Raw genomic sequence first — 57,671 nt, 5'->3', positions numbered from 1 at the left:
TCAGCGTGGCGGTGGACTTCAAGGACGGCCGCCGCCAGCTGCGCCAGTACAGCTTGTCGGATGCGCCTGGCAAGGACAGCCTGCGTATCTCGGTCAAGCGCGAGGATGGAGACAGCGCGGTGCCATGTGGCGAGGTCTCGACCTGGCTGCACGACAACGTGAATGTCGACGACCTGCTGCACGTGACCCATCCCTTCGGCGACTTCCAGCCGGATACGGAATCAAGCGAACCGGTGGTGCTGCTCTCGGCCGGCGTGGGCATCACACCGATGATCGCGGCGCTGAACCGCATCGCCATGGTCAACCCGGAGCGCCGCGTGATCTTCGCCCATGCCGCGCGCAATGCGGCGCATCACCCGCACCAGGCTGACGTCGCCGCCGCCAAGGCGCGCATGCCGCACCTGACCGTGCTGAACTTCCATGAAGAAGACGCTGCCCTCGGCGCCCTGCCGGGCAAGATGGACCTGGCGCGCCTGCCATCGTGGCCGCGCACCGAGACCAATGTCTACATGTGCGGTCCGCTGCCCTTCATGCAGGCGCAGTGGAATGCGCTCTTGGAGGCCGGTGCGCCGGCCCCGCGTTTGCACCGCGAGGTGTTCGGGCCGGATTTGCTGGATAACCTGCTGTGATACGTGGCGGCCGGCCGGTCTGGCGAATATCCACTGCCGGTTGATCTGTCGAAAATCGTAAGGTGGGCAGGGTAAAACAGTCCAGTGGACTGTTTTACACCCGCGCCTTCAACTAAACGATGCTCCACCGCGATGCATACGCGATTTGAACGCGCGGCCGGCAAAGCCGGCCACCCTACAGCCTTGTCGTCCCAAACAAATTCTTGTGCTCCCGCGGCTGCGAACGCCAGTACTGCGGCGGTGCAAACACCTGCTCCCCCAGTTCCGCCGCCGCATGCCAGGCCCAGCGCGGGTCGTACAGCATCGCGCGCGCCAGCCCGATCACATCGGCCTGGCCCTGCTGCAGGATGCTTTCCGCCTGCTGCGCCTCCGTGATCAGCCCCACCCCGATGGTCGGCAAGCCCGTCTCCCGCTTGATGCGCTCCGCGAACGCTACCTGATAGCCCGGCCCGAGCGGAATCTCCTGCCGCGGCGACAGCCCGCCGCTGGACACGTGGATGAAATCGCAGCCGCGCGCCTGCAGCTCGCGTGCAAAGCTTAGGCTCTGCCCGATCTCCCAGCCGCCCTCGACCCAGTCGGTGGCCGAAATCCGCATGCCCACTGCCATCTCCTTCGGCACCGCGGCGCGCACGGCATCGAAGACTTCCAAAGGGAAGCGCATGCGGTTTTCCAGCGACCCGCCATAGGCGTCCTCGCGCCGGTTCGCCAGTGGCGACAGGAACTGGTGCAGCAGGTAGCCGTGGGCGCCGTGCAGCTCAATGCCGTCGAGGTCCAGCGCATGCGCACGCCGCGCCGCAGCCACGAAGCCTTCCTTCACACGCGCCAGTCCGGCAACATCGAGTGCCAGCGGCACCGTCTCGCCCTCGGCATGCGGCAGGGTCGACGGCGCGACGGTCTGCCATCCGCGCGGCTGGCCTGGCGGGATATGCGCGCCACCTTCCCACGGCACCTCGCTCGAGGCCTTGCGCCCGGCATGGGCGAGCTGGATGGCGATCTTGATCGGCGAATGGCTGCGCATGGCGCGGATCACCGGCGCCAGCGCTTCGGCATGGGCGTCGGACCACAGGCCCAGGTCGTCGGGGGAAATGCGGCCGTCAGGCGTGACGGCGGTGGCTTCGATGATCAGGAGGCCGGCGCCGGACAGCGCCAGGCCGCCGAGGTGGATCATGTGCCAGTCGGTGGCGCGGCCGTCGACACTTGAATACTGGCACATCGGGGCGATGGCGATGCGGTTCGGAAGTTGCAGGGGTCCCAGGGTAACTGGGGAGAAGAGCATGCTCATGAGGCCTCCGCGCGGGGCAAAGGCTTTAGTCTAGTGCAGAGGGGGATTTGATGTTGCGACGCTGGTGAGGAAACGGGATCCCGGCCTGCGCCGGGATGACGGTTCTACTGCCGACACACTAAACAGCTCAACGTTTGCCCAAAGACCGTCGCCCCGGCGCAGGCGTAAGCAATGCCACTGGCATTGCTTACGCTAAGTTACGCGATCAGCCGATCCGCGTCACCATCAGCGCCGCGCGCAGCCCAACGCGCACGTCCGGATTCGGGAACACCACCAGCTCCTCGTCGTGCTCCACGGTGTAGACCGTGTCGCCATCGGCCGCAATGACCTCGCCTTTTTTCATCGGCGTGAAATTCCAGGTCTCGCGCCCCACCGACATCGTGAAGGCATCGGACAACTTGATCACCTGCCGCGCCGTGGCGAACACGTGTGGCGCTGCTTTGGCGGCCCCGCCGGTTTGCCCGCGCAGCAGCCGGTCCAGTGCTGTCGACGCATCGGCAAACTGCGACAAGTCGTTCTGTCCCAGCGTACCGACCCGCCCCAGCTCCACGGTGGTCCCCGCGGCGCCATGGTGCTCGCTCGCGTAATAGCTGTAGGTGCCGACCGACTTCGGGTTCATGATGACCGCACCGATCGCCGCCTGTCCAAGCCAGTCGATCAAGGCCTTGCGCGGCTCGTCCGGGATCAGCTCCGGCACGATCGCGAACATCGGGTAGTGCGAAGGACGGATCGCCGTGTGCAGGTCCAGGTGCCAGCGCGCCGGCCCTGCCCCCGCAAAAAACGCTTCCGTCGCCGCGATGATCGCATCGGCACGCGCCGCCTCGAAGCTGCCGGCCAGCGCACCGCGCTCGCTGCGGAACATGCGGTTCAGGTCCGCATCGATAAAACGCTTGCCCGCCGCGATCGCGTCGATGTTCCCGACGCAGAGCATCAGGTCCACCGCGAGCGCGTGCGGACTGCGCGACAGGGCTTCGATAAGCCAGGCGACCATTTCGATCGGCCCGGTTTCGTCGCCATGCACGCCCACCGATACCAGCACGGTCGGGCGGGCGGCATCCGGTGCCGCCGACTTGACCGTCAGGATTCCGGGAGCCGGCAGGCCGACCGCGAAGCCAGCCTGCGTGAAGCGTTGCGCCACCGTGCCGAAGTCACCTCCGGCAAGGAGCCGCACCGCTTCCGGCAGCGCACCAGGTTCGGCTGCGCTCATGCCTTATGCTGCCAGGCGGTCCGGGCTCGAGCCTTCCGACAGCGCCCAGACGTCCAGCATTGCTTGCTCGAGCTCGACCGGCTGGGCAAAGCCCGTCAGGCCGCGCGCCTTGGTGACTTCGGCAACCGCCGCCAGCGCATCGCCGCCATGGCCGGCACGCTCGATCACCTGCAGCAGCAGGCGCTGCTGGGTGCGGCGCAATGCCTGCATCGCGTAGTTGCGCAGCTGTTCCTGGGCCATGCCCTGGGCCGGCAGCTTCAGGCCGCGTTCCAGGGTGTCGATGCCGGCCTGCTGGCGCAGCGCCATGCCGACCTGCAGGAACTGGGCCAGGCTCATGCCGCTTGGACGCTGCACCGAGACCGCCGCGAACAGGAAGGTCGCCAGCGACTCGATGGTCTCGACGGCTTTCCAGGCTGCGGTGAACGATGCCGGCAGGCCGCTGTGGCCATCGGCTTCCGAACGGGCCGGGGTCAGGCTGCGCAGCTGGTCGGCCTGGCCGAACAGCGAGGACAGCTCGGCCATGCCATCGGTACCCGCTGGCAGCGACAGCACGCCTTCGATCACGGCGCGCAACAGCGCACGGGTGCGAAGGTCGACTGCCATCGACACGTCGCGCGGCACGGTCAAGGCATCGGCGTCGAGGGCGTCGAACACCGGCGCCAGGTGCAGCGCCGACCAGGCGCGTGCCCAGGCCTTCACCACTTCGGTTTCATCCACGCGGTGCTCGGCTGCCAGGTCGCGCAGCATCAGCGGACCGCAACGGTTGACCGCTTCGTTGGCGAGCACGGTGGCCAGGATGGTATTGGCCAGCGGGTGGTTCAGCGGGTTACGGGTGGCCACCAGTTGCGCCGGGAAGTACGGGCGCAGCAGCGAGTCGGCCCAGGATTCGCTGGTCAGGTCCAGCGCCGACAGGGTGCGCTTGAAGCGGTTCTTGACGTTGGCGACGACGACCGCCAGTTCAGGGGCCGACAGGCCCAGGCCCAGTGCCTTGCGGCGCTGCAGCTCGGCGTCGCTCGGCAGCTGTTCCAGTTCGCGCGAGACCGAACCATCGGACTCCAGGTTGGTGATCAGGGCGGCATAGCCGTCCACGGTCGACCCGGTGGCCTGCGCCTGCGCTTCGCGGGTCAGCAGGTGGGTCTGCTGGGTGTTGTCGCGCAGGACCAGGCGTTCGACGTCGCCGGTCATCTCGTTCAGGATGCGGTTACGGTCACCTTCCGGCAGTTCGCCGGCATTGACTTCGGTGTCGAGCCAGATCTTGATGTTGACTTCGTGGTCGGAGCAGTCCACGCCGGCCGAGTTGTCGATCGCATCGGTGAAGATGCGGCCACCGGCCAGGGCGAATTCGATACGGCCGGCCTGGGTCGCGCCCAGGTTGCCGCCTTCGGACACGACCTTGCAACGCAGTTCGCTGCCGTTGACGCGGATGCGGTCGTTGGCGCGGTCCTTCACCTGCGCATGGGTCTCGCTCGATGCCTTGATATAGGTGCCGATGCCTCCGTTGTAGAACAGGTCGACCGGCGCCAGCAGGATGCGGTGCATCAGTTCTTCTGGTGCCAGCGAGGTTTCCTGGATGTCGAGCGCAGCGCGCACTTCGGGGCTCAGGTCGATCGAACGGGCCGAGCGCGGGTACACGCCGCCGCCCTGCGAGATCAGGCTCTTGTCGTAGTCTTCCCACGACGAACGCGGCAGCGCGAACATGCGCTGGCGTTCCTTGAACGAGACTTCGACGCCAGGTGTCGGATCCAGGAAGATGTGGCGGTGGTCGAACGCGGCCAGCACCTTCAGCTGGCGCGACAGCAGCACGCCGTTGCCGAACACGTCGCCCGACATGTCACCCACGCCGACCATGGTGATCGGGGTAGTCATCATGTCGTGGCCCAGTTCATAGAAGTGGCGCTTGACCGCTTCGAACGCGCCCTTGGCGGTAATGCCCATCTTCTTGTGGTCGTAGCCGTTCGAGCCGCCCGAGGCAAAGGCGTCGCCCAGCCAGAAGCCGCGCTTGACGGCGATGCTGTTGGCGATGTCCGAGAAGGTCGCGGTGCCCTTGTCGGCAGCGACCACCAGGTACGGGTCGTCCTGGTCGTAGCGCACGGTGTTTTCCGGCGCGACGATGGCGCCGCGCACGCGGTTGTCGGTCACTTCCAGCAGGCTGGCGATGAACAGGCGGTAGACCGATTCACCTTCGGCTGCCACGACTTCACGCGCGGCGCCGGTCGGCATCTGCTTGCACACGAAGCCGCCCTTCGAGCCGGCCGGCACGATGACGGCGTTCTTCACCATCTGCGCCTTTACCAGGCCGAGCACCTCGGTGCGGTAGTCTTCCATGCGGTCCGACCAGCGCAGGCCGCCGCGGGCGACCGGGCCGCCGCGCAGGTGCACGCCTTCGAAGCGGCGCGAGAACACGTAAATCTCGCGGTAAGGACGCGGTTCCGGCGCCAGCACCAGGTTGCTGGTATCGACCTTGAAGATGATCTTTTCGCCGTCGTTCTGGAAGTAGTTGGTGCGCACGGTGGCCAGCGCCAGGTCGACCAGTGCGGCCATGATTTCTTCGGTGTCGGCGTGGTTCACGCTCGACAGGCCGGCCTTGAGCGCGGCCAGCTTGGCGGTGCCGGCGGCGTGCTCGGACTCGCCCAGCTTCGGATCGAAGCGCAGCAGGAAACCGGTGACGAATTCCTTCACCAGGGCCGGCTGGGTGCGCAGGGTCTCGGCCATGTAGCGCACCGAGAACTTCGAGCCGAGCTGGCGCCAGTAGCTGATGTAGGCGCGTACCAGCTGCACTTCGCGCATGGCCAGGCCGCCTTCGATGGTCAGGCCGTTCATGCGGCCGTCTTCGGCTTCGCCGTTGAACAGTGCGGTGAACAGTTCTTCGGCCACCGGGATGATGCCCTGCTTGACCAGCTTGGCGCCGCTCTCGTCGTCCACCGCCAGTGCGGTGACGTGGTGGCGCGCGCCGTCGGCGGTCTTGATCATCCAGGTCTGCTCGCGGTCCACGGCGATACCGGCGTTTTGCAGTGCCGGCAGGATGCGCGACAGCGACGGCACGACTTCGCCCGAGTACAGGCGGATCGAGGCGCCCGCGGCGGCGTTGCCGGCGCCGCTGCCAGGTTCCACGCGCACGGCGACGCGATCCTGCTGGCCGTTCTTGAGCAGGGCCTGCAGGTCGCTGAACGCAGTTTCAGGTGCGGTGGCGGTGACAAACGAGACCGGCAGGTTGGCGCCGAGTTTGCGCAGGCTGCTGCGCTGGGTGTGCTCGTCCACGCTGTTGGTCAGGAGCGCGAAGCGGTCATGCCAGCCGTCCAGCACGGACAGCAGCGGCTGCTGGATGTCGGTTTCCAGGTCGAGCGGATTGCGCGCGGCGTGGGCGATCAGGTAGACGCGCGCCAGCGGGCCGTCGGCCACCAGGGTCTGCACGCGCACATCAACCGCGCCCGAGCTTTCCTTCAGGGCCGCGGCCAGGCCGGAGGCAACCTGGGCGCTGTAGCGCTCGCGCGGCAAATAGACCAGCACGTTCAGGTGGCGCGCATAGACGTCGCGGCGCGCGAAGACTTTCGGGCGCGGCTGCTTGTACAGCGATACGACCGAGCTGCAGACCTGGGCCAGCCATTCCGGATCGGCTTCGAGTGCTTCGGTGCGCGGAAGCGACTCGAGGATCTCGACAAACTTCTCGGCGCGGAAACCTTCCTGGCGCACGCCGGCGATCGACAGCACCTTGGCGACGCGGCCGCGCGCGAACGGCAGGCGCGCCAGCGGGGTCGAGGTGGCGGCGCGGGTGAACAGGCCCACGAAGCAGTGCTCGCCCAGGATGCGCCCTTGCGCGTCGGTGTCGCGCACGCCGATGAAGTCGAGCGGCTGATCGCGGTGCAGGGTGCCTTCGACGTCGGCTTTCACGATCGACAGGGTATCGGCGCGGCGCGACAGGGTTTCGAAGTCGCCCGGGATATTGGCCAGGCAGGTGCCGTAGACCGGATGTGCGGTATCTTGCAGCACGCCGACGCGGCTCGGGACGTCGCGCTCGAGTTCGCGCACGCCTTCCTTGACCATGTAGTACGCGTAGCCGAACGGCTCGAAGCCTTCGTTCTTGGCCCATTCGAGAAAGGCCGCGACTTCCTGGCCTTCGGCGGTGCCTGCCTGGGCGGCGGCGGCGGCGACGGCGGTCATGCGGTCGGCCATCTTGACGGCGTCGCGGTGCACCACGGCGGCATCGTTGGCCACCATGCGGATGCGCGCGGTCAGCACGTCGAGTTCGGCGAATTCGAGTTCGTCGTTGAGCAGCACCAGCACGATCGATTCGAGCGGGGCGCCGGCTTCGCCGACGGAGATGGCGGCGCCGGCGCCGTCGCGGCGCACGGCCAGCACGGCGTTCATCACGCCGGTGGCGATCTGGCGCTCCTTGCGCAGGGCCATCACGAAGGAATCGACCAGGTAAGGCATGTCGGCGTTCAGGATCAGCAATGCGGTGGCCATGCCGCCACGCCCGTCGGAATACTGCATCTGCGCGATCTGGCAGCCAGGGCCGGTGCGCTGGGCCAGCTGCGAGAAACCTTCCCACAGCACAGGCGCCAGGCTCTCGGGTGCGGTGCCGGCCAGGTCTTCGTCGTCGAGCGATCCGAGCCACGCGCTGATCAGCGCGCCCACCTGCTTGGTGTCGCTGCCTGCGGCGTGGTTTGCATTCACCAGAGCGAGCGTCTGGTTACGCAGATCTTGTGGCATGTCTTTCATTTGCTTCTCCAAAGTTTGTGTGCCCGGCGCGCTTTTCGGCTTGTGGCTTCGCGCTGCCCTGGCTCTATATTGGACGGGGGTGTCCCGTCCGAATTCCGTGTGCGTCGCAGTATTCCTGGGTGCGCCAATCCGTTATTAGAACATGCCATGCGGGCTGGGTCACGCCCGTTCCGCTTGGCCTCATGCAGGATTAAGACAGGTCGTAAAGACCCGGCAGGCCAAGGATACGTTCGAGTTCCTCGAGGGCGGCCAGGCATTCGATCGCCAGCTGCGGATCGGCCAGGTCCTTCGGCTCGACGTGGTCGCGGTAATACCGCTCGACCCAGGGCACCAGCTTCGCATACAGGGATTCGGTCATGACCACGCCCTGGTGCATGGCGCGCGCTTCGTCGTCGGTCAAGGCCACGCGCAGGCGCAGGCAGGCCGGCCCGCCGCCGTTACGCATGCTCTGGCGCAGGTCGAACTCGAGAAGCTCGTCAATCGGGCCGCCGCCGGCCACCATGCCGTCAAGGTAAAGCGACACCGCCGGGTTCTCGCGGCATTCGTGCGGCACCAGCAGCGCCATGCGGCCGTCCGGCTTGGTGAGCAGCTGGCTGTTGAACAGGTAGCTGGCCACGGCATCGGCCACCGGCACCTGGCCGGTCGCCACGCGCACCGGCAGCAGGCCGGTATCGACGGTTTCCAGCGCCCGGCGCAGCGCGTCGAGCGTATTCGCTTCATCCAGGAATGCCTGCTCGTGATAGAACAAAACGTTGCCGTTGCCGACCGCGATCACGTCGTTGTGGAACACGCCCTGGTCGATCACGTCTGGGTTCTGCAAGGCGAACACGGTGCGCGCCGGGTCCAGGCCATGCAGGCGGGCGACCGCCTGCGAGGCTTCCAGGGTCTGGCGCGCCGGGTATTTCTTCGGGCTCGGGGCGGACGGATCGAACTCCGCCCGGCCGTACACGAAGAATTCGACGCCGGACGCGCCATGCGAGCTTGCAAAACGGGTATGGTTGGCCGCGCCCTCGTCGCCGAAAGCCGGCACCGGCGGCAGCGCGTCGTGCACCATGAAGTGGCCGGCGTCGCCGAAGATGGCGCGCAGCGTGCGGGTGGCCTGCACGTATTCTTCGGAGCGGTGCAGCTTGTTGTTCAGGTTGGCCGGCGTGAAGTGCACGCGCCCGTCCCGCGCGTCGGCGGAGGGGCTCACGGTGGCCGCGTTGGCGGTCCACATCGGCGCGGCCGACCAGGCGCAGGCCAGGATCACCGGCGCCTCGCGGAAGGCCTGGCCCAGCACGTCGGCGTCGGTGCCCGAGAAGCCGATGCGGCGCAGGAGCCGGAAGTTCGGGCGTGCCTGCGGCGGCATCACGGCCTGGGCGAAGCCGCGCGCAGCCAGCGCGCGCATCTTGGCCAGGCCCTGCAGCGCGGCCTGGCGCGGGTTCGAGGCGCTGCGCACATTGCTGAACGAGGCGACGTTGCCGAACGAGAGGCCGGCGTAGTTGTGGGAAGGGCCAACCAGGCCGTCGAAGTTGTATTCGCGAGCAGTACGCATGATTTAGAAAGCCAGTCCCGGCGACAGCTTGGCCGGCATCTCGAGTTCGGCCGTCTCGATCGAGGCGACCGGGTAGGCACAGTAATCGGCCGCGTAATAGGCGCTCGGGCGGTGATTGCCCGACTTGCCGACGCCGCCGAAAGGCGCCGAGCTGGCCGCGCCCGTGGTCGGACGGTTCCAGTTGACGATGCCGGCGCGCGCGCGGACGGCGAAGCGCTTCCAGAGTTCTTCCGACGGCGACAACAGTGCCGCGGCCAGGCCAAATTCAGTGCCGTTGGCGGCGACCATGGCAGCGTCGAAGTCCTTCACGCGGATTACCTGCAGCAGCGGGCCGAACCACTCTTCGTCCGGGATCTCCTTTGCATCGGTGGTGTCGACGATGCCGGCGGTGACGAAACCGGCGTTCGGGTCGAGTTGTTTCATCTGCAGCAGCACCTTGCCTCCCTTGGCAGCCATCGCGGCCTGCGCTTCGATCAGGCGTGCGGCGACGGCTGCGGAAACCACAGGGCCCATGAAAGGCTGGGGCTCGGCCTTCGAGGCGCCGACCTGCAGGGTCGAGGCGACTTGCACCAGCCGGTCGAGGAAGGCCTGGCCACTTGGGCTGTCCTGGATGATCAGGCGGCGCGCGCAGGTGCAGCGCTGGCCGGCCGAAATGAAGGCCGACATCACGGCGTGGTGCACGGCCGCGTCGAGGTCCTTCGGCTCGTTCTTGATGTCCCACACCACCAGCGGGTTATTGCCGCCCATTTCCAGCGCCAACATCTTGCCCGGCTGGCCGCCGAACTGCTTGTGCAAGGCGGCGCCGGTCTGGCTGCTGCCGGTAAACAGGACGCCGTCGATGTCGGCGGCCTGGCCGAGCGCGACGCCGGTGTCGCGCCCGCCATTCACCAGGTTCAGCACGCCCTTGGGCAGGCCGGCCTGTTCCCACAGCTGCACGGTTTTCACCGCGGTGCGCGGCGCGTATTCGCTCGGCTTGAAGACCACCGTGTTACCGGCGATCAGGGCCGGCACGATGTGGCCGTTGGGCAGGTGGCCCGGGAAGTTATAGGGACCGTAGACCGCGAACACGCCGTGCGGGCGGTGGCGCAGCACGGCATTGCCGTCGGCGACCTTGGAAGCCGTCTCGCCGGTGCGCGCGCCATACGACTGCACCGAGATGTCGATCTTGTTGGCCATGGTGGCGACCTCAAGGCGCGCTTCCCACAGCGGCTTGCCCACTTCTTCGGCGATGATGCCGGCCAGTTCTTCGGCATGTTCCTTGAGCAGGTCGCGAAAACGCGTGGCCACGAGGATGCGCTCATCCAGCGGGCTCAAGGCCCAGGATTCGAACTGGGCACGCGCGGCGGCGACTGCATGCTGCACGTCTTCCGCGGTCGATTGGTTGCTGGTCCAGGTCTGGCGGCCGGTTGACGGATCGATGGTGGCGAGTTCCGTGCCGCTGCCGGCGAGCCACTCGCCATTGATATAGTTCGAGAGCTTAGCCATGGGCGTTCTTCCTTGCGTTGAGGGTCAGCGTACGCACTTCGTCGCCGGCCTGCACGTGCAGCTGCGAGAGTTCCTGGGCGGTCAATGCGACGCGGTTGGCGCCGGGGACGGCGCGGGTGAGGATCATGCGGAAATCGGCCAGCTTGGTGTTGGAGACGAGCACGTGCTCAATGTTTTCCAAATGGGCGCCTACCGGCACGCCGGCGTGCGCGCCTGTGGTTGCGCCCTCCTCGGCAATCGCCAGCACGCTGTCGCGCACCGCGCGCAGCTCGGACACGCGGCCCTGCAGCACCGGGCCGGCGTCGAAGATGTCGACATAGCCTTCGTAATGCATGCCTTCGTTTTCCAGCAGCTTCCTCGCCGGGAGGGTCGAGGTGTGCACCTGGCCGATGACTTCGCGCGCCGATTCCGGCAGATAATCGACGTAGAGCGGCTGGCGCGGCATCAGCTCGGCGATGAAGGACTTCTTGCCGATCGCGGTCAGGCCATCCACATGGTTGAAGTCCATCTTGAAGAAATGCCGGCCCAGGCCTTCGTAGAAGGGCGAGACGCCCTGCTCGTCCTGGTAGCCGCGCATCTCGGCGATGATCTTCTCGGTGAACATGTGCTGAAACTGGGCGATGAACAGGAAGCGGCTTTTCGACAGCCACTTGCCATTGAAGCCGGCGCGGTACTGCGGCAGCAGGAACAGCGAGCACAGTTCGGTCGAGCCGGTCAGGTCGTTCGACAGGTACAGGGTTTCCATCCGCGTGAACACGTTCAGTTCGCGGCTGCAGTGCACCAGGGTGCCGATGCGGTAGTTGTAGAAGGGCTCGGTCAGGCCAACCGCTCCCTTGATGGCGCAGACGCCGGCAATGCGCGCGTCGTCGGTGTGCTCGAGCACGAACATGTAGTCGCGCTCTTCGGGCGGGATGGTCTCGGCGAACGAGGCTACCGCGGTGGCGATGCGGTCGCCCAGCATCTTGAGGTCCGGCTTGAGGGTAGTCATGCCGCTGCCGGCCTGGCGCGCCATTTCCATCAGGGCGTCCAGGTCGGTCATTTTGATTGCACGGATTACGAGCATGGAGTCCTCTTTCAGATGCGCACGCAGGTGACGCTGTCACCTGGAGAGACGCCCAGCGCCTGCTGGGCCTCGCGCGGCAGGCAGATGGCCTGGGCGGTGTCGACCGGCGGGCAGGCAGTGATGACGGCGCGGAAGTTCTGTTCGGTGCTGGCCACCGCATAGGCCACCAGCGATTCAAGCGGCGCATCAATCCGGGCATTCTCGACCTGGCGAAGGTGCGAGCCGCAGAACGAGCGCAGCGAATTGCGGTGCGCCTGCAGGATCGGGCCGCCGTCGAAAATGTCGATGTATTCGTCGGCTTCGAAGCCTTCTTGCGTGAGCAGGTCGAAGGCGAGTTCGCCGCTCGGGTGGATCTGGCCCAGCGCGGCCTGGGCGTCGCCCGGCAGCAGCGGCACATAGACCGGATAGTGCGGCATCAGTTCGACGATCAGGGTGCGGTTGCGGGCACCGTCGATGACGCGCTCGGCCTCCAGAAAGTCCATCTTGAAGAACTTGCGGCCCAGCGCATTCCAGAAAGCCGACTGGCCATCGGCGTCGGTGACGCCGGCCAGCGGCACGAAGAAGCGGTCGCCGAAGCGGTGCGGCGCCAGCACCGCGTACAGCAGGCGTGCACGCGACAGCAGCGCGGCCTCGAGCCCGGCGCTGTCGCGGTTGCGGATATAAAAGCCCGACAGGTGCGAATAGGCGGTCAGCTCCGAGCACAGGGTCAGCGCGTGCACGCTGTGGCTGATGTTCAGGTCGCGCGAGACCTGCTGGATCACGTCGTTGCGGAACGCAAAATAGGTGCCGTTCGAGCCGGCCGACGCATGGATCGACGAGGTGCCGACCACTTCACGCATGCGCAGGTCTTCGAGCACAAACTGGTAGGACTCCTCGCTCGGGATGTCGACCTGGGCGGCGAAGGAGGCGATCGAGCGCTCGACCGAGGCGACGATGGCTTCACGCGTGCGCGGCAGCGTGTGCACGCCGGGAATCGAGACCGCCCCCAATGCCTCGAGGGCGCCGATATCACCGCGCTCTACCGGACGAACTACATACATGCGAACTCCTGAAAGAGATCAATCGATCTGTCAAACGGCACGGCCGGCCGCGCTTTCAACAAGCGGGCCGGCCCGGGCATGGCGTGGATCAGCCGGTGATGAAAGCCTCGACGGCTTCGCGCATCAGGCGGTCGGCCTCGAGGATCTGCTCGTCCGACACCACCAGCGCCGGCGCCAGGCGCACCACGTCGGGACCGGCAATCAGCAGCATCAGGCCGAGCTTTTCAGCCAGCTTGGTGTAGTCCTTGGAACGGCCCTTGTAGCCTTCGGCCATCGGCAGGCCGATGAGCAGGCCCATGCCGCGCGGCTTGCCGAAGACTTGCGGATAGTCGCTTGCGAGCTTGTTCAGGTTGGCGAAGATCTTGTCGCTGGCTTCGCGCACGCGTGCCAGGAAAGCAGGCTGGCTGATGGTCTCGACCACCTTCAGTCCGACGGTCGCCGCCAGCGGGTTGCCGCCGTAGGTGGTGCCGTGCGAACCAACGCCGAAGTGCTGCGCGATTTCTTCGGTGGTGAGCATGGCACCGATCGGGTAGCCGTTGCCCAGCGCCTTGGCCGACGTCAGGATGTCCGGGGTCACGCCCATGTCCATGTAGGCATAGAACGTGCCGGTACGGCCCACGCCCGACTGCACTTCGTCGAACACCAGCAGCGCGCCGGTCGCGTCGCAGAACTCGCGCAGCGCCTTCAGGTATGCCTTGTCGCCCGGGATGACGCCGCCCTCGCCCTGGATCGGCTCGACGATCACGGCTGCCACATCATCGGTGATCGCGGCGCGCGCGGCCTCGATGTCGTTGTACGGGATGTGGCTCAGTTCCTGCGGCAGCGGCTCGAAGCCTTCGGTGTACTTCGGCTGGCCGCCGACCGACACGGTGAACAGGGTGCGGCCGTGGAAGGACGACAGGCAGGACACGATGCGCGACTTGTGCGGGCCGAACTTGGTGTGCGCGTACTTGCGCGCCAGCTTCAGGGCCGCTTCGTTGGCTTCGGCGCCCGAGTTGCAGAAGAAGGCGCGGTCGGCGAAGGTGGCTTCGGTCAGGGCCGAGCCAAGGCGCAGCACCGGCTCGTTGGTGTAGCCGTTACCGAGGTGCCACAGGGTGTTGATCTGTTTGGTGACTGCGTCGACCAGGGCCGGGTTGCAGTGGCCCAGGCTCGAGACGGCAATGCCCGAGGTGAAGTCGAGGTAACGCTTGCCTTCCTGGTCCCACACTTCCAGGCCCGCCGCGCGTACCGGCACCATGGCTGCCGGGGCATAGGTCGGGACGAGGACTTCGTCGAAGGTCTGCCGAGTGACAGGCCGCGTGGTGACACCAGAGTCGAGCTTTGCGTTCATGGCTTCTTCCTCATCTTCAAGAAGGTTGTGCGCGGGCCTATCGCCGCGCAGGTTGAACCCATTATAGGAAGGCACCCCCACAAGTTCTTGCAGAACTGCGACAGGGATTTTCGTTTTTAGTCGGAGAAATATTATGGGAATGACAAAGGCCCTTGCCCTGCAGGGCTCGCTTCTCGTACAGGGCCGCCGGCGCCCGGCAGCCTGGCCGTGATGTACTGACAGAAAAAGCGTTTGACAGCATCGATTACAGATGTAATTATCATCTTCGATTACACTTGTAATTGGAAAAGATATGACTGACTCTCCACAACCCGGGATCAGCGACGCCGAGTCGCAAGTGATGGAAGTGCTCTGGCGCGCAGCCGAACCGGTCGGGGCCGAGCACATCATCGCCGCGCTGTCCGACACCCAGCGTTGGCAGGCGGCCACGGTCAAGACCCTGCTTAACCGCCTGCTCAAGAAAGGCGCGATCGCCGCACGAAAAGACGGACGGCGCTTTCTCTACCATGCCGTGCTGCAGCGCCAGGAATGGCTGGCCCGCGAAAGCGAAGGCTTGCTGCAGCGCCTGTTCGGCGGGCGCATCGCGCCGCTGGTTGCGCATTTCGGCAGCCAGCGCAAGCTGTCGCAGGCCGATATCCAGGAATTGCGCATGCTGATCGACGAGTTCGACGATGGCAAGTGAACTCACGCTGCTCGTACTGCGCGCGGCATGCTTTGCCAGCCTTGCCATCCTCCTCCTGCTGGTGGCGCGAACACCGCTACGCCGATGGAGCGGCGCCACCCTTGCCTACCAGGCCTGGCTGGTCGTCCCGCTGGTGACCATCGCCGCCATCCTGCCGGCGCGCTCGATGCCGATCGTGTTCGCTGCGCCGGCGCTGCGCCCGATGCAGGCATTCGCCGCCCAGGCCGTGCCGCTCGCCCCGGCCCAGGTCGATGGGCTGCTGGTGATATGGGCATGCGGCATGCAGGCGTCAATCGCCTGGTTCGTGCTCGGGCACCTGGCTTTCCTGCGCAAGGCGGGCCGCCTGACCCGGTGTGACGAGGTGTACTTCAGCCAGGCCGACGCCGGCCCCGCCTCGGTAGGCCTGTTCAGCCCCCGCATCATCTTGCCGCATGATTTCGCGCAGCGCTATTTGCCATCCGAGCAAGCCCTCGTGATCGCCCACGAGCAGGCCCACATCGGCCGCCGCGACGCCCTGGCCAACTTGCTGGCGGCCCTCTTCCAGTGCGTGTTCTGGTTCAATCCGCTGGTCCATCTGGGCGCACGCTGTTTTCGCCAGGACCAGGAACTGGCCTGCGATGCGCTTGTCATGCAGCGCCATCCCCAGCAAGCCCGGGTGTATGCGGAAGCGCTGCTCAAGTCCCATACCGGCGCCCTTGTCCTTCGCTCCGGAATCAATTGTCACTGGAAAACCCACCACCCGACCAAGGAGCGTCTCATGAGCCTGCAGCACACCCCATCCGGAACCCTTCGCCGCCTCGCCGGCCGCTGTTTCCTTGCCCTGCTGGCCGCGGGCGCGGTTACCGGAACGCTCGGCGTTCGCGCACAAGAGGCCGCGACGGCGCCGTCCTATTCGGTGGCGATGACCCTCGACGCCGGCGGAGAACGATCGGCGCCGCGTGTCGTGACGAGGGCGGGAGAGAAGTTCGCCGTGGCCTCGGGCGAGTGGCGCATCGAAATGACCGTGCGCCCCGGGCAAACGGCTGGCGACGTCTGGCTAAAAGGCCGGGTCTTGAAGGGCGCGGATGTGGTTAGCGCGCCGACCCTGCTGGCCCGTCTGGATGAACAGGCGACAATCAAGGTGGGCGACGCCAGTGCGCCATTCAGTGTCTCGATGGTCGTCACGCGCCAGCCTTGAACGGCGCCGGATAAGGCGCTACTGCCCCAGCTTGCGCTGCCTTTCCTCGCGTGGCGTATTCCCGAACAGCGCCCCGAAGGCGGTCGAGAAGTGCGAGCCTGAGGAAAACCCGCACATCAGCCCCACCTGCACGATCGAATGATTGGTCTCGATGAGCAGCTTGCGGGCCCGTTGCAGGCGCAGCTCGAGGTAGTAGCGCGAGGGCAGGCTGCCCAGGTATTGCTTGAACAGGCGCTCGAGCTGGCGCCGCGACACGCCCGACAGCCCCGCGATCTCGTCGGTCGACAGCGGCTCCTCGATGTTCGCTTCCATCAGCGCCACCGCCTCGGTGAGCTTGGGCTGCAGGGTGCCGAACCTGGCCTGCAGCGCCACCCGCTGGCGCTCGTCCTTGCCGCGCACCCGGTCCACGCACAGGATTTCCTTGACCTGGGCCTGGACCGCACCGCCGAACAGCAGCTCGACCAGGGTCAGCGCAAAATCGATGCTGGCCGCGCCGCCGCAGCAGGTCAGGCGGTTGCCGTCGACTTCGAACAGATTGGGCGTGAACAGGGCCTGCTCGGCCAGTGCATTTGTGTCGGGATAGAGCGCCCAGGGCAGCGCCGTGCGGATGCCGTGCAGGGCGCCGGCATCGGCCAGCCACAAGACGCCGGCGCCGACCCCGCCCCAGAACGGCGCGGCGCGGCAGCGCTCGACCAGGGCCCGGCAGTTGGCGGGCCGCAGCGCGGCTTCGGCCTCGTCGGCCACCAGCAGCACCAGGTGCCAATAGCGCTGGGCATCGGCCATGAACTTGTCGGGGCTGCGCACGTCCACGTGCAGCAGTTCGGGTCCCAGCAGCTTGGCGGCGAGGCGCAGCGGCTGGACCAGGCCGGACCAGGTCAGCATGTCCGGCTCGCCCGCGTTCACCAGCAGCACGCGCAGCGGGCGTTCCTGTGCCAGCAGGGACAGGTCAGCAGGCTGCATCGGAACGGTTTGGCGGTGTCATACGGGGGAAGGGGCATGGCGCCCGGTAGTGCGCATCGCCCGCTATCATACAGAACAATGCGCAGGACAATGGGGGGCCGTCCCGGCCGGCATTCGAATAATGCTTCGCAGGCGGCTATAATCCTGCCCCATGGGGGAACGATATTTAAAGAGTGTCCGGCTGCTGGCCGAGTGCATGCAAGGCTTCGAGCGTTTTTCCGGCGAATCGGTGCGCCAGCACGGGCTGACGCACGCGCAGTTCGATATCATTGCCACGCTGGGCAACACGGCCGGGATGAGCTACAAGGAACTGGGCGAGCGCACCCTGATCACCAAGGGCACGCTGACCGGGGTGATCGAGCGGCTGGAACAGAAAGGCCTGGTCGTGCGCGAACGCAGCACCGACGACAAGCGTTCGTTCTTCGTGCGCCTGACGCCCGCCGGCGAGGCGGTATTCTGCGACGTCTTCCCCAAGGTCGTGGCACACGGCAAGCAGCTGTTCGCCGGCTATGGCACTACCGAATTCGATGCCCTCGACGCCGCATTGCGCAAGCTGCGCGACCAGATCGCCGCCGGCGGCGCCTCCCCACCTTCTGACACATAAAGGAATCGCCTTGAAAACCTCCCTGATCGACGGCAAGAAGCCTGCCCATTTCGACAAGCACATCATCGGCAACATCCTGCTGGACGTCGCCCCCCTCGACGAAGTGCAGCAGGAAAGCATGCTGATCGGCGTGCGCAACGACTCCGGCGAGATCTACCGCCTCATCGGTGCAACCAAGCTCAATAGTTTCATGAACGCCGTCGAGGAATTGATCGACCTGGGCCTGACCGACGAGCTGCAGGACACCGAAGAGCAGAAGGAAGGCTGCGACGCCATCTTCAGCGAGCTGTGATCCGGCTCACCGCCGTGCACTGGCCGGCAAGAACTTAATGCCACAAGGCAATATTTTTAAGTCCGGCCGTGCAATGGGGGTATAATTTTTCGATGGACCGACTCTCTGCCCTCAAGAGTATTGCCGCCCAGGCCAGCCGCGGCGACCTCAGCTTCCCCACGAACGTCGATGCAACGCTCAAGCTGCAGCGCGCCCTGGGCGAGCCCGACTGCCATACCGACATGGCGGCGCGGCTGGTGCAGGCCGAGCCGCTGCTGGCGGCGCGCACCGTCGCGATCGCCAATTCGGTGGCCTACAACCGCGCCGGGCACGACGTCACCAACGTCCGGGCGGCGGTACAGCGCGTCGGCTTCCGCACCCTCGGGGCGCTGGCCGCCTCCGTGATCGTACGCCAGCTGGCGAGCGAAATCAGCGATCCGGGCCTGCGCGCCAAGGCCGACGCCCTGTGGATCCACTCGGCCCACGTGGCCGCCCTGGCCCAGGTGATCGCGCGCCGCGTCTCGTTTGTCGATCCCGAAACGGCCATGTTCGCCGGCATCGTGCATGAAGTGGGCGGCTTCTACCTGCTCTCGCGCGCCGAGGAATTCCCCGGCCTGCTCGACGGCGGCCCCGAGGACTGGCTCGAACATGGCGAAGTGGCGATCGGCCGCGGCGTGCTGCTCAAGCTCGGCGTGCCGGTACCCGTGATGGGTGCGATCGAGGCGCTCTGGAACGGCATGCGCGCCCTGCCGCCGGAAACCCTGGGCGACACCCTGCTGCTGGCCAAGGACCTGGCGCCCTTCCCTTCCCCGCTGCACCAGCGCCCCGGCGCGACCACGCTTGATACCGCCGCGACCATCGATTTCACGACCGGCGAAGGTACGCTGGCCCAGGTGCTGGCCGAATCGGCTGAAGAAGTGAAGAGCCTGACAGCCGCGCTGCTCTGACGCATCAGGCGTCCTGCCCATGGCATGGGCAAAAAAAATGCCCGCTCATGAAGCGGGCAAAGTCCAAAACTAGGGATGTCCTGAAAGAGACAGTTCCACTATAGGCCGCGCCCCAGGCAGCTTCCGTGCGGTGATTCACACAGCGCTGTTTTTGTAGCGAAACCCGCGACGGCAAAAAAAACCCGCTCCGGTTGGGGAGCGGGTGAAGTCCAAAACTAGGGATGTCCTGAAAGAGACAGTTCCACTATAGGGGGCCGCTGTAGGGCACTCAGTGCGCTGATTCACATAGGCGAGATATTTCATATTCGTTGTTTCTGCAGCGACGTAGAAAAAATACACTTTCTATGGATCAGCCCGCCAATATTCGACAATCGCTCATTTCCACTGCGCCCGGTTGCTCCATCGACGGGCCGCGCCGCCGCTTTTTGGTCCAGGCGATGGCCGGCGCCGGGGTCCTGGCCCTATCCCCCTCACCCGTCCTGGCTGCGCCCGGCATCGCCATCCCCAACGTGACCGGGTTGTATGCGGTTCAGGTGTCCCGGGTGGTGGCGCCCCTGTCGACCCGGGAAGTGGCCGCGGCCGTGCGCAACTGGCCTGGCAAGATCGCGGTCGGCGGCGGACGCTACAGCATGGGCGGCCAGGCCGCCATCACGGGTGGCCTGCACCTGGATATGCGCGGCATGAAGCGGCTGGTGTCGCTCGACGCCAAGGCGAAGGTGGTCCGGGTGCAGGCCGGGATGCGCTGGCGCGACCTGCAGGACCTGATCGACCCGCTCGGGCTGGCGGTGCACACCATGCAGAGCTTTTCCAATTTCACGGTAGGCGGCGCGGTGTCGGTGAATGCCCACGGCCGCTATGTCGGCAATGGCCCGGTTGTCAATTCGGTCCGCGCCTTGCAACTGGTGCTGGCCGACGGTTCGGTCATGGAAGCGACGCGCACCTGCAACGCCGGGCTGTTCCGCGCCGCGGCGGGCGGCTATGGCGCGGTGGGCGTCATCACGGAAGTCGAACTCGACCTGGCCCGGAATACCCGCATCGAGCGCGTCGTGGAAGCGGTGGCGCTGGACGACTACCCCCGCTATTTCCGGCAACAAGTGGAGGGCAGCGGCTGCATCTTCCATCATGCCGATCTGTTGCCGCCCCTGTTCGACGCGCCAGTGGCGGTCTCGTGGCGCGAGACGAACCAGCCTCTTACCGAGCCGGCCAGGCTGGTGGCGCGCGGGCAGTCGTATGGGCTGAACCAGAATGCGCTGTTCGCCATGACCGAACTGCCGCGCGGCGACCTGCTGCGCAGCCACGTGGTGCATCCGCTGCTGCTGGCCAAACCGGCCGTGAAGTGGCGCAACCACGAGGCCAGCCTCGACGTGGCGGAGCTGGAGCCGCGCACCCGGGCCATGTCGACCTATGTGCTGCAGGAGTATTTCATCCCGGTGCGCCACTTTGCCGGCTTCGCCCGGGCGATGGCCTTGATCATCCGCAAACACGATGCCCGGGTCGTGAATGTCTCGGTGCGGCATTCGCCGGCCGACCCGGTCACCCTGCTGCCCTGGGCGCAGGAAGAAGTGTTTTCGTTCGTCGTCTACTACAAGCAGCGCACCAGTCAGGCCGCCCAGCGCCGCACTGGCGAGTGGACCCGGGCGATGATCGAGACGGCGCTGGGTTTCGAGGGGCGTTATTACCTGCCTTACCAGCTCCACGCGACGCGCGAACAGTTCCAGCGCGCGTATCCGGAGGCAGCGCAGCTGCGCGGGCTGAAGCGACAGGTCGACCCGGCCGGCCGGTTTTCCAATGAACTGTGGGCGAAGTATTTGTAGGCAGCCGTTCCGGGCAAAAAAAACCCGCTCCGGTTGAGGGAGCGGGTGAAGTCCAAAACTAGGGATGTCCTGAAAGAGACAGTTCCACTATAGGCATCGGCCGGGACCGGCTCTGTGCGTCAACACACACAAATCCCGAACTTGTCACATTCCTTGATTCAAATGTAAAAAATGCCGCACCGGGATAACCCGGGCGGCATTTTTTTGGGGGCAGACGGAGCTTATACGACGGCGCCGTCGGTCTCGTCTTTTTCTTTCACAGGCTTGATCAGGTCTTCGCGCTTGACGCCCAGCCACATGGCCAGCGCGGCGGCGACGAACACCGACGAATAAATGCCGAAGCAGATGCCGATGGTCAGCGCGATCGCGAAGTAGTGCAGTGCGTGGCCGCCGAAGAACAGCATCGACAGCACCATCAGCTGGGTCGAGCCGTGCGTGATGATGGTGCGCGAGATGGTGCTGGTGATCGCGTGGTCGATCACTTCCGGCACGCTCATCTTGCGCTGCTTGCGGAACATCTCGCGGATCCGGTCGAAGATGACGACCGATTCGTTGACCGAATAGCCCAGCACCGCCAGGATCGCCGCCAGCACCGTGAGCGAGAACTCCCACTGGAAGAAGGCGAAGAAGCCAAGGATGATGATCACGTCGTGCAGGTTGGCGATGATGGCCGACACGGCGAATTTCCACTCGAAGCGGATCGCCAGGTAGGCGACCACGCCGACCACCACCATCAGCAGCGCGTTCAGGCCGTTCTGGGCCAGCTCTTCGCCGACCGCCGGGCCGACGTATTCGACGCGCTGCAGGCTCACCTGTTCCTGGCCGGCCGCATTCACGCAGCTGGTGCGGCTGACCTGCTCGCCCTTGTCGGTCGTGACCTGGGTGACCTTCGGCGTGCCCTGTTCGGACGTGCAGATGGCAGCGAAGGCCTTGGCCGAGGCGCCGGCCTGAGCTTGGCCCTCGACGATCGGCAGGCGCAGCAGGATGCTCTGCGCGTTGCCGAAGGTGGTCACCTCAGGCGCTTCGTAGCCGGTGGCGCGCAGCGTCGTGCGGATCTTTTCCTGGTCTGCCGCATGCGGGTAGCGCAGCTCCATCACGGTGCCGCCGGTGAACTCCACCGAATAATGCAGGCCCTTGCTCACCAGGAAGAACACGGCCGCCAGGAAAGTCACCGCCGAAATCACGTTGAGGATCAACGCGTGGCGCATGAACGGGATGTCCCGTTTGATCTTGAAAAATTCCATCTTTATTCCTGAGTAGCGTTTTGCTTGTTAGGCGTGAAACCGTCTTTCCAGACCGTGCCGATCGAGATGTGGGTCAGTTTCTTCTTGCGGCCGTACCAGAGGTTCAGGAAGCCACGGGCCACGAACACGGCCGAGAACATCGAGGTCAGGATGCCCAGGCAGTGCACCACGGCGAAGCCGCGGATCGCGCCCGAACCGAAGACCAGCAGTGCCAGGCCGACGATCAGGGTGGTGACGTTGGAGTCGAAAATCGTGTCCCAGGCATGCTTGAAGCCGGCCGAGATCGCCGCCTGCGGCGCCGCGCCGGCACGCAGCTCCTCGCGGATGCGTTCGTTGATCAGCACGTTGGCGTCAATCGCCATACCCAGCGCCAGCGCGATTGCCGCGATACCCGGCAGGGTCAGGGTGATCTGCATCATCGACAGCAAGGCCAGCAGGAACAGCACGTTGGCCGCCAGTGCCAGTGCGCTGAAGAAGCCCACCAGGTGGTAATACAGGATCATGAAGATGGCGATCGCCACGAAGCCCCAGACCGTCGAATACAGGCCGCGTTCGATGTTCTCGGCGCCCAGCTGCGGGCCGATCACGCGTTCTTCGATGAATTCCATCGGCGCCGACAGCGCGCCCGAGCGCAGCAGCAGCGCCAGTTCGTTCGCGTCTTCCGAGGTGCCCATGTTGGTGATCTGGAAGGTCGAACCGAATTCGCTCTGGATGACCGGGGCCGACAACACGCTGTACTTGCCCTTTTCCTTCAGCAGGATCGCCATGCGCTTGCCGATGTTGTCGCGGCTGGTCTGGCGCATGCGGCGGCCGCCGTCGCCGTTCAGGTCGAGCGAGACGGCAGGCTGCTGGTTGGAGTCGAAGCTGGCGACGGCGCTCGAGATCGATTCGCCCGACAGCACGACGTCTTTCGACACCACGACCGGTGCGCCGCGGCCCTCGAGGAACAGTTCCGAGTTCAGCGGAATGGCGGCGGTCTGCTCGGTGCCCGGGGTGACGCTGTTATCGACCATGCGCAGTTCGAGGGTGGCGGTGCGGCCGATGATGTCCTTGGCGCGCGCCACGTCCTGCACACCAGGCAATTGCACGATGATGCGGTCGGCGCCTTGCTGCTGGATCAGCGGCTCGGTGGTGCCCAGTTCGTTGATACGCTTGGACAGGGTCGCGATGTTCTGCTTGACGCCATCTTCGACAGTGCGCTTGATTGCTTCCGGCTTCAGGGTCACGACCAGCTTCAGGTCGGTGCCGTCGGCGGTCTCGGCGAATGCGAGGTCCGTCTGCGCTGCCAGTGCAAGGCGGGCGGCGCTGCGGGTGGCAGCGTCGCGGAAGCGCACTTCCACGGCATTGCCGGCGCGCTCGATGCCGGCGTGGCGGATGTTCTTGTCGCGCAGCTCGCTGCGAATGGTGGCCTGCAAGCCCTTGACCTTGGTCTCGAGCACGGCCTTGCCATCGACCTGCAGCAGGAAGTGCACGCCGCCGCGCAAGTCCAGGCCCAGGTTCATCGGCCTGGCGCCGATTTTTTCCATCCAGGCAGGCGTGTTCTTCACCAGGTTGACCGTGACGATGTAGTCGGGGTTTTCCTGGTCGCGGTTCAGGTCGCGCTCGAGCGCGAGCTTGGCCTTGAATTGGGCGTCGGTGCTGGCGAAGCGGGCACGCACGGAGGTGCTGTTGCCCGCGCCTTCAAGGCTGACCGCGGTGGCCGGAACGCCGGCGCGCTTGAGTGCATCCGCGACCAGGCCGGTGGTGGCGCTGGTCACGTTGACCGTCGATTTGCCGGTAGTGACCTGCAACGCCGGCGATTCGCCGAAGTAGTTCGGCGCCGTGTACAGCGCGCCCAGCAGGAGCGCGATGGCAATCAGTAGATATTTCCAGACGGGATAGCGATTCATAGTGTTCCAGCGTTCGATGTTGAGCACGGAACGGCCCCGGAGGGCCGCAGGTGTGCTTACAGGACTTACAGGGCCTTCAGGGTGCCTTTCGGCAGCAGCGTCGTCACTGCGTTTTTCTGGACCACGATCTCGGTGCCGGTCGAGACTTCGATCGTCACATAGGTGTCCGCCACCTTGGTCACGCGGCCGAGGATGCCGCCTGCGGTCGCCACTTCGTCGCCCTTGGCCAGCGCATCCATCATCGCCTTCGCCTCACGCTGGCGCTTCTGCTGCGGGCGGATCATGAGGAAGTACATGACCACGAACATCAGGATCAGCGGCAGGAAGGTGGTGAGGCTACCCATGATGCCTGGATCAGCTGCGGCCGTGGTTTGCGCGTACGCGTTGGAAATGAACACAAGAACTCCGATGGTGAGATTAAAAAAATAAGCGGTGTATTCTAGCACCGGCCGCGCGGCGGGAGCCAATCTGGAGGTAGGTAGGCTCGCAATTCTTAATTGCAAGATGTTGCTGGAAATTTAAGAGGCCAAATGTTTATGTGGTGGCGATGGTGCCACAACGAACTTGGGCTCCCGCGAAGGCGGCAACCCAATTTGGCAACTCAGCAGTTAGCCCTCACTTATACCCCACGCCCCCGATCCGCCGCGAACCTGATGCGGAACGCATTGAACCCATCCACATCGATCGCATCGCGCATCTCCTGCATCAGCTTCAGGTAATAGTGCAGATTGTGGATCGTATTCAGCCGCGCGCCCAGGATCTCGTTCGAGCGGTGCAAGTGGTGCAAATAGGCGCGGGTGAAGTTCTTGCAGCAGTAGCAGTCGCAGGACTCGTCCAGCGGCGCCGTGTCTTCCTTGTAGCGCGCGTTCTTGATCTTGACGTCGCCGAAGCGGGTGAATAGCCAGCCATTGCGGGCATTCCGGGTCGGCATGACGCAGTCAAACATGTCGACGCCATTGGCCACGCCGTCGACCAGGTCTTCCGGCGTGCCCACACCCATCAGGTAGTGCGGCTTGTTTTCCGGCAGGCGCGGGCCGACGTGGGCCAAAATGCGCTTCATGTCTTCCTTCGGCTCGCCCACCGACAGGCCGCCGATGGCCAGGCCCGGGAAGTTGATATCTTCCAGGCCGGCCAGCGACTCGTCGCGCAGGTGCTCGTACATGCCGCCCTGGACGATGCCGAACAGCGCATTCGGGTTCTCGCCGCCCTTGAATTCGTTCATCGAGCGCTGGGCCCAGCGCAGCGACATGCGCATCGACTTGGCCGCTTCTTCGCTGGTGGCCGGACGGCCGTCGATCTCGTACGGAGTGCATTCGTCGAACTGCATCACAATGTCCGAATTCAGCGAGCGCTGGATCTGCATCGAGATTTCCGGCGACAGGAACAGGCGCGAGCCGTCAATCGGCGAGGCGAATTTCACGCCCTCTTCCGTGATCTTGCGCATCGCACCGAGCGAAAACACCTGGAAGCCGCCCGAATCGGTCAGGATCGGGCCGTCCCAGCCCATGAACTTGTGCAGGCCGCCGAACTTGTCCAGCACCTTGGTTCCCGGGCGCAGCCACAGGTGGAAGGTATTGCCCAGGATGATCTGCGAGCCCACGGCCTTGAGCTCAGTCGGGTCCATCGCCTTGACCGAGCCGTAAGTCCCGACCGGCATGAAGATCGGGGTTTCGATGGTGCCGTGGTTGAGCTTCAGGCGGCCGCGGCGCGCGTGCGACAAGCCGCTGGTGTCTTTTTTAAGCAGGGTAAATTCGAGCATCGGTATCTATTATCTGGCGTATCTAGCGTGATTCTGTGGTCAGCAGCATGGCGTCGCCATAGCTGAAGAAGCGGTATTCGTTGGCGATCGCGTGCTGGTACGCCTTGCGGATCGCGTCATAGCCGGCAAAGGCCGACACCAGCATCAGGAGGGTCGACTTCGGCAGGTGGAAGTTGGTTACCAGGCGGGTGACGGTCTTGAAGGTATAGCCCGGCGTGATGAAGAGCGCGGTATCGGCGCTGCCGGCTACCAGCTCGCCCGTTTGCGAGCCCGACTCCAGCGCGCGCAGGGACGTGGTGCCCACCGCGACCACGTCGCGGCCCTCAGCTTTCGCCGCGCGTACGGCGTCCACCGTCTCTTGCGGGATCGTGTACCACTCGGTATGCATCTGGTGCGCGGACAGGTCTTCCACGCGCACCGGCTGGAAGGTGCCGGCGCCCACGTGCAGCGTGACATAGGCAAACTCGATGCCCTTCTCGGCCAGGCGGTCCAGCAGCGGCTGGTCGAAGTGCAGGCCGGCGGTGGGCGCGGCCACGGCGCCGGGCTCCTTCGAGTACACGGTCTGGTAGCGCTGCTCGTCGAACTCGTCGGCGGTGTGCTCGATATAGGGCGGCAGCGGCAGGCGGCCGTGGGCTTCGATCAGGTCGAACACGTCACCCTCGAAATGCAGGGTGAAGAACTCGCCGGCGCGCTCGCCGGTGGTCACATCAAAAGCGTCGGCCAGGCGGATGCGGTTGCCCGGCTTGGGCGACTTCGAGGCGCGCACCTGGGCCAGCACCGTGCGGGGATCTAACACGCGTTCGACCAGCACTTCGACCTGGCCGCCGGTTTCCTTGACCCCGAAGAAGCGTGCCTTAAGCACGCGCGTATTGTTCATCACCAGGAGGTCGCCCGGCTGGAGCTGGTCGACGATGTCGGCGAAATGGCGGTCGGTGATGCGGTCGCCATCGAGCTGCAACAGGCGCGAGGCGCTGCGGTCAGGCAGCGGCAATTGCGCGATCCGCTCTGGCGGCAAGTCGAAATCGAAATCGGAAAGCGAGTACATTGTTGTCAATTCTGGGAAAATGGATGCTGACAGCCTTACAATAGAGGCTGCAGTGCGTGCGGCGAACCTTCTATTTTACGCCAGCAAAGCTAGAATGCCGCGATATGCCCGCCCCAAAAACCACTTCCGCCCCAAAAACACTCGAATCCAAGCTCGCCCGGCTGGGCCTGCGCACCGACATGGACCTGGTGCTGCACCTGCCGATGCGCTACGAGGACGAGACCCAGGTGGTCTCGATCCGCGATGCGACGATGCGCGGCCTGCAGACCTGGCAGGTCGAAGGGGTGGTCACCAAAAACGAGATCACCCACAAACCGCGCCGCCAGCTCCTGGTGCAGATTGCCGACGAGACCGGCGAGCTGCAGCTGCGCTTCATGAATTTCTACGGCAGCCAGCTCAAGCAGATGGCCGAAGGCGTGCGCATCCGCGCGCGGGGCGAGCTCAAACACGGCTTCTTCGGCGCCGAGATGGTGCACCCGACCTACAAAGTCATCAACGAAGGCGCGCCGCTGCCCACTTCGCTCACGCCCGTGTATCCGTCTGGCGAGGGACTGTCGCAAACCATCCTGCGGCGCGCAGTCAACGACGCCATGAAACGGGTCGACTGGCGCGACACCCTGCCCAATGCCTTTCTCTCGCGCCTGCAGCTGTGGGACTTCGAGCCGTCGGTGCGCCTGCTGCACTATCCGCCGGCGGACGTCGACGAATATGCGCTGACCGAACGCTCGCACCCGGCCTGGACCCGCATGAAGTTCGACGAGCTGCTGGCCCAGCAGCTGTCCATGAAACGGGCCCAGCGCGCCCGCCGCGAAAAGGGCGCCCCGACGCTGCGCGCGGTCGGACGCTTGTCAGAATCCTTCCTGGCGGCCCTGCCCTTTCAGCTCACCGGGGCCCAGCAGCGCGTGGTGAAAGAGATCCGCGCCGACCTGGTTGAAAATTTCCCGATGCAGCGCCTGCTGCAGGGCGACGTCGGCAGCGGCAAGACCGTGGTCTCGGCGCTGGCCGCCGCGCAGGCGATCGACAGCGGCTACCAGGCCGCGCTGATGGCGCCCACCGAGATCCTGGCCGAGCAGCACTTCCGCAAGATCGCCGCCTGGATGGAGCCGCTCGGCGTGAAGGTGGCCTGGCTGACGGGCAGTCTCAAAAAGAAGGACAAGGAAGCGGCCAAGGAACTGATCGAGTCGGGCCAGGCCAACCTGGTGATCGGCACCCATGCGCTGATCCAGGACACGGTGAATTTCGCGAAACTCGGCCTGGTCATCGTCGACGAGCAGCACCGCTTCGGCGTCGGCCAGCGCCTCACCTTGCGCAACAAGGGCAGCGACGGCCTGGTGCCGCACCAGCTGATGATGTCGGCCACGCCGATCCCGCGCACCCTGGCCATGACCTATTACGCCGACCTCGAAGTCTCGGTGATCGACGAGCTGCCCCCGGGACGCAGCCCGATCGTCACGCGCGCTATCGACCAGAACCGGCGCGATGAAGTTATCGAACGGGTGCATGCGGCCGCGCAGGAAGGCCGGCAGGTGTATTGGGTCTGCCCGCTGATCGAGGAATCCGAAGTACTGCAGCTGCAGACCGCGACCGAAACCTACGAGACCCTGGCCGAAGCCCTGCCCGACTTGCAGGTGGGGCTGGTGCACGGCCGCATGAAGCCTCTTGAAAAGCAGGCGGTCATGGACGCGTTCACGGCGGGCGAGGTCCACGTCCTGGTGGCCACCACCGTGATCGAAGTCGGGGTCGACGTGCCGAATGCCTCGCTGATGGTGATCGAGCACGCCGAGCGCTTCGGCCTGTCGCAGCTGCACCAGCTACGTGGCCGTGTCGGCCGAGGTTCCGCTGCGAGCGTGTGCCTGCTCCTGTACCAAAGCCCGCTGGGGCAGGTGGCCAAGCAGCGCCTGCTGACCATGCGCGAAACCACCGACGGCTTCGAGATCGCGCGGCGCGACCTCGAGATCCGCGGTCCTGGTGAATTTTTGGGGGCGCGCCAGTCGGGCGAAGCCATGCTGCGCTTCGCCGACCTGGAAGCGGACCAGTGGATCGTGGACCAGGCGCGCGACGTGGCGCAGTACCTGCTGGACAGCGAGCGGCCGGAATACCTGGCGATCGTGGATGCGCATTTGTCGCGCTGGCTGGGCGGGCGCGAGGAATTCCTGAAGGTATAAAAAAAAGCGGTAATAAATACGGCCGGACTGTCACAAACGGGCACGCCGGGCCGTCTTGGGAGTATGGACGGCGCATCGGGCGCTTTCCTGTTACCGAAAAGGCACATCATGTCGCACTCCGCTCGTCTTCCCTTCTTCTCCCTGGCGCCCAAGTCGCTGCAGGCCATGATCAACCTGTCGAAATCGGCCAGCCAGGGGGCCATCGGCGAACGCCTGGCCGAGCTGGTCAACCTGCGCGTCTCCCAGGTCAACGGCTGCGGCGTCTGCGTTGACATGCACTGGCGCTTCCTGCTCAAGCAGGGCGCCGACCCGCGCCACCTGAATGCCGTCGCCGGCTGGCGCGAAGCGCCCTTCTTCAGCCCGCGCGAGCGTGCCGCCCTGGCCTGGGCCGATGCGCTCAATGCGCTGCCCCAGCGCGACGACACCGATGCGGCCTTCCGCGAAGTGCGCGAACTCTTCAACGAGACCGAGATCGCGGAACTGAGCTACGCCATCGCCGCCATCCGCGGCTGGAACGTGCTGAATATCTCGCTGCGCAACCAGATCCCAGAGCAGCCTGCGCCGGGCTTCTAGACCTTTCGCCTTCCGTCATGAGCGATCCCCGGAACGAAGAAGCCTTCAGCGCGCTGCGCCCGCGGCTGTTTTCGATCGCCTACCGGATGCTGGGCATCCGGGCCGATGCGGAAGACGTGGTGCAGGATGCCTGGCTGCGCTGGCATGCCCATGCCGGCACAGCAATAGAGTCGCTGGAAGCATGGCTGGTCACAGTGACCACGCGCCTGGCGATCGACCGGCTGCGTACCAGCAAGGCCGACCGCGAAGCCTATATCGGCTGGTGGCTGCCCGAGCCGCTGGTCGAACTCGACGACCATACCCCGGAGCGCGCCGCCGAGCTGGCAAGCGAGGTCTCGGTCGCCTTCATGTGGGTGCTCGAACGGCTGTCGCCCGACGAGCGCGCCGCCTTCCTGATGCGGCAGGTCTTCGATTCCGACTATGCGGACATCGCGCAGGTGCTCGGCAAATCGGAAGCCGCCTGCCGCCAGCTCGTGCACCGTGCCCAGGCCCGTATCCAGCAGGAGCGCCCGCGCTTTGCCGTGCCCGGGACTGCCCACCGGGAGCTGCTCGCCACCTTCATGGACGCGGCCGGCAAGGGCGACGCGGCGGCCATGCGGGCCCTGATGTCGGACGACGTCCAGCTGGTCTCGGATGGAGGCGGGAAAGTCAGCTCCTTCCTGCGCATCCTGAAAGGAGCCGGACGGGTGGCCGGCGTGTTCTGGTCGCTGGAGCACAAATATCCCGCGAAGGTCGTGTACCGCCCCGCACTGGTCAATGGCGAACCGGGCCTGCTGCGCTATGTCGAAGGAAAGCTCGAGTCGGCACAATCCTTCATCGTGGACGAGGGGCGGATCGTGGCTGTCTTCATCATGCGCAATCCGGACAAGCTGGCATCGGTCCCGCAGGGCCTCTGAGCCTTGTCCGGCCAGGCAATCGCAGGCTTGACGGTCTGTTCGCTCGCCAGCCTCACGGTGGAATGTCCTCCGTCTTCCTTTTTCAGGAAAAGCAGGTCATAGGCTTTCAGACTGCCGACGGATTCGTGTTGTCGCAATCGACAAGCACGGCGACACGGGACTCGTCGCTCATATCGGCGACTCCATGAAGGTAATCACTCTACTCTAGCAAATGCTAGGGGGCAGATATTCACGCTTCATCACTTCAGAGGCAGGATGACCTTTCAGGTACTGACCGGGCTGGTAAACGTCAGCCGGTTCCCGAACGGATCCTTGACCGACATCTCGCGCGCACCCCATGGGGTGTCGTCGACGCCAGGGCGGGCATAGCCGTACTGCTTCGCCGTCAATTCGCGGTGGTAGGCGTCGATGTCGCCGGTTTCGATGCGCATCGCCGCGCCGGGGCAGCAGTCGCCGTGGTGTTCGGTCAGGTGCAGCACGCAGCCGTCGCGCGAGACCTGCAGGTACAGCGGCAGCGCCGGCTCGTACCGGTGCTCCCAGTCGACCTGGAAGCCGAGGAAATCGACATAGAACTCGCGCGCCTTGGCTTCATCGAAGATGCGCAGGATCGGCGTGACGGGGCGCAGGCTCATCTCATTCGGCCCGGGTCAGCTCGACGCCATCGACGGTCATTCTCCACTGCTTGCCTTCGCGGTGCGGCGGCTTGCTGACGATGAAGGTGGAGCGCACGATGCCCCAGCCGACGTCGAAGTGGTCGCCGTTGAAGCCCTGCAGCTCGAGGCTGAGGTCGAGCTTCTTGCCCGGCTGGTCGCGCTTGTACTTGACCTTGCCGTCCTGGGCCAGCGACAGCTGCATGTCCTTGCCCTGCCAGTTGCCGACATAGGCCATCTTGTCTGCCGGGACAGGCGCCGCTTGGGCGGCGCTGCACAGCAGGCCGGCGGCGAGGATGAGGGAAGAGGCGATGCGCATGGGGGCTCCACTGGATGAGGAAACGAACCCCAGTATTCGCACACCCGGCCGCAAAGTCAACATGCAGACGCCGGGCTATGCGCAGCGCTTAGGCGCTGCGGTCGGCACTGTAGGCCAGGCCGATCTGGCGCCGGATCTCGTCCATCACGCCCATCAGCGCCAGCGTTTCTTCCAGCCGCATGGCCGGGCTCTCGGTGAGACCCGCGAGGAAGCAGCGCTGCGCCTCCATCGCTTCGTGCACATAGCCGTTGCCGAGGTAAGGCGTGTCGACCGTGCGCGTGCTGCCGTCGTCCAGGGTCACCGTCACGCTGCGCGCACGGTGAAACATCGTGTTCATGCGCACGTGGCCGCGCGTGCCCGATACCGTCAGCTCGCAGGGCGTACGGGCCTGGAACGAGCAGCTGCACACCGAGATGCCGCCGCCTTCGTGCCTGAGCGTGAAACCGGTCTGCACGTCGACGCCGGTGACGCCCATCACGGCCTGCGCCTTGACCACGGCCACGGGACCGAGCAGCGCGGCCGCGATCGACAGCGGATAGATGCCGAGGTCGAGCAGCGCGCCGCCGCCCAGTTCCGGATTGAAGACGCGGTGCTCGGAGCCAAAGCTGGCGGTGAAGCCGAAGTCGGCGACGACCTGGCTGACTTCGCCGATCTCGCCAGATGCGATGATGCGCCGCACCTCGTCGAAGGCGGGCAGGTAGCGCGTCCACATTGCCTCCATCAGGAACAGGCGGCGCGTGCGCGCGAGCGTGACTACCTGCTCGGCTTCGCGCAAATTCATGGTGAACGGTTTTTCGACCAGCACGCCCTTCCCGGCCCGCAGCGCCATCAGGGCATTCTCCGCATGCTGCGGGTGCGGCGTGGCGACATAGACCAGGTCAACGCCATCGGCGTCGAGCAGCTGCTGGTAGGAGCCGAAGGCCGCGGCGCCGCCGAATTCGTGGGCGAAAGCCTGCGCCTTGTCGAGGCTGCGCGAGGCCACCGCGGCCAGCACGGCGCCCGGCACGTCCTTCAGCGCGGTAGCGAAGGCGCGCGCGATCTTGCCGGTGCCGAGGATCCCCCAGCGTACTGCGTTTGCCATTGGCTGTTCCTTTTAACGTGCCCGCTTCGGGCGGAAGACGGTGGCGTCGAGGTAAAAATCCCGGTCCTGCCCGGGCCACCAGCCCGGCACGCCCAGCACCGGCAAGGGCGTGAAGCTGGAGGTATTCAAGCCCTCATCGGCCAGCTGCGCGGCCACGTGGGCGTCGAGCCAGGCGCGCTGCGCATCCGGCGCCAGCGAGAAATAATCGTCCTCGATGAACATGACCCGGGTATGCGCCGTGATCGCCTTGCGCGGCGCTACCAGCTTTTCCATCAGCGCGTGGCCGAACAGCCAGACCTGCGCGTACGGCCCGAACACGGCGCGCTTCTCGAACAGGGCGGCCAGCCAGCAGTGCGCGCGCAGCTCGTCCACCAGCGCACGTCCCGTGCTATTCGAGCGTACCACCAGCAGCGCGGCGTTCTCGTCGAAGATGGTCGCGGCGTCGCGCGCCGGGCCACGCGATTTACCGACGCCTGCCTGCGCGATCTGGGCCGCCTGCAGGGCATTGAGCTGGCGCTTGATGAGCGGGAAGGTCTGCCATACCAGCCCGTTGAAGAAGTCATGCAGGTTGTCGCGCGTGGGGACCTGGCCGGTGGCGCCGATGAATTCCTCGTAAGCCGTGCCTTCGGGCAGCGCTTCCTGGGGTACGAAGCGCAGCGGCAGGCCGCCGTGGTTGCGCAGGCAGAGCGCCGCCGCATTGCGGTTGAAGGCGTCGATAAACTCGCCCTCGGTCAGCGCCAGCCGTGCAAACGCCGGCCGCACCGAGTCGTACCACGGGTGCGACCAGTCGATCTGCGCCAGCATGTGCGGCTTACACCATCTTCCAGTTGATGGTTTCGCCGGCGTTGAGCGGCACCAGCTGGTGCTCGCCGAACGGCAGGGTCTCGGGCAGGGTCCAGGCTTCGCGTCTTAGCGTGAGCTTGCCTTCGTTGACCGGCAGGCCGTAGAAGCCCGGGCCGTTCAGGCTGGCGAAGGCTTCGAGCTTGTCGAGCGCACCGGCCTGGGCGAAGGCCTCCGTATACATCTCCATCGCGTGCAGCGCGGTATAGCAGCCGGCGCAGCCGCAGGCGGCGTACTTGGTGTGCACCGCGTGCGGCGCCGAGTCGGTGCCGAGGAAGAAGCGCTCGTCGCCGCTGGTAGCGGCGGTGACCAGCGCCAGGCGGTGTTCCTCGCGCTTGAGCACCGGCAGGCAGTAATAGTGCGGGCGGATGCCGCCGCGGAAGATCTCATTGCGGTTGTAGAGCAGGTGGTGGGCGGTGATGGTCGCCGCGATCGGGCCTTCGGCCTCGGCCACGTATTGCGCCGCTTCCTTGGTGGTGATGTGCTCGAACACCACCTTCAGCACCGGCATGTCGCGGCGCAGCGGGCGCATCACGCGCTCGATGAACACGGCTTCGCGGTCGAACAGGTCGATTTCGTTGTCGGTCACTTCGCCATGCACCAGCAACGGCATGCCGACTTCCTGCATGGTTTCCAGCACCTTGTAGCAGTTGCGCAGGTCGGTCACGCCGGCGTCGGAATTAGTGGTGGCGCCGGCCGGGTACAGCTTGACCGCGTGGATGAAGCCACTGTCCTGGGCGCGGCGGATCTCGTCCGGATCGGTATTATTGGTCAGGTAGAGCGTCATCAGCGGCTCGAAGCTCATCCCCTCCGGCAGCGCCGCCAGGATGCGCTCGCGATAGGCGCCGGCTTGCGCGGTCGTGGTGACCGGCGGTTTCAGGTTCGGCATCACGATCGCGCGCGCGAACTGGCGCGCGGTGTGCGGCAGGACGTCGGCCAGCACCGCGCCGTCCCGCAGGTGCAGGTGCCAGTCGTCAGGGCGGGTAATGGTGATGCTATCTGGGGTCTCAATGGGGGACATGGCAGCTCTCGGATTTCGGATGCCGACATTTTACCCGCAGCGCCGCCCGGGCAGCGCGCCGGCTGTCCATTCCGCCGTGCGCCTTGACTAATGAATAATACGGGCCAGGAATTCGCGCGCCCGTTCCGAGCGGGTGGCGTTGAAGAACTCTTCCTTGGGGCTGTCCTCGACAATGCTGCCGTGGTCCATGAAGACGATGCGGTCGGCCACCTTGCGCGCAAAGCCCATCTCGTGGGTGACGACCATCATCGTCATGCCCTCCTGCGCCAGCCCGACCATGACGTCGAGGACTTCGCCGATCATCTCCGGGTCGAGCGCGGAGGTCGGCTCGTCGAACAGCATCGCCACCGGGTCCATCGCCAGGGCGCGCGCGATCGCCACGCGCTGCTGCTGTCCGCCCGAGAGCTGGCTCGGGAATTTGTCTTTATGCGCCAGCAGGCCGACCCGGTCGAGGTATTTCAGGCCGCGCTCGAGCGCCTCATCCTTGCTGCGGCCGAGCACCTTTACCTGGGCCAGCGTGAGGTTTTCGCGTACCGACAGGTGGGGGAAGAGCTCGAAGTTCTGGAACACCATGCCGATGCGCGCGCGCAGCTGCGGTAGCTTCGTCCTTGGGTCGCCGACCGAGATGCCGTCGACCCGCACGCTCCCCTCCTGGAAGGGCTCGAGCCCGTTGACGGTCTTGATCAGGGTGGACTTGCCCGAGCCGGACGGCCCGCACACGACCACGACATCGCCGCGCGCGACCCGCGTGCTACATTCGCGCAGCACCTGGAAGTTGCCGTACCACTTGCTGACGTTCTCGATTTCGATCATCCGGTGCCTGTATGTGCGCCTTTTGCAAGGCCGGTTTTTGCAAGCCCTTGCGCGCTGTTGCGTGCGCGCTTGCTTGTAATGTAAGCATGCTTGACAGCATTTCCAGCGCCAAGGATACTTCGGAACTTGCCATATTCTACAGAACGAACTGGCCGTTTCCCCTCTTGAAGCCAGCGTCATGCCCCAATAAATCCACCAGCGACAGCCATCTCCTGCCGCCGGTCTTGCACAGGTCTACCGGAAGCTTTATGAATAATCGAAATCGCCTGACCATCTACATCCTGATCGGCCTCGCACTCGGGATCGTCGTCGGTTACTTCGCCAATGCCAACCTCGCCAATCCGGCCGGCTTCGCCGATGCGATGTCGCTGGTGACGACGCTGTTCCTCCGCCTGATCAAGATGATCATCGCGCCGCTGGTGTTCGCGACCCTGGTGGTCGGTATCGCCAAGATGGGCGATGCCAAGGAAGTCGGCCGCATCGGCGTCAAGGCGCTGGGCTGGTTCGTGATTGCCTCGGTCATCTCGCTGTCCCTGGGCCTGATCCTGGTGAACCTGTTCCGTCCGGGCGACGCGATGGCGCTGTCGGGCGCGCTGCCGCCGGTCGGCACTTCGTCGGGCATCGTCACCAGCAGCCTGACGCTGAAGGAATTCATCACCCACCTGGTGCCGTCGTCGATCGTGGACGGCATGGCCAAGAACGAGATCCTGCAGATCGTCGTGTTCTCGATCTTCTTCGGCACCGCCGCCGCAGCGGTGGGCGCACGCGCCACGCCGCTGATCGACGCGGTCGACGGCGTCGCCCACATCATGCTGAAGGTGACCGGCTACGTCATGAACTTCGCGCCGATCGCCGTGTTCGCGGCAGTCGCCGGCATCATCGCCAAGAGCGGCCTGGGCGTGCTGTCGACCTACGGCATCTTCATGGCCGAGTTCTACCTCGGCATCGTGCTGCTGTGGGTGGTGCTGATCGCCATCGGCATGGTCTTCCTCGGCCCGCGCGTCCTGCGCCTGATCGTCGAGCTGCGCGAACCGACCCTGCTGGCCTTCTCGACCGCCTCGTCGGAAGCAGCCTTCCCGAAAACCCTGGAAGGCCTGGAGCGCTTCGGCGTCAAGAACCGCCTGGCCGCCTTCGTGCTGCCGATCGGCTACTCGTTCAACCTCGACGGCTCGATGATGTACTGCACCTTCGCGGCGGTCTTCATCGCCCAGGCCTATGGCATCGAGCTGGACCTGGCAACCCAGATGACCATGATGCTGGTGCTGATGCTGACCTCGAAGGGCATGGCCGGTGTGCCGCGCGCCTCGCTGGTCGTCATCGCCGCCACCCTGGCCCAGTTCAACATCCCGGAAGCCGGCCTGCTGCTCCTGCTGGGCATCGACCACTTCCTGGACATGGCCCGTTCGGCGACCAACGTGATCGGCAACGGCATTGCGACCGCAGTCGTCGCCAAGTGGGAAGGCGAACTGGGAGAACCGGTCAAGGACGTCACCGTCGCACCGCTGCGCTGACGCGGGCAAGCACGACACCGAAGGCCTTCCAGCAATGGGAGGCCTTTTTTACAAGAAGCTAGAACTATAATGAGGAGCGGGACATGAAACAGCTATACGCGTTTGGAATGCTGGTCGCAATGAGCGGCGCGCACGGTGCCCCCCAGACAGTCGACTGCGGCCGCCTGCTCGACGTCAAGAGCGGAACCTGGCGTGAGCGCGTCAGCATCGTGGTGGACAAGGGCATGATCAAGTCGGTTGGACCGATGACGCAAGCAGCAGGGAACATCGACCTGTCGCGCCAGTCCTGCCTGCCGGGCCTGATCGACATGCACGTGCACCTGACCAGCGAAACCCAGCCGGCGGTCGATGCCTACCGCGACCGCCTGACCGCCGACCCGGCCGACATGGCCTACCGCTCGGTGAAGTATGCCGAGCGCACCCTGATGGCCGGCTTCACCACGGTGCGCGACCTCGGCGCGGAAGAAGCCTTGAACGTCTCGCTCAAGCGCGCGATCGCGGCCGGCTCGATTCCCGGCCCGCGCATGTTCACCGCCGGGAAATCGATCGCCACCACCGGCGGCCATGCCGATCCGACCAACAACCTGTCGCACTTCCTGGGTGAGAAGATCGGCACGCCGGGACCTCAACACGGCGTGATCGACAGCCCCGAGCAGGGACGCCAGGCCGTGCGCGCACGCTACAAGGAAGGCGCGGACCTGATCAAGATCACCGCCACCGGCGGGGTGCTGAGCCAGGCCGCCAACGGCCAGAACTCGCAGTACACCGAGGACGAACTGAAGGCCATCGTCAGCACCGCCAAGGATTACGGATTCCGCGTCGCGGCCCACGCGCACGGCGCCGAAGGCATGAAGCGGGCGCTGCGCGCCGGCGTCGATTCGATCGAGCACGGCACGCTGATGGACGACGAAACCATCGCCCTGTTCAAGAAAACCGGCCACTGGTACGTGCCGACCATCTCGGCCGGCCGCTACGTGGCCGACAAGGCCAAGGTCGACGGCTACTACTCGGCGCTGGTGCGGCCGAAGGCAGCCGCCATCGGCCCGCAGTTGCAGGCAACGTTTGCCCGCGCGCACAAAGCCGGCGTGAAGATCGCCTTCGGCACTGACGCCGGCGTATTCCCGCACGGCGAAAATGCCAAGGAATTCGGCTACATGGTGGAAGCGGGCATGTCGCCGCTGGAATCGATCCGCGCGGCGACGCTGCACGCGGCCGAGCTGCTCGACCAACCCAGGCGCCTCGGTTCAATCGAGCCGGGCTTCGCAGCCGATATCATCGCCGTCGACGGCGACCCGCTGCGCGACGTGAAGCTGCTCGAGCAGGTCAAGTTTGTGATGAAAGACGGCGTCGTCTACAAGAAACTGTAAGGCGCCACGTATAAAGGTAAGGAGAAGACCATGCTGTTCCAGAAGAACCACCGCGCGGCAGCCACGCTGTTCGCATTCCTGTTCATGCTTGCGGGCGCCGTGCAGGCGCAGCAGGCCAAGCTGCCGAACGTGACCATCCTCGCCACCGGCGGCACCATCGCCGGCACCGGGGCCACCAGCACCACGACGGTGGGCTATACCGCGGCCACCGTGGGCGTGCAGGCGCTGATCCAGGCCGTGCCTGAAATCGCCAAGGTTGCCACGGTCAGCGGCGAGCAGGTGTTCCAGATCGCCAGCGAAAACATGGGCAACGAGCACTGGCTGCTTCTTGCCAAGCGCGTCAACGTGCTGCTGGCCCAGCCGAACGTTGATGGCATCGTCATCACGCACGGCACCGACACGCTCGAAGAGACGGCCTACTTCCTGAACCTGGTCGTCAAGAGCAGGAAGCCGGTGGTGGTGGTCGGCTCGATGCGCCCGTCCACTGCCCTGTCGGCCGACGGCCCGATCAACCTGTACAACGCGGTGCAACTGGCGGGCTCGCAAGAGGCTGTCGGACGCGGCGTACTGGTGGCGATGAACGACCAGATCAACGGCGCGCGCGACGTCACCAAGTCGAACACGACGACGACCGACACATTCAAGGCGTCGGAACTGGGCATGCTCGGATATATCCAGGGCGGCAAGCCGTATTTCTATCGCACCGCAACCCGCCGCCACACGGTCGAGACCGAGTTCGACGTAATGAACCTGTCCGTCTTGCCGCAAGTCGAAGTCGCCTATGCGCATGCGAACGTCGGGCCAGTGGCGATCGACGCGCTGGTGGCGTCGGGGTCCAAGGGATTGATCCATGCGGGCGTCGGTAATGGCTCCCTGCCGGCCAAGGTGCGTCCTGCTCTTTCCGCTGCGCGCAAGAAGGGCGTGATCATCGTGCGCTCGGCACGGGTTGGCCAGGGCATCGTCGCGCGCAACGGCGAGGCGAATGATGACGAGCTCGATTTCGTGGCGGGGGATAATCTGTCGCCGCAGAAGGCGCGGATTTTGTTGATGCTGGCATTGACGAAGACCAGCAGCACCAAGGAGATTCAGCGGATGTTTTACACCTACTGATCCACCGAAGTAGTCAGCCCTGAGACCGTCGTCCCGGCGAAGGCCGGGACCCAAGTTCGCCGGTCAGCCGCGAAGTCACCCGTAGTCGTTATCTGTAAAACCGTTGTACGCGCCACTGGCGCCTACGACTTCCCGCGCAGGCGGGAACCCAATTTTCTCGACTGACCAGCAAACTGGGATTCCCGCCTGCGCGGGAATGACGGTTCCTAAGCTGAGGGTGAGTGGAAGCTGACGCTGACTGCCGCCCCTACTTCGCCAACTCAAGCGGCGGCGACGCCAACTCCTCATCCGGCCGCGCCAGCTGCCGTTCCCACATCTGCGCATACAAGCCGCGCGCTGCCAGCAGCGTGCCGTGCGTACCGCGCTCGACGATGCGCCCGTGATCGAGCACGATGATCTGCTGCGCGTCCGCGATGGTCGACAGGCGATGCGCGATCACCAGGGTGGTGCGGTCTTTCGCGATCTCCTTGAGCTGCGCCTGGATCGCCTGCTCGGCCTTCGAATCGAGCGCCGATGTCGCCTCGTCGAAGATCAGGATGGCCGGGTTCTTGAGCAGGGTGCGCGCAATCGCCACGCGCTGCTTCTCGCCGCCCGACAGCTTCAGGCCGCGCTCGCCCACCATCGTCTTGTACCCGTCCGGCAGGCTTTCGATGAAATCGTGGATCGATGCCGCGCGCGCCGCCGCCATGATGTCCTCGTGCGAGGCGCCTGGCTTGCCGTAGGCGATGTTGTATTCGATGCTGTCGTTGAACAGCACCGTATCCTGCGGCACGATGCCGATTGCGGCGCGCAGCGACGCCTGCGTGATGGCGCGCAGGTCCTGGCCGTCGATGCGGATCGACCCGCCGTTGACGTCGTAGAAGCGGAACAGCAGGCGTGACAGGGTCGACTTGCCCGAACCGCTGTGGCCCACCACGGCCGTGGTGGTGCCGGCGGGGATGGTGAAGTCGACGTCGAACAGGATCTGGCGCTTGGCTTCGTAGCTGAACTCCACGTGCGAGAACTCGACCCGGGCGCCCTTGACGGCATCGGTCACCAAGGGCTGGGCACCGGGACTGTCGGCCACCTCGCGGTTCTGGTCGAGCAGCGAGAACAGGCGCTCCATGTCGGCCAGGCTCTGCTTGATCTCGCGGTAGATCACGCCCAGGAAATTCAGCGGGATGTACAGCTGGATCATGAAGGAGTTCACCAGCACCAGGTCGCCCAAGGTCATGGTTCCGGCGATCACGCCTTCGGTCGCGCGCCACAGGATCAGGGTGACGGCGGTGGCGATGATCAGGGACTGGCCGGTGTTGAGTACCGACAGCGAGGTCTGCGAGCGCACCGCGGCATTCTCGTAACTCTGCAGGCCTTCGTCGTAGCGTTTGGCTTCGTAGTCTTCGTTGCCGAAGTATTTGACGGTCTCGTAGTTGATCAGCGAATCGATGGCCTTGGTGTTGGCTTTCGAGTCGAGGTCGTTCATCGTGCGCCGGAAGTGGGTGCGCCATTCGGTCACGATCACCGTGAACGCTATATAGCTGACCAGCGCCACGGCCGTGATGATGGTGAACCAGATATCGTAGTTCAGCACCAGGTAGCCCAGCACCAGCGTGATCTCCACCAGGGTTGGCAGCACGTTGAACAGGGAATAGGAGATGAGCGAATTCACGCCACGGGTGCCACGCTCGATGTCGCGCGTCATGCCGCCGGTCTGGCGGTTCAGGTGGAAGCGCAGCGACAGCGCGTGCAGGTGACGGAACACCTGCAGCGCAATCGTGCGCACCGCACGCTGGGTCACGCGCGCAAATAAAAATTCGCGCAGCTCGGTGAACAGCGTGGTGGACAGGCGCAGCAGGCCGTAGGCAATGAGCGCGCCCAGCGGCAGCACCACCAGCGCCTTGGGATTGGCCGGGTCGATCGCGAGCTGGTCGATCAGCTGCTTGAGCACCAGCGGCACGCCGACGTTGGCCAGCTTGGCGCCGACCAGGGCGCTGAGGGCGGCCAGCACGCGCCACTTGTAGACCCACAGGTAGGGGAACAGCGTGCGCAGCGTGGCCCAGTCGTTGCGGGGCACGCCTTTCGATTCAAAAGGCAGGGGATGAGAGCTGGCGGGGGTGCGTCGCATGGCAGGGCTTCGGAATTTATGGTTCAATTCGTGACGATTGTAGCTTTTACCGGAAAAACAAGATGACCACGCCACAAAACACCCCTGCCGCCCCCCTTACCCGTCTGCCTGAAGGCAAGATGCCGGAACTGCGCGTGATGCCTGCGCCGTCCGACGCCAACGTGTACGGCGACGTGTTCGGGGGCTGGATCATGGCCCAGGTCGACGTCGCCGGCTCGCTGCCGGCCACCCGCCGCGCCAATGGCCGCGTGGCCACCATTGCAGTCAATTCCTTCCTGTTCAAGCAACCGGTGTTCGTGGGCGACCTGCTGTCGTTCTACGCCAACATCGTCAAGGTCGGCAATACCTCGATCACCGTCTGCGTCGAAGTCTATGCCGAGCGCAACCGCCTGCAGGCGGACGTCGTGAAAGTGACCGAAGCGCAGCTGACCTATGTCGCCACCGGCCCGGACCGCAAGCCGCGCCAGCTGCCGCCGCTCGATTCGCTGATCTCGCGCGAATAAGGCACCATGCCGACGCGCCGGCACTTCCTGCTCGACAGCGCACGCCTTTCGGCAGCGCTGTCGAGCGTGTCAGTGGCCGCCTGCGCCTCGTCCAGCAAAGGCCCCTACCCGTTCAGCCTGGGCGTCGCCTCGGGCTCGCCGCTGCCCGATTCGGTGATCCTGTGGACGCGCATCCTGAGCGACCCGCTGGGCGCCGCGCCGACGGCGCCGGTGGCGATGCCGGTGCGCTGGGAAGTGGCAGGCGACGAGGCCTTCCGCAGCATCGCGGCCAGCGGCACGGCGGTCGCAGCGCCGGAACTGGCCCACAGCGTCCACGTCGACGTCAAGGGCCTGGCACCTGACCGCCCCTACTGGTACCGCTTCATGCTGGGCGACGCCGTCAGCCCGGTCGGGCGCACGCGCACCGCACCCGGCCGCGACAGCATGCCAGGCATGCTCAGGCTGGCCGTCGCCTCCTGCCAGCACTGGGAGTTCGGCAGCTATGCGGCGCACCGCCACATAGCGGCCGCCAATCCCGACCTGGTCGCCTTCCTGGGCGATTACATCTACGAATGGGGCCCCTACCAGCTGCGTCACCCGGCGCGCGCGGTGCGCAGCAACGAATCGTTCACGCTGATTGAATACCGCAAGCGCTACGCGCAGTACAAGAGCGACCCGGACCTGCAGGCGGCGCACCACGCCGCGCCCTGGATCGTGACCTGGGACGACCACGAGGTCGGCAATGATTATGCGGCCCTGCGCGACGAGCGCCTGGCCGCCGACTTCGCGGCGCGCCGCGCGGCCGCCTACCAGGCCTTCTACGAGCACATGCCGCTGCGCCTGCCACGGGTAGCGCGCGACGGCTTCGGCGCCGTGCCCCTGTTCCAGCGCTACGACTGGGGACGGCTGGCGCGCTTCCACGTGCTCGACGACCGCCAGTACCGCTCGCCGCAGGTGTGCGCCAAATCAAGCACCCGCGGCGGCTCGAACGCGGTGTTCGCCCGTGGCTGCGAAGCGCTGCGCGACCCGCGCCGCACGATGCTGGGCGTTGATCAGGAAGCCTGGCTGGAGTCCGGGCTGGCAACCTCGCGCGCGAAGTGGAACATCCTGGCCCAGCAGACACTAATGGCACAGTCGAGCAGCGTGCCGGTGCTGACGCCGGAAGATGGCCGCTTCTGGACCGATGGCTGGGACGGCTATCCGGCGGCGCGCCGGCGCCTGCTCGAGACCATCGTCAAGCATGGCGCCCACAATCCGCTGGTGCTCGGTGGCGACGTGCACACCTTCTATGCGGCCTCGCTGCGGCCGGACTTTTCCAGGCCGGCGTCGAAGCAGAACCCGGTGGTGGCGACCGAATTCGTGGGCACCTCGGTGAGCTCGAGTTCGCGCCCGCAGGCGCGCACCGTGGCGCAGATGGAGAACAACCCGCACATGCTGTACGGACGCAGCGACAAGCGCGGCTACCTGCTGCTGGAGATCACGCCGAAGCAGACGGTGGCGCGCTGCATGGGGCTGGACGACGTGCACGATGCGAAGTCGGCGATCGCGCAGCTGGCGGCGTTCAGGGTGGATGATGGGGTGGCGGGGGCGATGCGCTTGGGCTAGGGCTGCGGTACGAAATTGGATCCGGGCCTTCGCCGGGATGACGGATCATATGTCAGCGGTAATAACGTAGTTTCCGCGCCGCCAGCACGTCGTCCCCGCGAAGGCGTGATCAATGCCACTGGCATTGATCACGCCAATTTAGCTAAACCTACGCCGACGTCTTCTCATCCCGCAGCTCACGCCGCAAAATTTTGCCCACGTTCGTCTTCGGCAGGGTCTCGCGGAACTCGACATACTTTGGACGCTTGTAGCCCGTGAACTGCTCCTTGCAGTAGGCGATGACGTCCTCGCTGCTGAGCGACGCATCCTTGCGCACGATGTACAGCTTCACCGCCTCGCCCGAATTCTTGTCCGGCACGCCGACGCAGGCCACTTCCAGCACGCCCGGATGGGCGGCCACCACGCCTTCGATCTCGTTCGGGTAGACGTTGAAGCCCGACACCAGGATCATGTCCTTCTTGCGGTCGACGATGCGGGTATAGCCCTTGTCGTCCATGATGCCGATGTCGCCGGTCTTGAAGAAGCCGTCGGTGGTCATGACCTTGGCGGTTTCGTCGTCGCGCTGCCAGTAGCCCGCCATCACCTGCGGGCCGCGCACACCGATCTCGCCGGCGGTGCCAAACGGGACTTCCTGGCCCGCTTCGTCCAGGATGCGAATCTCGGTGGATGGCAGCGGCAGGCCGATGGTGCCCGTGAACTCGGTGATGTCGCAGCGGTTGGCGGTGACCACGGGCGACGTCTCGGACAGGCCGTAGCCTTCCACGATCGGGGTGCCGGTCAGCGCCAGCCATTTATCGGCCACGGCTTTTTGCACCGCCATGCCGCCGCCCGGGCACACCAGGAGGCCCGAGAAATCGAGCTTGGCGAATTCCGGGTTGTTCACCAGGCCGTTGTACAGCGTGTTCACGGCCGGGAAGATGTTGATACGGTAGTTGCCGAGTTCCTTGATGAAGCCAGGAATGTCGCGCGGGTTCGGGATGAGCAGGTTCATGCCGCCCACGCGCAGGCCCAGCAACGCGCACACGGTCAGGGCATAGATGTGGTACAGCGGCAGCGCGCACACGAACTGCGCCTGCTCGCCCGGCTTGATCTTGCTGAGGGTCGGGGCGAACCAGGCTTCGTTCTGCAGCAGGTTGGCGATCACTTGCTTGTGCAGCAGCACCGCGCCTTTCGACACGCCGGTGGTGCCGCCGGTGTACTGCAGGAAGGCGATGTCGTCGTGGCCGATGGTCACCGGCTTCATGGCCAGGCTTGACGCGTCGGAGAGCATGCGCTTGAAGCCGACCGCGCCCGGCAGCGACCAGGCCGGCACCATCTTCTTGACCTTGCGGACCACCAGGTTGACCAGCGTGCCCTTCAGGCCACCAAGCAGGTCGCCCATGCTGCCCACCACCACGTGCTTGACCTGGGTGTTGGCGATCACCTGCTCGAGCGTGTGCGCGAAGTTCTCCAGCACGACGATGGCTTCGGCGCCCGAATCGATCAGCTGGTGCTGCAGCTCGCGCGGCGTGTAGAGCGGGTTGACGTTGACGATTACATAGCCGGCGCGCAGCACGGCGGCCATCGCCACCGGATACTGCAGCACGTTCGGCAGCATGATGGCCACGCGCGCGCCTGGCTGCAGGCCCCGGCTTTGCAGCCAGGCGGCCATGCGGCTTGATAAGCGGTCGAGTTCGGCGAAGGTGAGGGACTTGCCCATGCACGCGTAGGCCTTGCGGTCGGCGTACTTTCGGAACGCCTCCTCGAGCAGGTGCGTCAGGGAGCGGTACTGCGTCGGGTCGATCTCCGCAGGTACACCTTCCTCATACGACTTGAGCCAAAACTTGTCCATCCGTGCCTCACCTTCCATGTAGTAGCCTGTAACCAAGCCATTAAAACGCGAAGCCGCCCGGGACACGGGCGGCTTCGGCCAATCGGCTGCCGTGCGAGCTTATGCCGTCTGGGCCGGCTGCTTCTCGTCGCGCAGCACGCGCCGCAGGATCTTGCCGACGTTGGTCTTCGGCAGCTCGTCGCGGAACTCGATGTATTTCGGTTTCTTGTAGCCGGTGAACTGCTGCTTGCAGTAGTCCATCAGCTGCTCGGCGCTCAAGCTCGGGTCTTTCTTCACCACGAACACCTTCACCGCCTCGCCGGAATGCTCGTCCGGCACGCCGATCACGGCGCATTCCAGCACGCCCGGATGGCCGGCGATCACGCCTTCCAGTTCGTTCGGGTAGACGTTGAAGCCCGAGACCAGGATCATGTCCTTCTTGCGGTCCACGATCTTCACGTAGCCCTGCTCGTCCATGATGCCGACGTCGCCCGACTTGAAGAAGCCGTCCGGCGTCATGACCTTGGCCGTTTCGTCCGGGCGGTTCCAGTAGCCGGCCATCACCTGCGGGCCGCGGATGGCGATCTCGCCGATCTGGCCGATGGCCATCGGCTTGCCTTCGTCGTCCAGGATGGCGATGTCCGTGGACGGCACCGGCAGGCCGATCGTGCCGGTGAATTCCTTGACGTCGGCGCGGTTGCAGGTGGCCACCGGCGAGGTCTCCGACAGGCCGTAGCCTTCGATGATGCTGGTGCCGGTGATCTGCTTCCACTTGTCGTTGACGGCCTTCTGCACCGCCATGCCGCCGCCGTTGCAGATCTTCAGGCCCGAGAAGTCCAGGCCGGCGAAGTCAGGGTGGTTGACCAGCGCGTTGTACAGCGTGTTCACCGCCGGCAGCATGTTGATCTTGTACTTGCCGAGCTCCTTGATGAAGCCCGGGATGTCGCGCGGGTTCACGATCAGGACGTTCAGCGAGCCGGTGCGCATGCCCCACATCGCGCAGGCCGTCAGCGCGAAGATGTGGTACAGCGGCAGCGCGCAGACGATCACAGTCTGCTCGCCACTGCCGACATCGCCCATCGCGGGCTTGGCCCAGGCCTCGGTCTGCAGCACGTTGGCGATCACGTTGCGGTGCGTGAGCGCGGCGCCCTTCGACACGCCCGTGGTGCCGCCGGTGTACTGCAGGAAGGCGACGTCGGAGGAATTCGGCGTGGCCGGCGCGAACGGCATCTTCGCGCCCTGCGCCAGGGCATCCTTGAAGCGCACCATGTTCGGCAGCGAGAACTCGGGCACCATCTTCTTGATGTTGCGGACCACGAAGTTGACCAGCATTCCCTTGGCGCCGCCCAGCATCTCGCCCATGCTCGCCACCACCACGTGCTTCAGCGGGGTCTTGCTCATCACCTGCTGCACGGTATGCGCGAAGTTCTCGAGCACGATGATCGCTTCGCTGCCCGAGTCGGTGATCTGGTGCTCGAGCTCGCGCGGCGTGTACAGCGGGTTCACGTTGACCACCGTATAGCCGGCGCGCAGCACGGCCGCGATCGCGATCGGGTACTGCAGCACGTTCGGCATCATGATGGCCACGCGCGCGCCGCGCTGCATGCCGCGGCTTTGCAGCCAGGCGGCCAGCTTCTTCGAATAGGCATCCAGTTCGCCGTAAGTCAGGAACTTGTCCATGCAAACGTAGGCGTTGCGGTCGGCGTACTTGCTGAACGATTCGTCCAGCATGTGCACCAGCGACTGGTACTGGTCCGGATTGATCTCGGCAGGTACGTTAGGGGGGTACGACTTCAGCCACATTTTGTCCATCGGATGCCTCTGTCTCGAAATAGTTATCGTTATGGTCCGAGCGGCCGCGGCGCGCAGCAGGAATCTTGATGTCCCTGGCATGCGCGCGCGCGAAGCTTGCGCCTTTGCTATCACCTGATGGTGATGCTATCGGGCAGCGTCCCTGTGCGCAAGCTCTTTTACGGCTTTTGGAACGCGTCCTCTATCTTCCCGCCCCCCATGCTGCGCTGCACGACCAGCGGACTGGTCGCCGCCGGCGCCGCCAGGCTCTTGAGCACCCGGTGGCGATCGGCTTTGTCGAGCCTGGCGATCCGGTTGACCGACTTGTAGAAGGCCGGCCAGGAGCGCTCCTTGCGCAGCAGCGCGCGGAAGGCGGGCACGAAGTCGTTGTAGGTGGCGATCGAGGCCAGGTGGGCGTTCGACAGCGGCTCGGCGAAGAAGCGGTCGTAGCCGGCATAGCCGCCCCAGTTCGCCTTGAGCACCTGGTAATCGTCCTTCAGCGCCACGAACAGGCGTCCCTTGGAGGCGCGCTTCTCGTCGCGGCTCATCTTGCTGGCGTAGGTCTTTTCCAGCTCGCCGCGGTAGCGCACCAGCAGCGCCATGAAATCCTTCTTGCGCAGCGTGTAGCGTTCGAAGGCCTCGGTCATCATCGGGTTGCCGAAGCGTTCCAGCCAGCCTTCGACGCCGGCCGCTTCCACGGCGCTGGCGAAGGATTCGTTGAACTTCGAGTCGCCCTGCACGTACACCACCTGGTGCGCCAGCTCGTGGAAGATCAGGCGCGCCAGCTCGGCGTCGGGGTAGTTGATGAAGGTCGAGATCAGGGGGTCGCTGAACCAGCCCAGCGTCGAATAGGCGCTGACGCCGCCCACTTCCACGTCGTTGCCCTGGGCGCGCAGCTCCTTGGCATAGGCCTGCGCATCCTGCTTGCTGTAGTAGCCGCGGTAGTTCACGCAGCCGGCCACCGGGAAGCACCACTGCATGGGTTTCAGCGACAGCTCGGGCGTGGCAACCACGTTCCACAGCACGTAGGGGCGTTCGAGCTTGGTGAAGTTGGTGTAGCTGCCGTTGTCGGGCAGTTTCAGTTCCTGGATGGCGAAGCGGCGGATCTGGCGCGCCGTCTCGAGCCGGTGGCGCAGGGGTGTCCCGGTGCGGGGATCGGCCAGCCAGTCGTCGATCGGGCGGGAATCGGCCAGCAGTTCGAGCTGGCCCTGGGCCGCCTGGGAGTAGTAGTTGAGGGATGAGCAGCTTGACAACATCAGGGCCGCGGCTGCGGCGCCCATGAATGGCCGGAAGGCCTGGGAAAATCTAGAGGTTTTCATCTCGCGTTGACGGTGAGGCTTTTTCAACCTGCACCAGGGTGTCGTAGAAGGTTGGCGCCCTGCCCATGTCGGTCAATCGCTGGCTGGTCACTTCGTTTGCGTTCTTGCCGTCGCTGGCGAGTTTCTTCCACCAGATCGACAAGCCCACCACCAGCCCTTCGCGCGCCTTGTCGGTCACACGTGCACGGGCAACGAATGAGCCGCGGTCGTTGAAGATACGCGCCATCTCGCCATGAGCGATGCCGCGGCGGGCGGCATCGTTCGGGTGGATGTCGAGGTGCGGCTCGCCCTCGGTTGCGCGCAAACTCTGCACGTTCACAAACGTCGAGTTCAGGAAGTTGCGGGCCGCTGGCGAGATCATCGCCAGCGGATACTTCCGTGCCAGCTCCGGGTTGGAGGCGGCAGATTCATACGGCGGGATATAGGCCGGGACCGGATCGAGTCCGTCGCGCGCCATGCTGCTTGAGTAAAATTCGCACTTGCCGGACGGGGTCGGGAAGCCGCCTTCGGCAAACGGCGCGTCCGGCATGTTGAGCTTCTGCCAGCCCTTTTTTTTCAGCGACTCCCAGTCGAAGTGGACTGCGCGCTCGTGCTTCCTGTCGAAGGCTTGCGCGGCCAGTTCGTCGTCGGTCTCGCTGAAGCACGGATCGTCGAAACCCATGCGTGCAGCCAGCAGGCGGAAGAATTCGGTGTTCGGTTTTGCTTCGCCGACGGGTTCGATGGCGGCGTTATTCGCCATCATGTAGAGGTGGCCGTAGGCCAGGTGCGCATCGACGTGCTCGAGCTGGGTCGTGGCCGGCAGCAGGATGTCGGCATAGTCGGCGCTGTCGGTGCGGAAGTGCTCCAGCACGACGGTGAACAGGTCTTCGCGCTCGAAGCCGCGCTGCACCTTGGCGGAATCGGGCGCGATCGCCAGCGGGTTGGCGTTGTAGACGATGACGGCTTCGATCTTCGGGCCGAATGCTGGCGAAGCTTCCTGCAGCAGGTCGTCGCCGATGGTGGTCATGTTGACGGTGCGCGGGGCGCGCCCCCCCAAGAGGTCCGGGCGCTGCAGCGCCGGGCGATCGGTGGGGAAGGAGCCCGAGGTCGAGAGCTGCACGCCCCCGGCCTTGTGGCGCCAGGCGCCCACCAGGGCCGGCAGGCAGGCGATATTGCGCACCGCCATGCCGCCGCCGCGCACGCGCTGCAGGCCGTAGTTCATGCGGATCGCCGCGCCCTCGCCGCTCCTGGCGACCTGGCCGTACAGGCGCGCCAGCTCCACGACTTCGCCGGACGTGATGCCGCAGGTCTCGGCGGTGCGCTCCGGCGTCCATTCGAGGGCGCGCGCTTTCAATTCCTCGTAGCCGAGCGTGTAGCGGGCGATGTAGTCGTGGTCGACCAGGTCTTCCTGGATGAGCACGTGCATCATGCCCAGCGCCAGCGCGGCATCCGTGCCCGGCAGCAGGGCAATGTGCTGGTGGCATTTCTCGGCCGTGAGCGAGCGGTAGGGATCGATCGCGATGAGCTTGGCGCCGCGGCGCTTGGCTTCCTGCACGCGCATCCAGAGGTGCAGGTTCGAGGCGATCGGGTTGCCGCCCCAGATCAGGATCAGCTTCGCGTCCTGGAACTGTTCGATGTCGGTGCCGATCGAGCCGCCGATGGTGTACTTGTAGCCGGCCGCACCGGCTGTGGCGCAGATGGTACGGTCAAGCAGCGAAGCGCCGAGTTTGTTGAAGAATCGCAAAGACATGGAATCGCCCTGGACGAGTCCCATTGTGCCTGCATAGCTGTACGGCAGAATCGCTTGCGGGTCGCGGGAAGCGATCTCGCCCAGGCGAGTGGCGATCTCATCGATTGCCGCTTCCCACGTGATGCGTTCGAACTTGCCCTCGCCCTTGCGGCCGACGCGGCGCATCGGGTAGAGCACGCGGTCCGGATGATAGGTGCGCTCCACATAGCGCGCGACCTTGGTGCACAGCACGCCCTGCGTCGTCGGATGCTCCGGATCGCCCTTCACTTCCGTCGCCACGCCGTTGTCGACGGTAACGAGGATCGCACAGGTATCGGGGCAATCGTGGGGGCAGGCAGCGCGGACTTGGGTGACGGACATGGACGGGAAAATGCTTCGTGAAACCAATACTTTATCCGATTCCCGGTTTCCCCGTGCCGCCTCTTTCAAGCTCTGTTTGAGGCAGGCTACAATAGTTCAAAGTGTGCAATGCCAGCATGACAAAACGGAGAGTCAGATGAAGCTCATGGAACCTATCCTCGCTTTTCAAACGGAGTTGCAGGAAATCCGGCGCGACCTGCATGCGCATCCGGAGCTCTGTTACGAAGAGCAGCGCACCGCTGACGTGGTCGCGGCGCGTCTGACGGAATGGGGCATCCCCATCGTGCGCGGGCTGGGCGTGACCGGTGTTGTCGGTATCATCCAACACGGTTCATCAAAGCGTGCGATCGGCCTGCGCGCAGACATGGACGCGCTGCCGATGCAGGAGACCAACGCCTTCGCGCATACGTCCCGCCATGCGGGCAAGATGCACGCCTGCGGCCACGATGGCCACACCGCCATGCTGCTCGGCGCCGCCCACCACCTGGCGCAGCACCGCAATTTCGACGGCACCGTCTACCTGATCTTCCAGCCCGCCGAAGAAGGCGGCGGCGGCGCGCGCCGCATGATGGAAGATGGACTATTCACGCAATTCCCGATGGACGCGGTGTACGGCATGCATAACTGGCCGGGCATCCCGGAGGGGAATTTCGGCGTGGTGGCCGGGCCGATGATGGCCTCCAGTAACGAGTTTCGCGTGGTGGTGCGCGGCAAGGGTTGCCACGCGGCGCAGCCGCACCGCGGCATCGATCCGGTGATGGTGGCGGTGCAGATCGCCCAGGCCTGGCAAACGATCGTCTCGCGCGAAAAGAATCCGCTCGAATCGGCCGTGCTGTCGATCACGCAAATCCACGCGGGCAGCGCCACCAATGTGATTCCCGACGAAGCCGAGCTGGTCGGCACCGTGCGCACTTTCTCGACCGGCGTGCTGGACTTGATCCAGCGCCGCATGGAAGAGATGGCCTCAGGTGTTGCCGCGGCTTTCAACGCCTCGGTCGATTTCAACTTCAAGCGCAATTACCCGCCGCTCATCAATCATGCGGAGCAGACGGCGTTTGCGGTCGAGGCGATGCGCGCGGTGGTGGGGGCCGAGCGGGTCGATACCAATGTCGAGCCGACCATGGGGGCGGAAGACTTCGCGTACATGCTGCAGGAGAAGCCGGGCTGCTATGTGTTCATCGGTAACGGCGAGGGCGCGCACCGCGCGGGCGGGCATGGGCTGGGGCCGTGCCAGCTGCATAACACGAGTTATGACTTCAATGACAATTTGCTGCCGATCGGGGCGAGTTATTGGGTGAAGTTGGTGGAGATGAGTTTGTCGGCGGCTTGATCGCTCTGCGGCTCAACCGTTGTCGCGATTCTTAGGGTGGGCGATTCGTAATTCAGGCCATAGTCCTGGCCATTGGCCTGAATTACCTTGCCCACGCGTACAAACCGTGGTGATGCTGCCAGTACATATCTTCATCCGCTAGTTGAAGCGGTGGAATTCCGATCGCGGCGGCTCATCCGCTGGTTGAACGCGTGGGCAGAATCTGCCCACTCTACGGGAGCTGGTCTGCTCCGTCCCCCAGCCGGATGCCCGGGTTCAGCTGTTCAAGCGCCAGCAGCGCGGCCGCGTGATCGGCCGTCGGCAACACAGTCTCGATCGACTCAAACCTCTGCGTCACCAGCTCCGTCACCGGCAGCGCCAACCCCGCGGCGCCCGCCGCCGCCAGCACATTGCGCAAATCCTTCAACTGGCTCTTCACCTGCCCACCCGGCATGAAATTTCGGTCCAGCATGCGCTGGCCATGCATCTCGAGGACGCGGCTGCCCGCAAACCGCCGCGGATCGCCTCGCGCACGGCCACCGGATCCGCCCCGGCCGCCTGGGCCAGCAACAGCGCCTCCGCGACCACGTTCAAGGTTGCGCCAACGATTAACTGATTGCACAGCTTGGCCACCTGGCCGCTGCCCACTGGACCAACCCGTTGGGGCGTCCCCATGACGGCCAAAATTTTTGCCAACTGGTCAAATTCCGAGGGCTCACCGCCCACCATGATCGCCAGCGTTCCCGCTTCGGCCCCGCCGACACCGCCCGACACCGGCGCATCGATAAACCGGCAGCCCTGTGCCGACAAGCACGCGTGAAACGCCAGCGCCTCGTCCTGCCGCGTCGAGCTCATGTCGATCCACACCGTCCCCGGCGCGAGCGAGGGCAAGGCGGCAGCGATCACCTCGCCCACGACCTGCCCAGCCTCCAGCATGGAAATGACTACCTGCGCGCCGCACACTGCGTCAGGCAGGTCCGCCACCGGCTCGGCCCCGGCCTCTCGCACCGCCTCGGCCTTCGCCAACGTCCGGTTCCATGCGCGCACACTGTAACCGGCATGCGCAAGGCGGCTTGCCATCGGCCTTCCCATCAGCCCGATGCCGAGGAAGGCGATGGTCTTCATCAAAACAGTCCGAGGAATTTCTTGACGGTGTTCTTGCGCCCCGGGACAACGAGGTCGGTGACGCCCTTCTCGTTGAACGCATCGAGCAGTTCCGGGAAGCCCTTGCGCTTGACCAGGTTCAGCTCGGCCTCGTACAGCGGCACGACGCAATGGAAATAGATATCCTTGCCGTCCCGGGCCAGCGAAGCGAAGGCTTCCGGCGCCGAGGCAGGCGGCAGCAGGATCGCGCCCGTGAACTCGGCACCCTTGGCATACGGCCTGGCCGGGCTGCCGTTGGGCACCGTGTGGCCCAGGCCCAGCCAGGTCGCGTGCTGGTGCGGGTAGTGGGCCAGGTGGCGCAGCAGGGCAACCGGCCAATACCAGCGTTCGTCCTGCACCGATTGCGCATCAAACTTCCAGTCCGCCGGCAATGCCATCATCAGCTCGGCATAGGGCGGCGCGCCTTCGGGTACCGTCATCGCGCGGCTGCTCATGCCCGAGGTCACCAGCCGCAGGAAAGGCGTCTGCGCATTGGCCGGCACCACGTGGATATCAACCTGGACCGGGTCGGCCACGGTGTCGTGGAAGACGGTGTCGATCCGACCTAGGTGTTGGGCAATGTGGTCCGCGATCGGGTCGTGCGGCAGCGTGGCGGGAGCCGCCTGCTGCTGGGTCGGGTGGGCGAGCGGGTAGAGCGGCGTGGAGATCGGTTCAGTCATGCGGAATCGGTAATGTAGTGCGCGTTTTGCGAAGCGTCTATCATACCCGCGCTGCAGAACGGGTGGCGGACAGCGCCGGATTGTTCACGCTAGTACAATAGCGCACTGCACAATATTTCTACCCAGTTAAGAAAGCGCCTTATGCTCACTTTGAAGAAATTGGCCGCCGTTGCCATCAGCTTGGCCGCCGTAGTCTTCTCCCAGACCGGCCACGCCGCCGATGCCCTCGTCGATTCTGCATCGGTCGAGGTCGGCACCAACCCGCAGCAGCGCATGCTGCGCGTCGCCGTGCAGAAGGACTGGCAGCAGCGCTGGTTCGCCGGCAACGGCCGCCACCTGTCGGGTTATTGGGAAGCCAACCTCGCCCTCTGGCGCCTGAATGCCTACGCCAACGTAACAGGCCAGGACAAGAACCTCGCCGTCATCGGCTTCGCCCCGGTGCTGCGCTACCAGAACGACAGCAAGCTCGGCCTGTATGGCGAAGCCGGCGTCGGTGTGAGCCTGTTCTCCAGCCTGTACAAGAACCGCGACAAGGAATTGTCCACCGCCTTCCAGTTTGCCGACCACGTGGGCGTGGGCTATACCACGGCCAAATGGGATTTCGGCCTGAAGTTCCAGCACTACTCGAACGCCAGCATCAAGCGCCCGAACGGCGGCGCGAACTGGGTGATCGCCAAGGCCGCCTACCGCTTCTGATCGCACCGCAGTCGCAGCGGTGCTGAACACGGCCCTGCTGCGATTTATGTAAGAATCGGACCAAAAGGGCCGTCCGGCCTGCAAGCAACACGAGGTCCGATTGACTGACCCCAGCACGATCAAACGCTACTTGCCATGGCTGGTGGCGACTGCCTTGTTCATGGAGCAGCTCGACGCCACCATCGTCAATACCGCCATCCCCAGCATCGCGGCCAGCCTGCAGGTCACGCCGCTGAGCCTGAAGTCGGTGGTCACCAGCTACATCCTCGGCCTGGCCGTCGGTATCCCGCTCAGCGGCTGGATGGCCGACCGCTTCGGCACCCGCCGCGTCTTCTTCACTGCCATTACGATTTTCACGATTGCCTCGGTGCTGTGCGGACTGGCGCCGAATGCCCCCATGTTGACGGCCGCGCGCCTGCTGCAGGGACTGGGCGGGGCGATGATGATGCCGGTCGGGCGGCTGGCGATCGTGCGCACCTTCCCCAAGAACGAGCTGCTGGGCGCGATGAATTTCGTGATCATCCCGGCGCTGATCGGGCCGCTGCTGGGGCCGACCGTCGGCGGGCTGATCGTGCACTGGACCTCGTGGCGCGTGATCTTCTTCGTCAACGTCCCGGTCGGGCTGGTGGCGCTCTACCTGGTCTGGAAGCACATGCCGGACTACCAGGGCCACGAAAAGCGCCCGCTCGACCTGATCGGCCTGCTCCTGTTCAGCAGCGGCACGGCGATCCTGTCCTGGCTGCTGGAAGTGTTCGGGGAGCACACGCTCGATGCCGTGACCGGCGGACTGCTGCTCGCGCTGTCGCTGGCGCTGCTGGCCAGCTATGCCTGGCATGCCCTTCGCATCAAGCACCCGCTGCTGCGCCTGACCCTGTTCAAGGTGCGCACCTTCCGCATCTCGGTGGCGGGCGGGTTCTTCACGCGCCTCGGTGTCGGCGGCCTGCCCTTCCTGCTGCCGCTGCTTTATCAGCTGGGACTCGGGCTGCCGGCCTGGCAGTCGGGCCTGTTGATGATGCCGGCGGCCGCAGCCGCGATGGGCATGAAGATGTTCGCGCCCAGGCTGCTGGCACGCTTCGGCTACCGCCAGGTCTTGATGGTGAATACCGTACTCATCGGCCTGACGATCGCGATGTTCACCCTGGTCGGGCCAAGCACGCCCTTCTACGTCATCGTCGCCATCAGCCTGGCCCAGGGCTTTTTCAATTCGCTGCAGTTCTCCAGCATGAACACGCTGGCCTATGCCGACATCGAGCCGAACGACTCGAGCATGGCGAGCACCATGTCCAGCTCCTTCCAGCAGCTGTCGATGAGCTTCGGCCTGGCGACCGCATCGATCGTGACGGCCTGGTTCCTGGGGCCGGTGGCGCAGGACAACCGCGTGCTGGTGTCGCAGGCGCTACACCATGGCTTCGGCACGCTGGCTGCCATGACGCTGGTATCGTCCCTTATCTTCTGGCGCCTGCGCCGCAACGACGGCGACAGCATCAGCCGCGGCGACGTCAAGGCGAAGGAAGCCGAGCCGGTGGCCCAGCCGCTCGGCAGCTAGCCTGCCTGCCCCTCCGCCTGGTCAATGTCGGCCGCGATGCCCCCCGCGGTGATGCCCCCAGCCTCCGCGATGGTGTCCCCAGCCGCCATGTCCACGCCAGCCGTGGCCATGGTGGCGGTAATGCCCATGGCGAGGGCCATCGTAGAAAGCGAATCCCAGGTCCAGCGAGACCGGCGGCCCGACATAGGCCGGGTAGCCATAAGCCGGATAGGTGCTGTCGTAGGCATAGGGAGGGCCATATACGGCGCAGCCTCCCAGCCCGCCGACCAGCAGTAGCGCTGCGGCGACGCGCCGCAACGACGAGTGGATGTGGATATTCATGTCAGCCCCCGGAAAAGGCGAAGCTAGTTCAGTGTAGTCCGGGTAGGCGTATATGCAATGTCAGGTCCTCAAACTTCCACGACCCGGCGACCGGGCACGGCCGCAGTTCAGTTGAGAATTTGCGGGATCACCTTCACCTCGCCGCGCTTCACTGCCCGCGGCGTGGTGATCGGGGAGAAGTAGATCTGCTTCTGGCTCGTGGCGATATAGATGCGGTGCCGGTGCAGGAAATCCGCGCCCAGCACCAGGATCTCGCCGGAATAAGGCAGGTCCATCAGGCGCAGGTCCATGTCCTTGACCTCCAGGGCATTAATCGACATCGAGGGAACCGACACTTTCCACACCGGCTGAGCGGGTCCGTGGCCGGGCAAGGGGTCTTCGCGCACGGCGCCGGGCGAATTCGGCGTCAATCCCAGCCGTTCGGCCGTCGCCTTGGGCAGGTAGGAATACGGCGTAGCGGTCGACAACAAGGCGCGCAGGTCGGTGCCGCCGATACGGACGTTGAATACCAGGCGAGGTTCGCGCTTCCATGGATCGTGCCAGGCCAGGACCGACACCGCCTGCGGGTCCCAGTAGGCCAAGTGAGCCCGGATGCAGCCGCTCGGCTTGAAAGGCTTGATATAGCCGGCGTCCAGGGCAATTTCGAGATCCGTTTGCAGCAGGGTACCGGCACCTATCCTTACTCCGAAACTGTCGTCCATGAAATCCTCGACCATGTAGGTATTGTTTTTAGCGCTGGCCACGCCAAAAGAAAATTCCTTGATCAGGACATGCGATATATCGCGCACGATATCCACGCCCTTCGGGTTACGCTCATCGTCGGCGGACATCTTGCTCGTCGAGCTACGTGCTGCGATGCCGAGGCGGTCCAGCGTCTTCTTGTTGAACACCACTGATTCCGCCGCGCCGGTACTGATCATGACGGGAACGGCAGTGCCGTTGATGGTGGCCTTCCCGACCGGACGCATGTCCTCGGTGATCGTGATCGGCAAGCTCGGTTGTTCGTTCATTTCGCAGCCTGCGGGCAGCGAATGGGCGAAGGCCGCCCCTGAAAACGCGAGGCTGGCGCTAACGATATATCTCAACAAGGCAGACAATGGAACGCGGCGAGCAGGGGTCATGGGATCGACGAGGTGGTTGCGTGAAGATCCAGTATAAGTATCACGATGGTCCCCGGAGCAAGGCCGTGCAAATTACCCTGCTGCCATAAGCGGTCTTTCGCGACGAAGCCTGCAAACGCAAAAAACCACGCATGCCACGACCTCGGTTTATCGCTGCAGCCGTCGAACCGTCGAACCGTCGCTCCTGCGAAGGCGGGAGCCCAGGCTCGCTGCGTAGCCACCAGCGCCGGATGAGATGCGGTCATTGAAGAGAGCGTGTAAACGCAAAAAACCCCACCAGGATCACCTGGTGGGGTTTTGCTTATAACTAGCCTGACGATAACCTACTTTCACACTGGTTGCAGCACTATCATCGGCGCAAAGTCGTTTCACGGTCCTGTTCGGGATGGGAAGGGGTGGGACCGACTTGCTATGGTCATCAGGCTTTGACTTGTACGAGTCTTTTACCATTGGCAAAAGAACTCTGAATCTGGAAGAAGTAATGTTAGTTGGGTAGCTGTATCAACAAACTTGCAGCTGTATTCCTGACTTGTCTATACCTACCAAGGTTATAGGGACAAGCCGTACGGGCAATTAGTACTGGTTAGCTTAATGCATTACTGCACTTCCACACCCAGCCTATCAACGT

At 65.0% G+C, this 57,671-nt stretch carries 46 protein-coding genes, 2 rRNA genes and 1 pseudogene (1 of these 49 running past the window's edge); 18 read left to right on the top strand and 31 right to left on the bottom strand.

Annotated elements, in window-relative coordinates; all coding sequences use genetic code 11:
* Positions 1-629, top strand: partial view of a globin domain-containing protein gene (locus tag AC56K1_RS19015; protein WP_497159358.1) — the 3' portion only. The gene continues 559 nt to the left of window position 1, outside the view; 629 of the gene's 1,188 nt are visible here — the last part of the coding sequence; its start codon lies beyond the left edge, outside the window; its stop codon occupies positions 627-629.
* Between the two features lie 175 nt (positions 630-804).
* Here the strand turns inward: AC56K1_RS19015 and AC56K1_RS19010 are convergent, their stop codons facing one another.
* The 8 genes from AC56K1_RS19010 to AC56K1_RS18975 form a co-directional block, all read right to left on the bottom strand.
* On the bottom strand, positions 805-1,911 hold the full coding sequence (locus tag AC56K1_RS19010) for an NADH:flavin oxidoreductase/NADH oxidase (protein ID WP_497159357.1): 1,107 nt from the start codon (positions 1,909-1,911) through the stop codon (positions 805-807).
* 205 nt (positions 1,912-2,116) lie between these two features.
* On the bottom strand, positions 2,117-3,118 hold the full coding sequence (locus AC56K1_RS19005; protein ID WP_497159356.1) for a succinylglutamate desuccinylase: 1,002 nt from the start codon (positions 3,116-3,118) through the stop codon (positions 2,117-2,119).
* A 3-nt stretch (positions 3,119-3,121) separates the two neighbouring features.
* On the bottom strand, positions 3,122-7,837 hold the full coding sequence (locus AC56K1_RS19000; RefSeq protein ID WP_497159355.1) for an NAD-glutamate dehydrogenase domain-containing protein: 4,716 nt from the start codon (positions 7,835-7,837) through the stop codon (positions 3,122-3,124).
* A 190-nt stretch (positions 7,838-8,027) separates the two neighbouring features.
* Complete coding sequence (astB, locus tag AC56K1_RS18995; RefSeq protein WP_497159354.1) at positions 8,028-9,371, bottom strand: N-succinylarginine dihydrolase; 1,344 nt, start codon at positions 9,369-9,371, stop codon at positions 8,028-8,030.
* A gap of 3 nt (positions 9,372-9,374) precedes the next feature.
* A complete protein-coding gene (gene astD, locus AC56K1_RS18990; RefSeq protein WP_497159353.1) occupies positions 9,375-10,856 on the bottom strand; it encodes a succinylglutamate-semialdehyde dehydrogenase in 1,482 nt (493 codons plus the stop codon).
* The gene (gene astA, locus AC56K1_RS18985; protein ID WP_497159352.1) at positions 10,849-11,919 is read right to left on the bottom strand and encodes an arginine N-succinyltransferase; all 1,071 of its coding nucleotides are present in this window, start codon (positions 11,917-11,919) and stop codon (positions 10,849-10,851) included. Before astA ends, astD begins: the two co-directional genes overlap by 8 nt.
* A gap of 11 nt (positions 11,920-11,930) precedes the next feature.
* Positions 11,931-12,959 carry an arginine N-succinyltransferase gene (locus AC56K1_RS18980; RefSeq protein WP_497159351.1) on the bottom strand — a complete coding sequence of 343 codons (1,029 nt, stop codon included), beginning with the start codon at positions 12,957-12,959 and terminating at the stop codon, positions 11,931-11,933.
* Between the two features lie 88 nt (positions 12,960-13,047).
* Complete coding sequence (locus AC56K1_RS18975; protein ID WP_497159350.1) at positions 13,048-14,289, bottom strand: acetylornithine/succinyldiaminopimelate transaminase; 1,242 nt, start codon at positions 14,287-14,289, stop codon at positions 13,048-13,050.
* Between the two features lie 292 nt (positions 14,290-14,581).
* Here AC56K1_RS18975 and AC56K1_RS18970 point away from each other — a divergent pair, with 292 nt between their 5' ends.
* Positions 14,582-14,971, top strand: coding sequence for a BlaI/MecI/CopY family transcriptional regulator (locus tag AC56K1_RS18970; protein ID WP_497159349.1), 390 nt, complete (start codon positions 14,582-14,584; stop codon positions 14,969-14,971).
* Positions 14,961-16,148 carry a M56 family metallopeptidase gene (locus AC56K1_RS18965; RefSeq protein ID WP_497159348.1) on the top strand — a complete coding sequence of 396 codons (1,188 nt, stop codon included), beginning with the start codon at positions 14,961-14,963 and terminating at the stop codon, positions 16,146-16,148. Before AC56K1_RS18970 ends, AC56K1_RS18965 begins: the two co-directional genes overlap by 11 nt.
* A gap of 18 nt (positions 16,149-16,166) precedes the next feature.
* Here the strand turns inward: AC56K1_RS18965 and AC56K1_RS18960 are convergent, their stop codons facing one another.
* Positions 16,167-17,108, bottom strand: a complete 942-nt coding sequence (locus tag AC56K1_RS18960) for a GlxA family transcriptional regulator (protein ID WP_497159347.1) — start codon at positions 17,106-17,108, stop codon at positions 16,167-16,169.
* A gap of 196 nt (positions 17,109-17,304) precedes the next feature.
* On the opposite strand from AC56K1_RS18960, the gene AC56K1_RS18955 reads away from it, so the two are divergent.
* The 4 genes from AC56K1_RS18955 to AC56K1_RS18940 all read left to right on the top strand — a co-directional run bounded on the left by AC56K1_RS18955 (position 17,305) and on the right by AC56K1_RS18940 (position 20,744).
* Positions 17,305-17,712 (top strand): MarR family winged helix-turn-helix transcriptional regulator, encoded by a 408-nt coding sequence (locus tag AC56K1_RS18955; RefSeq protein WP_497159346.1) that lies wholly within the window; start codon positions 17,305-17,307, stop codon positions 17,710-17,712.
* 10 nt (positions 17,713-17,722) lie between these two features.
* Complete coding sequence (locus tag AC56K1_RS18950) at positions 17,723-18,004, top strand: hypothetical protein (RefSeq protein WP_171088453.1); 282 nt, start codon at positions 17,723-17,725, stop codon at positions 18,002-18,004.
* Between the two features lie 92 nt (positions 18,005-18,096).
* The gene (locus AC56K1_RS18945; protein WP_497159345.1) at positions 18,097-18,930 is read left to right on the top strand and encodes an HDOD domain-containing protein; all 834 of its coding nucleotides are present in this window, start codon (positions 18,097-18,099) and stop codon (positions 18,928-18,930) included.
* A 344-nt stretch (positions 18,931-19,274) separates the two neighbouring features.
* Complete coding sequence (locus tag AC56K1_RS18940) at positions 19,275-20,744, top strand: FAD-binding oxidoreductase (protein ID WP_497159344.1); 1,470 nt, start codon at positions 19,275-19,277, stop codon at positions 20,742-20,744.
* A gap of 221 nt (positions 20,745-20,965) precedes the next feature.
* Here the strand turns inward: AC56K1_RS18940 and secF are convergent, their stop codons facing one another.
* The 5 genes from secF to queA form a co-directional block, all read right to left on the bottom strand.
* Entirely contained in the window at positions 20,966-21,988 is a 1,023-nt protein-coding gene (secF, locus tag AC56K1_RS18935) for a protein translocase subunit SecF (RefSeq protein WP_497159343.1), read from the bottom strand.
* Positions 21,989-21,990: 2 nt separating this feature from the next.
* Entirely contained in the window at positions 21,991-23,877 is a 1,887-nt protein-coding gene (gene secD / locus AC56K1_RS18930; protein ID WP_497159342.1) for a protein translocase subunit SecD, read from the bottom strand.
* Positions 23,878-23,942: 65 nt separating this feature from the next.
* A complete protein-coding gene (gene yajC, locus AC56K1_RS18925) occupies positions 23,943-24,221 on the bottom strand; it encodes a preprotein translocase subunit YajC (protein ID WP_497159341.1) in 279 nt (92 codons plus the stop codon).
* Between the two features lie 275 nt (positions 24,222-24,496).
* Entirely contained in the window at positions 24,497-25,636 is a 1,140-nt protein-coding gene (gene tgt / locus AC56K1_RS18920; protein WP_497159340.1) for a tRNA guanosine(34) transglycosylase Tgt, read from the bottom strand.
* Positions 25,637-25,658: 22 nt separating this feature from the next.
* Positions 25,659-26,681 carry a tRNA preQ1(34) S-adenosylmethionine ribosyltransferase-isomerase QueA gene (queA, locus tag AC56K1_RS18915; RefSeq protein WP_497159339.1) on the bottom strand — a complete coding sequence of 341 codons (1,023 nt, stop codon included), beginning with the start codon at positions 26,679-26,681 and terminating at the stop codon, positions 25,659-25,661.
* Positions 26,682-26,785: 104 nt separating this feature from the next.
* On the opposite strand from queA, the gene recG reads away from it, so the two are divergent.
* The 3 genes from recG (at position 26,786) to AC56K1_RS18900 (ending at position 30,315) form a co-directional block, all read left to right on the top strand.
* Complete coding sequence (gene recG, locus AC56K1_RS18910) at positions 26,786-28,846, top strand: ATP-dependent DNA helicase RecG (protein WP_497159338.1); 2,061 nt, start codon at positions 26,786-26,788, stop codon at positions 28,844-28,846.
* Positions 28,847-28,954: 108 nt separating this feature from the next.
* Positions 28,955-29,419 carry a carboxymuconolactone decarboxylase family protein gene (locus AC56K1_RS18905; RefSeq protein WP_497159337.1) on the top strand — a complete coding sequence of 155 codons (465 nt, stop codon included), beginning with the start codon at positions 28,955-28,957 and terminating at the stop codon, positions 29,417-29,419.
* A gap of 17 nt (positions 29,420-29,436) precedes the next feature.
* Positions 29,437-30,315, top strand: coding sequence for an RNA polymerase sigma-70 factor (locus tag AC56K1_RS18900; RefSeq protein WP_497159336.1), 879 nt, complete (start codon positions 29,437-29,439; stop codon positions 30,313-30,315).
* Positions 30,316-30,578: 263 nt separating this feature from the next.
* On the opposite strand, the gene AC56K1_RS18895 is transcribed toward AC56K1_RS18900, so the two are convergent.
* The 6 genes from AC56K1_RS18895 to AC56K1_RS18870 form a co-directional block, all read right to left on the bottom strand.
* Positions 30,579-30,947 carry a glyoxalase superfamily protein gene (locus AC56K1_RS18895; protein ID WP_497159335.1) on the bottom strand — a complete coding sequence of 123 codons (369 nt, stop codon included), beginning with the start codon at positions 30,945-30,947 and terminating at the stop codon, positions 30,579-30,581.
* A gap of 1 nt (position 30,948) precedes the next feature.
* Complete coding sequence (locus AC56K1_RS18890) at positions 30,949-31,284, bottom strand: hypothetical protein (protein ID WP_497159334.1); 336 nt, start codon at positions 31,282-31,284, stop codon at positions 30,949-30,951.
* An 88-nt stretch (positions 31,285-31,372) separates the two neighbouring features.
* Positions 31,373-32,365: a Gfo/Idh/MocA family protein gene (locus AC56K1_RS18885; RefSeq protein ID WP_497159333.1), complete on the bottom strand. Its 993-nt coding sequence runs from the start codon at positions 32,363-32,365 to the stop codon at positions 31,373-31,375.
* A 12-nt stretch (positions 32,366-32,377) separates the two neighbouring features.
* Positions 32,378-33,169 (bottom strand): DUF3025 domain-containing protein, encoded by a 792-nt coding sequence (locus AC56K1_RS18880; protein WP_497159332.1) that lies wholly within the window; start codon positions 33,167-33,169, stop codon positions 32,378-32,380.
* 7 nt (positions 33,170-33,176) lie between these two features.
* On the bottom strand, positions 33,177-34,226 hold the full coding sequence (gene pyrC / locus AC56K1_RS18875; protein ID WP_497159331.1) for a dihydroorotase: 1,050 nt from the start codon (positions 34,224-34,226) through the stop codon (positions 33,177-33,179).
* An 87-nt stretch (positions 34,227-34,313) separates the two neighbouring features.
* Complete coding sequence (locus AC56K1_RS18870) at positions 34,314-35,039, bottom strand: amino acid ABC transporter ATP-binding protein (protein WP_497159330.1); 726 nt, start codon at positions 35,037-35,039, stop codon at positions 34,314-34,316.
* 248 nt (positions 35,040-35,287) lie between these two features.
* Between AC56K1_RS18870 and AC56K1_RS18865 the strand changes: the two genes are divergently transcribed.
* From AC56K1_RS18865 to AC56K1_RS18855, 3 genes are all read left to right on the top strand, one after another.
* Positions 35,288-36,550 (top strand): dicarboxylate/amino acid:cation symporter, encoded by a 1,263-nt coding sequence (locus tag AC56K1_RS18865; RefSeq protein ID WP_497159329.1) that lies wholly within the window; start codon positions 35,288-35,290, stop codon positions 36,548-36,550.
* Between the two features lie 83 nt (positions 36,551-36,633).
* Positions 36,634-37,917, top strand: a complete 1,284-nt coding sequence (locus AC56K1_RS18860) for a metal-dependent hydrolase family protein (protein WP_497159328.1) — start codon at positions 36,634-36,636, stop codon at positions 37,915-37,917.
* A 30-nt stretch (positions 37,918-37,947) separates the two neighbouring features.
* On the top strand, positions 37,948-39,027 hold the full coding sequence (locus tag AC56K1_RS18855) for a type II asparaginase (RefSeq protein WP_497159327.1): 1,080 nt from the start codon (positions 37,948-37,950) through the stop codon (positions 39,025-39,027).
* Positions 39,028-39,274: 247 nt separating this feature from the next.
* On the opposite strand, the gene AC56K1_RS18850 is transcribed toward AC56K1_RS18855, so the two are convergent.
* Positions 39,275-41,131: an ABCB family ABC transporter ATP-binding protein/permease gene (locus AC56K1_RS18850; protein ID WP_497159326.1), complete on the bottom strand. Its 1,857-nt coding sequence runs from the start codon at positions 41,129-41,131 to the stop codon at positions 39,275-39,277.
* A gap of 62 nt (positions 41,132-41,193) precedes the next feature.
* On the opposite strand from AC56K1_RS18850, the gene AC56K1_RS18845 reads away from it, so the two are divergent.
* Both AC56K1_RS18845 and AC56K1_RS18840 read left to right on the top strand, forming a co-directional pair.
* Positions 41,194-41,634 (top strand): acyl-CoA thioesterase, encoded by a 441-nt coding sequence (locus AC56K1_RS18845; protein WP_497159325.1) that lies wholly within the window; start codon positions 41,194-41,196, stop codon positions 41,632-41,634.
* Between the two features lie 6 nt (positions 41,635-41,640).
* Positions 41,641-43,218, top strand: coding sequence for an alkaline phosphatase D family protein (locus tag AC56K1_RS18840; protein ID WP_497159324.1), 1,578 nt, complete (start codon positions 41,641-41,643; stop codon positions 43,216-43,218).
* 148 nt (positions 43,219-43,366) lie between these two features.
* Here AC56K1_RS18840 and AC56K1_RS18835 read toward each other — a convergent pair whose 3' ends face one another.
* The 4 genes from AC56K1_RS18835 to AC56K1_RS18820 all read right to left on the bottom strand — a co-directional run bounded on the left by AC56K1_RS18835 (position 43,367) and on the right by AC56K1_RS18820 (position 50,227).
* Entirely contained in the window at positions 43,367-45,049 is a 1,683-nt protein-coding gene (locus tag AC56K1_RS18835) for a long-chain-fatty-acid--CoA ligase (RefSeq protein ID WP_497159323.1), read from the bottom strand.
* Between the two features lie 99 nt (positions 45,050-45,148).
* On the bottom strand, positions 45,149-46,840 hold the full coding sequence (locus tag AC56K1_RS18830; RefSeq protein ID WP_497159322.1) for a long-chain-fatty-acid--CoA ligase: 1,692 nt from the start codon (positions 46,838-46,840) through the stop codon (positions 45,149-45,151).
* 158 nt (positions 46,841-46,998) lie between these two features.
* Complete coding sequence (locus tag AC56K1_RS18825) at positions 46,999-48,099, bottom strand: aminopeptidase (protein ID WP_497159415.1); 1,101 nt, start codon at positions 48,097-48,099, stop codon at positions 46,999-47,001.
* A 25-nt stretch (positions 48,100-48,124) separates the two neighbouring features.
* Positions 48,125-50,227 (bottom strand): molybdopterin-containing oxidoreductase family protein, encoded by a 2,103-nt coding sequence (locus AC56K1_RS18820; protein WP_497159321.1) that lies wholly within the window; start codon positions 50,225-50,227, stop codon positions 48,125-48,127.
* 136 nt (positions 50,228-50,363) lie between these two features.
* Here AC56K1_RS18820 and AC56K1_RS18815 point away from each other — a divergent pair, with 136 nt between their 5' ends.
* Entirely contained in the window at positions 50,364-51,557 is a 1,194-nt protein-coding gene (locus AC56K1_RS18815; RefSeq protein ID WP_497159320.1) for a M20 aminoacylase family protein, read from the top strand.
* Between the two features lie 211 nt (positions 51,558-51,768).
* Here the strand turns inward: AC56K1_RS18815 and AC56K1_RS18810 are convergent.
* Positions 51,769-52,616: pseudogene (locus AC56K1_RS18810) on the bottom strand (NAD(P)-dependent oxidoreductase).
* A 44-nt stretch (positions 52,617-52,660) separates the two neighbouring features.
* Positions 52,661-53,359: a suppressor of fused domain protein gene (locus AC56K1_RS18805; protein WP_497159319.1), complete on the bottom strand. Its 699-nt coding sequence runs from the start codon at positions 53,357-53,359 to the stop codon at positions 52,661-52,663.
* Between the two features lie 141 nt (positions 53,360-53,500).
* On the opposite strand from AC56K1_RS18805, the gene AC56K1_RS18800 reads away from it, so the two are divergent.
* Together AC56K1_RS18800 and AC56K1_RS18795 are read left to right on the top strand one after the other, a co-directional pair.
* The gene (locus tag AC56K1_RS18800; RefSeq protein WP_497159318.1) at positions 53,501-54,055 is read left to right on the top strand and encodes an acyloxyacyl hydrolase; all 555 of its coding nucleotides are present in this window, start codon (positions 53,501-53,503) and stop codon (positions 54,053-54,055) included.
* A gap of 100 nt (positions 54,056-54,155) precedes the next feature.
* Positions 54,156-55,601, top strand: a complete 1,446-nt coding sequence (locus tag AC56K1_RS18795; RefSeq protein ID WP_497159317.1) for a DHA2 family efflux MFS transporter permease subunit — start codon at positions 54,156-54,158, stop codon at positions 55,599-55,601.
* 21 nt (positions 55,602-55,622) lie between these two features.
* Here the strand turns inward: AC56K1_RS18795 and AC56K1_RS18790 are convergent, their stop codons facing one another.
* The 4 genes from AC56K1_RS18790 to AC56K1_RS18775 all read right to left on the bottom strand — a co-directional run.
* On the bottom strand, positions 55,623-55,922 hold the full coding sequence (locus tag AC56K1_RS18790; protein ID WP_497159316.1) for a hypothetical protein: 300 nt from the start codon (positions 55,920-55,922) through the stop codon (positions 55,623-55,625).
* Between the two features lie 107 nt (positions 55,923-56,029).
* Positions 56,030-56,932: a retroviral-like aspartic protease family protein gene (locus AC56K1_RS18785; protein ID WP_497159315.1), complete on the bottom strand. Its 903-nt coding sequence runs from the start codon at positions 56,930-56,932 to the stop codon at positions 56,030-56,032.
* A gap of 421 nt (positions 56,933-57,353) precedes the next feature.
* A 5S ribosomal RNA gene (rrf, locus tag AC56K1_RS18780) occupies positions 57,354-57,466 on the bottom strand.
* Between the two features lie 129 nt (positions 57,467-57,595).
* Positions 57,596-57,671 (bottom strand): 23S ribosomal RNA (locus tag AC56K1_RS18775); the annotation flags it as partial.

Source organism: Telluria sp. ZB4P37, from assembly GCF_059685855.1.
This window is presented reverse-complemented; position numbering and strand designations above follow the sequence as displayed.

Bases quoted from the DNA above. Each gene is read 5' to 3' on its own strand.
- AC56K1_RS19010 (WP_497159357.1), bottom strand. From the start codon at position 1,911: ATGAGCATGCTCTTCTCCCCAGTTACCCTGGGACCCCTGCAACTTCCG.
- AC56K1_RS18960 (WP_497159347.1), bottom strand. From the start codon at position 17,108: ATGCAGCCTGCTGACCTGTCCCTGCTGGCACAGGAACGCCCGCTGCGC.
- AC56K1_RS18890 (WP_497159334.1), bottom strand. From the start codon at position 31,284: ATGCGCATCGCCTCTTCCCTCATCCTCGCCGCCGGCCTGCTGTGCAGC.
- AC56K1_RS19000 (WP_497159355.1), bottom strand. From the start codon at position 7,837: ATGAAAGACATGCCACAAGATCTGCGTAACCAGACGCTCGCTCTGGTG.
- AC56K1_RS18815 (WP_497159320.1), top strand. From the start codon at position 50,364: ATGAAGCTCATGGAACCTATCCTCGCTTTTCAAACGGAGTTGCAGGAA.
- secF (WP_497159343.1), bottom strand. From the start codon at position 21,988: ATGGAATTTTTCAAGATCAAACGGGACATCCCGTTCATGCGCCACGCG.
- pyrC (WP_497159331.1), bottom strand. From the start codon at position 34,226: ATGTCCCCCATTGAGACCCCAGATAGCATCACCATTACCCGCCCTGAC.
- yajC (WP_497159341.1), bottom strand. From the start codon at position 24,221: ATGGGTAGCCTCACCACCTTCCTGCCGCTGATCCTGATGTTCGTGGTC.
- AC56K1_RS18825 (WP_497159415.1), bottom strand. From the start codon at position 48,099: ATGGGCGCCGCAGCCGCGGCCCTGATGTTGTCAAGCTGCTCATCCCTC.
- AC56K1_RS18840 (WP_497159324.1), top strand. From the start codon at position 41,641: ATGCCGACGCGCCGGCACTTCCTGCTCGACAGCGCACGCCTTTCGGCA.
- AC56K1_RS18785 (WP_497159315.1), bottom strand. From the start codon at position 56,932: ATGAACGAACAACCGAGCTTGCCGATCACGATCACCGAGGACATGCGT.
- AC56K1_RS18835 (WP_497159323.1), bottom strand. From the start codon at position 45,049: ATGGACAAGTTTTGGCTCAAGTCGTATGAGGAAGGTGTACCTGCGGAG.
- AC56K1_RS18955 (WP_497159346.1), top strand. From the start codon at position 17,305: ATGCAAGGCTTCGAGCGTTTTTCCGGCGAATCGGTGCGCCAGCACGGG.
- AC56K1_RS18945 (WP_497159345.1), top strand. From the start codon at position 18,097: ATGGACCGACTCTCTGCCCTCAAGAGTATTGCCGCCCAGGCCAGCCGC.
- astA (WP_497159352.1), bottom strand. From the start codon at position 11,919: ATGCTCGTAATCCGTGCAATCAAAATGACCGACCTGGACGCCCTGATG.
- AC56K1_RS18980 (WP_497159351.1), bottom strand. From the start codon at position 12,959: ATGTATGTAGTTCGTCCGGTAGAGCGCGGTGATATCGGCGCCCTCGAG.
- AC56K1_RS18830 (WP_497159322.1), bottom strand. From the start codon at position 46,840: ATGGACAAAATGTGGCTGAAGTCGTACCCCCCTAACGTACCTGCCGAG.
- AC56K1_RS18965 (WP_497159348.1), top strand. From the start codon at position 14,961: ATGGCAAGTGAACTCACGCTGCTCGTACTGCGCGCGGCATGCTTTGCC.
- AC56K1_RS19005 (WP_497159356.1), bottom strand. From the start codon at position 3,118: ATGAGCGCAGCCGAACCTGGTGCGCTGCCGGAAGCGGTGCGGCTCCTT.
- AC56K1_RS18900 (WP_497159336.1), top strand. From the start codon at position 29,437: ATGAGCGATCCCCGGAACGAAGAAGCCTTCAGCGCGCTGCGCCCGCGG.
- tgt (WP_497159340.1), bottom strand. From the start codon at position 25,636: ATGCTCGAATTTACCCTGCTTAAAAAAGACACCAGCGGCTTGTCGCAC.
- AC56K1_RS18880 (WP_497159332.1), bottom strand. From the start codon at position 33,169: ATGCTGGCGCAGATCGACTGGTCGCACCCGTGGTACGACTCGGTGCGG.
- AC56K1_RS18905 (WP_497159337.1), top strand. From the start codon at position 28,955: ATGTCGCACTCCGCTCGTCTTCCCTTCTTCTCCCTGGCGCCCAAGTCG.
- AC56K1_RS18860 (WP_497159328.1), top strand. From the start codon at position 36,634: ATGAAACAGCTATACGCGTTTGGAATGCTGGTCGCAATGAGCGGCGCG.
- AC56K1_RS18895 (WP_497159335.1), bottom strand. From the start codon at position 30,947: ATGAGCCTGCGCCCCGTCACGCCGATCCTGCGCATCTTCGATGAAGCC.
- AC56K1_RS18970 (WP_497159349.1), top strand. From the start codon at position 14,582: ATGACTGACTCTCCACAACCCGGGATCAGCGACGCCGAGTCGCAAGTG.
- queA (WP_497159339.1), bottom strand. From the start codon at position 26,681: ATGTACTCGCTTTCCGATTTCGATTTCGACTTGCCGCCAGAGCGGATC.
- AC56K1_RS18820 (WP_497159321.1), bottom strand. From the start codon at position 50,227: ATGTCCGTCACCCAAGTCCGCGCTGCCTGCCCCCACGATTGCCCCGAT.
- AC56K1_RS18870 (WP_497159330.1), bottom strand. From the start codon at position 35,039: ATGATCGAAATCGAGAACGTCAGCAAGTGGTACGGCAACTTCCAGGTG.
- AC56K1_RS18850 (WP_497159326.1), bottom strand. From the start codon at position 41,131: ATGCGACGCACCCCCGCCAGCTCTCATCCCCTGCCTTTTGAATCGAAA.
- astD (WP_497159353.1), bottom strand. From the start codon at position 10,856: ATGGCTAAGCTCTCGAACTATATCAATGGCGAGTGGCTCGCCGGCAGC.
- AC56K1_RS18865 (WP_497159329.1), top strand. From the start codon at position 35,288: ATGAATAATCGAAATCGCCTGACCATCTACATCCTGATCGGCCTCGCA.
- AC56K1_RS18845 (WP_497159325.1), top strand. From the start codon at position 41,194: ATGACCACGCCACAAAACACCCCTGCCGCCCCCCTTACCCGTCTGCCT.
- AC56K1_RS18855 (WP_497159327.1), top strand. From the start codon at position 37,948: ATGCTGTTCCAGAAGAACCACCGCGCGGCAGCCACGCTGTTCGCATTC.
- secD (WP_497159342.1), bottom strand. From the start codon at position 23,877: ATGAATCGCTATCCCGTCTGGAAATATCTACTGATTGCCATCGCGCTC.
- AC56K1_RS18800 (WP_497159318.1), top strand. From the start codon at position 53,501: ATGCTCACTTTGAAGAAATTGGCCGCCGTTGCCATCAGCTTGGCCGCC.
- AC56K1_RS18940 (WP_497159344.1), top strand. From the start codon at position 19,275: ATGGATCAGCCCGCCAATATTCGACAATCGCTCATTTCCACTGCGCCC.
- AC56K1_RS18805 (WP_497159319.1), bottom strand. From the start codon at position 53,359: ATGACTGAACCGATCTCCACGCCGCTCTACCCGCTCGCCCACCCGACC.
- astB (WP_497159354.1), bottom strand. From the start codon at position 9,371: ATGCGTACTGCTCGCGAATACAACTTCGACGGCCTGGTTGGCCCTTCC.
- AC56K1_RS18885 (WP_497159333.1), bottom strand. From the start codon at position 32,365: ATGGCAAACGCAGTACGCTGGGGGATCCTCGGCACCGGCAAGATCGCG.
- recG (WP_497159338.1), top strand. From the start codon at position 26,786: ATGCCCGCCCCAAAAACCACTTCCGCCCCAAAAACACTCGAATCCAAG.
- AC56K1_RS18790 (WP_497159316.1), bottom strand. From the start codon at position 55,922: ATGAATATCCACATCCACTCGTCGTTGCGGCGCGTCGCCGCAGCGCTA.
- AC56K1_RS18975 (WP_497159350.1), bottom strand. From the start codon at position 14,289: ATGAACGCAAAGCTCGACTCTGGTGTCACCACGCGGCCTGTCACTCGG.